Origin of the sequence: Cognatundibacterium rivi, assembly GCF_018139565.1 — a bacterium.
Classification (GTDB): domain Bacteria; phylum Pseudomonadota; class Gammaproteobacteria; order Burkholderiales; family Burkholderiaceae_D; genus Undibacterium; species Undibacterium rivi.
Genome location: NZ_JAGSPK010000005.1, coordinates 230,687 through 288,357 on the forward strand (window position 1 = coordinate 230,687; position 57,671 = coordinate 288,357).

At 49.9% G+C, this 57,671-nt stretch carries 55 protein-coding genes, 2 tRNA genes, 2 other RNA genes and 1 pseudogene (2 of these 60 running past the window's edge); 15 read left to right on the forward strand and 45 right to left on the reverse strand.

The window, feature by feature from the left end:
- From KDM87_RS14450 to KDM87_RS14550, 21 genes and pseudogenes are all read right to left on the reverse strand, one after another.
- Positions 1–53, reverse strand: the start of a protein-coding gene (locus KDM87_RS14450; protein ID WP_212679735.1) for a putative holin. It extends 301 nt beyond the left edge of the window; the window shows 53 of its 354 coding nt (coding positions 1–53); the start codon lies at positions 51–53; its stop codon lies off the left edge, out of view.
- Between the two features lie 119 nt (positions 54–172).
- Positions 173–682, reverse strand: a complete 510-nt coding sequence (locus KDM87_RS14455) for a DUF4124 domain-containing protein (RefSeq protein ID WP_212679736.1) — start codon at positions 680–682, stop codon at positions 173–175.
- Positions 682–1,089 carry a hypothetical protein gene (locus KDM87_RS14460; protein ID WP_212679737.1) on the reverse strand — a complete coding sequence of 136 codons (408 nt, stop codon included), beginning with the start codon at positions 1,087–1,089 and terminating at the stop codon, positions 682–684. Before KDM87_RS14460 ends, KDM87_RS14455 begins: the two co-directional genes overlap by 1 nt.
- Positions 1,090–1,102: 13 nt before the next feature.
- Positions 1,103–1,501: a Mor transcription activator family protein gene (locus tag KDM87_RS14465; protein WP_212679738.1), complete on the reverse strand. Its 399-nt coding sequence runs from the start codon at positions 1,499–1,501 to the stop codon at positions 1,103–1,105.
- Positions 1,498–1,950: a gp16 family protein gene (locus tag KDM87_RS14470; protein ID WP_212679739.1), complete on the reverse strand. Its 453-nt coding sequence runs from the start codon at positions 1,948–1,950 to the stop codon at positions 1,498–1,500. Before KDM87_RS14470 ends, KDM87_RS14465 begins: the two co-directional genes overlap by 4 nt.
- An RNA gene (locus KDM87_RS14475) (hammerhead ribozyme type II) lies at positions 1,937–2,007 on the reverse strand. Before KDM87_RS14475 ends, KDM87_RS14470 begins: the two co-directional genes overlap by 14 nt.
- A complete protein-coding gene (locus KDM87_RS14480) occupies positions 2,006–2,440 on the reverse strand; it encodes a hypothetical protein (RefSeq protein ID WP_212679740.1) in 435 nt (144 codons plus the stop codon). The genes KDM87_RS14475 and KDM87_RS14480 overlap by 2 nt, the downstream gene beginning before the upstream one ends.
- A 10-nt stretch (positions 2,441–2,450) precedes the next feature.
- An RNA gene (locus KDM87_RS14485) (hammerhead ribozyme type II) lies at positions 2,451–2,521 on the reverse strand.
- Between the two features lie 8 nt (positions 2,522–2,529).
- Positions 2,530–2,805: an HU family DNA-binding protein gene (locus KDM87_RS14490; protein WP_212679741.1), complete on the reverse strand. Its 276-nt coding sequence runs from the start codon at positions 2,803–2,805 to the stop codon at positions 2,530–2,532.
- A 134-nt stretch (positions 2,806–2,939) separates the two neighbouring features.
- Positions 2,940–3,557: a DUF3164 family protein gene (locus KDM87_RS14495; RefSeq protein ID WP_212679742.1), complete on the reverse strand. Its 618-nt coding sequence runs from the start codon at positions 3,555–3,557 to the stop codon at positions 2,940–2,942.
- Positions 3,558–3,584: 27 nt separating this feature from the next.
- Positions 3,585–3,839, reverse strand: coding sequence for a hypothetical protein (locus KDM87_RS14500; RefSeq protein ID WP_212679743.1), 255 nt, complete (start codon positions 3,837–3,839; stop codon positions 3,585–3,587).
- 10 nt (positions 3,840–3,849) lie between these two features.
- Complete coding sequence (locus KDM87_RS14505) at positions 3,850–4,623, reverse strand: hypothetical protein (RefSeq protein WP_212679744.1); 774 nt, start codon at positions 4,621–4,623, stop codon at positions 3,850–3,852.
- 12 nt (positions 4,624–4,635) lie between these two features.
- Positions 4,636–4,896 (reverse strand): hypothetical protein, encoded by a 261-nt coding sequence (locus tag KDM87_RS14510; RefSeq protein ID WP_212679745.1) that lies wholly within the window; start codon positions 4,894–4,896, stop codon positions 4,636–4,638.
- A gap of 1 nt (position 4,897) precedes the next feature.
- Positions 4,898–5,152: a hypothetical protein gene (locus KDM87_RS14515; protein ID WP_212679746.1), complete on the reverse strand. Its 255-nt coding sequence runs from the start codon at positions 5,150–5,152 to the stop codon at positions 4,898–4,900.
- Positions 5,153–5,175: 23 nt separating this feature from the next.
- Positions 5,176–5,403, reverse strand: a pseudogene (locus tag KDM87_RS14520) (hypothetical protein); the annotation flags it as partial.
- Positions 5,400–5,888: a MarR family transcriptional regulator gene (locus tag KDM87_RS14525; protein WP_230407798.1), complete on the reverse strand. Its 489-nt coding sequence runs from the start codon at positions 5,886–5,888 to the stop codon at positions 5,400–5,402. The pseudogene KDM87_RS14520 and the gene KDM87_RS14525, both read right to left, overlap by 4 nt.
- Complete coding sequence (locus KDM87_RS14530) at positions 5,875–6,513, reverse strand: hypothetical protein (protein ID WP_212679748.1); 639 nt, start codon at positions 6,511–6,513, stop codon at positions 5,875–5,877. The genes KDM87_RS14525 and KDM87_RS14530 overlap by 14 nt, the downstream gene beginning before the upstream one ends.
- Before the next feature lie 2 nt (positions 6,514–6,515).
- On the reverse strand, positions 6,516–7,289 hold the full coding sequence (locus tag KDM87_RS14535; protein WP_212679749.1) for an AAA family ATPase: 774 nt from the start codon (positions 7,287–7,289) through the stop codon (positions 6,516–6,518).
- A 16-nt stretch (positions 7,290–7,305) separates the two neighbouring features.
- Positions 7,306–9,504 (reverse strand): Mu transposase C-terminal domain-containing protein, encoded by a 2,199-nt coding sequence (locus tag KDM87_RS14540; protein ID WP_212679750.1) that lies wholly within the window; start codon positions 9,502–9,504, stop codon positions 7,306–7,308.
- Entirely contained in the window at positions 9,501–9,989 is a 489-nt protein-coding gene (locus KDM87_RS14545; protein WP_230407799.1) for a hypothetical protein, read from the reverse strand. The genes KDM87_RS14540 and KDM87_RS14545 overlap by 4 nt, the downstream gene beginning before the upstream one ends.
- A 59-nt stretch (positions 9,990–10,048) precedes the next feature.
- Positions 10,049–10,354: a helix-turn-helix domain-containing protein gene (locus KDM87_RS14550; RefSeq protein ID WP_212679751.1), complete on the reverse strand. Its 306-nt coding sequence runs from the start codon at positions 10,352–10,354 to the stop codon at positions 10,049–10,051.
- A gap of 206 nt (positions 10,355–10,560) precedes the next feature.
- On the opposite strand from KDM87_RS14550, the gene KDM87_RS14555 reads away from it, so the two are divergent.
- The gene (locus tag KDM87_RS14555) at positions 10,561–11,001 is read left to right on the forward strand and encodes a MerR family transcriptional regulator (RefSeq protein ID WP_212679752.1); all 441 of its coding nucleotides are present in this window, start codon (positions 10,561–10,563) and stop codon (positions 10,999–11,001) included.
- Positions 11,002–11,093: 92 nt separating this feature from the next.
- Positions 11,094–11,453, forward strand: coding sequence for a hypothetical protein (locus KDM87_RS14560; RefSeq protein WP_212679753.1), 360 nt, complete (start codon positions 11,094–11,096; stop codon positions 11,451–11,453).
- A 93-nt stretch (positions 11,454–11,546) separates the two neighbouring features.
- Here the strand turns inward: KDM87_RS14560 and KDM87_RS14565 are convergent.
- The 8 genes from KDM87_RS14565 to KDM87_RS14600 form a co-directional block, all read right to left on the reverse strand.
- Positions 11,547–11,622: transfer RNA gene (locus tag KDM87_RS14565), tRNA-His, on the reverse strand.
- Between the two features lie 84 nt (positions 11,623–11,706).
- Positions 11,707–12,267, reverse strand: coding sequence for a hypothetical protein (locus tag KDM87_RS14570; RefSeq protein WP_212679754.1), 561 nt, complete (start codon positions 12,265–12,267; stop codon positions 11,707–11,709).
- Between the two features lie 195 nt (positions 12,268–12,462).
- Entirely contained in the window at positions 12,463–12,915 is a 453-nt protein-coding gene (locus tag KDM87_RS14575) for a copper chaperone PCu(A)C (RefSeq protein WP_212679755.1), read from the reverse strand.
- Positions 12,916–12,927: 12 nt separating this feature from the next.
- Positions 12,928–13,965, reverse strand: a complete 1,038-nt coding sequence (gene dusA / locus KDM87_RS14580) for a tRNA dihydrouridine(20/20a) synthase DusA (RefSeq protein WP_329604945.1) — start codon at positions 13,963–13,965, stop codon at positions 12,928–12,930.
- 113 nt (positions 13,966–14,078) lie between these two features.
- On the reverse strand, positions 14,079–18,158 hold the full coding sequence (locus tag KDM87_RS14585; RefSeq protein WP_212679756.1) for a DEAD/DEAH box helicase: 4,080 nt from the start codon (positions 18,156–18,158) through the stop codon (positions 14,079–14,081).
- A gap of 121 nt (positions 18,159–18,279) precedes the next feature.
- Positions 18,280–18,585: a DUF1294 domain-containing protein gene (locus KDM87_RS14590; RefSeq protein ID WP_212679757.1), complete on the reverse strand. Its 306-nt coding sequence runs from the start codon at positions 18,583–18,585 to the stop codon at positions 18,280–18,282.
- 169 nt (positions 18,586–18,754) lie between these two features.
- Positions 18,755–20,116, reverse strand: coding sequence for a prephenate-dependent tRNA uridine(34) hydroxylase TrhP (trhP, locus tag KDM87_RS14595; RefSeq protein ID WP_212679758.1), 1,362 nt, complete (start codon positions 20,114–20,116; stop codon positions 18,755–18,757).
- 82 nt (positions 20,117–20,198) lie between these two features.
- Positions 20,199–21,083 carry a DMT family transporter gene (locus tag KDM87_RS14600; protein WP_212679759.1) on the reverse strand — a complete coding sequence of 295 codons (885 nt, stop codon included), beginning with the start codon at positions 21,081–21,083 and terminating at the stop codon, positions 20,199–20,201.
- A gap of 488 nt (positions 21,084–21,571) precedes the next feature.
- Here KDM87_RS14600 and KDM87_RS14605 point away from each other — a divergent pair, with 488 nt between their 5' ends.
- Positions 21,572–23,665 (forward strand): acyltransferase family protein, encoded by a 2,094-nt coding sequence (locus KDM87_RS14605; protein WP_212679760.1) that lies wholly within the window; start codon positions 21,572–21,574, stop codon positions 23,663–23,665.
- 294 nt (positions 23,666–23,959) lie between these two features.
- On the opposite strand, the gene KDM87_RS14610 is transcribed toward KDM87_RS14605, so the two are convergent.
- From KDM87_RS14610 to KDM87_RS14655, 10 genes are all read right to left on the reverse strand, one after another.
- Positions 23,960–25,759, reverse strand: coding sequence for a DUF4153 domain-containing protein (locus KDM87_RS14610; RefSeq protein ID WP_212679761.1), 1,800 nt, complete (start codon positions 25,757–25,759; stop codon positions 23,960–23,962).
- Positions 25,760–26,007: 248 nt separating this feature from the next.
- Complete coding sequence (typA, locus tag KDM87_RS14615; protein WP_186885707.1) at positions 26,008–27,843, reverse strand: translational GTPase TypA; 1,836 nt, start codon at positions 27,841–27,843, stop codon at positions 26,008–26,010.
- Between the two features lie 188 nt (positions 27,844–28,031).
- Positions 28,032–28,964, reverse strand: a complete 933-nt coding sequence (truB, locus tag KDM87_RS14620; protein WP_212679762.1) for a tRNA pseudouridine(55) synthase TruB — start codon at positions 28,962–28,964, stop codon at positions 28,032–28,034.
- Between the two features lie 35 nt (positions 28,965–28,999).
- Positions 29,000–29,389 (reverse strand): 30S ribosome-binding factor RbfA, encoded by a 390-nt coding sequence (rbfA, locus tag KDM87_RS14625; RefSeq protein WP_212679763.1) that lies wholly within the window; start codon positions 29,387–29,389, stop codon positions 29,000–29,002.
- Positions 29,390–29,446: 57 nt separating this feature from the next.
- Positions 29,447–32,296, reverse strand: a complete 2,850-nt coding sequence (gene infB, locus KDM87_RS14630) for a translation initiation factor IF-2 (protein WP_212679764.1) — start codon at positions 32,294–32,296, stop codon at positions 29,447–29,449.
- A gap of 47 nt (positions 32,297–32,343) precedes the next feature.
- Complete coding sequence (nusA, locus tag KDM87_RS14635) at positions 32,344–33,903, reverse strand: transcription termination factor NusA (RefSeq protein WP_186885703.1); 1,560 nt, start codon at positions 33,901–33,903, stop codon at positions 32,344–32,346.
- Entirely contained in the window at positions 33,900–34,385 is a 486-nt protein-coding gene (rimP, locus tag KDM87_RS14640) for a ribosome maturation factor RimP (protein WP_212679765.1), read from the reverse strand. Before rimP ends, nusA begins: the two co-directional genes overlap by 4 nt.
- 215 nt (positions 34,386–34,600) lie before the next feature.
- A complete protein-coding gene (locus tag KDM87_RS14645) occupies positions 34,601–36,190 on the reverse strand; it encodes a pseudouridine synthase (protein ID WP_212679766.1) in 1,590 nt (529 codons plus the stop codon).
- Complete coding sequence (gene scpB / locus KDM87_RS14650) at positions 36,171–36,992, reverse strand: SMC-Scp complex subunit ScpB (RefSeq protein WP_212679767.1); 822 nt, start codon at positions 36,990–36,992, stop codon at positions 36,171–36,173. Before scpB ends, KDM87_RS14645 begins: the two co-directional genes overlap by 20 nt.
- Before the next feature lie 290 nt (positions 36,993–37,282).
- Positions 37,283–37,359, reverse strand: a tRNA-Met gene (locus tag KDM87_RS14655).
- Positions 37,360–37,498: 139 nt separating this feature from the next.
- Here KDM87_RS14655 and KDM87_RS14660 point away from each other — a divergent pair.
- Positions 37,499–38,071 carry an NUDIX hydrolase gene (locus KDM87_RS14660; RefSeq protein ID WP_212679768.1) on the forward strand — a complete coding sequence of 191 codons (573 nt, stop codon included), beginning with the start codon at positions 37,499–37,501 and terminating at the stop codon, positions 38,069–38,071.
- Positions 38,072–38,195: 124 nt separating this feature from the next.
- Here KDM87_RS14660 and KDM87_RS14665 read toward each other — a convergent pair whose 3' ends face one another.
- Positions 38,196–39,398: an ammonium transporter gene (locus KDM87_RS14665; RefSeq protein WP_212679769.1), complete on the reverse strand. Its 1,203-nt coding sequence runs from the start codon at positions 39,396–39,398 to the stop codon at positions 38,196–38,198.
- 189 nt (positions 39,399–39,587) lie between these two features.
- Between KDM87_RS14665 and aat the strand changes: the two genes are divergently transcribed.
- The 7 genes from aat (at position 39,588) to KDM87_RS14700 (ending at position 45,013) form a co-directional block, all read left to right on the forward strand.
- On the forward strand, positions 39,588–40,304 hold the full coding sequence (gene aat / locus KDM87_RS14670; RefSeq protein ID WP_212679770.1) for a leucyl/phenylalanyl-tRNA--protein transferase: 717 nt from the start codon (positions 39,588–39,590) through the stop codon (positions 40,302–40,304).
- 17 nt (positions 40,305–40,321) lie between these two features.
- On the forward strand, positions 40,322–41,050 hold the full coding sequence (locus tag KDM87_RS14675) for an arginyltransferase (RefSeq protein ID WP_212679771.1): 729 nt from the start codon (positions 40,322–40,324) through the stop codon (positions 41,048–41,050).
- A 141-nt stretch (positions 41,051–41,191) separates the two neighbouring features.
- On the forward strand, positions 41,192–42,241 hold the full coding sequence (locus KDM87_RS14680; RefSeq protein ID WP_212679772.1) for a quinone-dependent dihydroorotate dehydrogenase: 1,050 nt from the start codon (positions 41,192–41,194) through the stop codon (positions 42,239–42,241).
- 48 nt (positions 42,242–42,289) lie between these two features.
- On the forward strand, positions 42,290–43,333 hold the full coding sequence (locus KDM87_RS14685; RefSeq protein WP_212679773.1) for an aldo/keto reductase: 1,044 nt from the start codon (positions 42,290–42,292) through the stop codon (positions 43,331–43,333).
- A 226-nt stretch (positions 43,334–43,559) separates the two neighbouring features.
- Positions 43,560–44,345, forward strand: a complete 786-nt coding sequence (locus KDM87_RS14690) for a substrate-binding periplasmic protein (RefSeq protein ID WP_212679774.1) — start codon at positions 43,560–43,562, stop codon at positions 44,343–44,345.
- Between the two features lie 62 nt (positions 44,346–44,407).
- Positions 44,408–44,662 carry a hypothetical protein gene (locus KDM87_RS14695; protein ID WP_212679775.1) on the forward strand — a complete coding sequence of 85 codons (255 nt, stop codon included), beginning with the start codon at positions 44,408–44,410 and terminating at the stop codon, positions 44,660–44,662.
- A 30-nt stretch (positions 44,663–44,692) separates the two neighbouring features.
- A complete protein-coding gene (locus tag KDM87_RS14700; protein ID WP_212679776.1) occupies positions 44,693–45,013 on the forward strand; it encodes a hypothetical protein in 321 nt (106 codons plus the stop codon).
- Positions 45,014–45,111: 98 nt separating this feature from the next.
- Here KDM87_RS14700 and KDM87_RS14705 read toward each other — a convergent pair whose 3' ends face one another.
- The 3 genes from KDM87_RS14705 to KDM87_RS14715 form a co-directional block, all read right to left on the reverse strand.
- The gene (locus tag KDM87_RS14705) at positions 45,112–46,041 is read right to left on the reverse strand and encodes a peptidylprolyl isomerase (RefSeq protein ID WP_230407800.1); all 930 of its coding nucleotides are present in this window, start codon (positions 46,039–46,041) and stop codon (positions 45,112–45,114) included.
- An 88-nt stretch (positions 46,042–46,129) separates the two neighbouring features.
- Complete coding sequence (locus tag KDM87_RS14710) at positions 46,130–47,074, reverse strand: aliphatic sulfonate ABC transporter substrate-binding protein (protein WP_212679777.1); 945 nt, start codon at positions 47,072–47,074, stop codon at positions 46,130–46,132.
- A 57-nt stretch (positions 47,075–47,131) separates the two neighbouring features.
- Positions 47,132–48,175 (reverse strand): LacI family DNA-binding transcriptional regulator, encoded by a 1,044-nt coding sequence (locus KDM87_RS14715; RefSeq protein WP_212679778.1) that lies wholly within the window; start codon positions 48,173–48,175, stop codon positions 47,132–47,134.
- A gap of 284 nt (positions 48,176–48,459) precedes the next feature.
- Between KDM87_RS14715 and KDM87_RS14720 the strand changes: the two genes are divergently transcribed.
- The 4 genes from KDM87_RS14720 (at position 48,460) to KDM87_RS14735 (ending at position 55,091) form a co-directional block, all read left to right on the forward strand.
- Positions 48,460–50,712: a TonB-dependent receptor gene (locus KDM87_RS14720; RefSeq protein ID WP_212679779.1), complete on the forward strand. Its 2,253-nt coding sequence runs from the start codon at positions 48,460–48,462 to the stop codon at positions 50,710–50,712.
- 4 nt (positions 50,713–50,716) lie between these two features.
- Positions 50,717–52,015, forward strand: a complete 1,299-nt coding sequence (locus tag KDM87_RS14725) for an LLM class flavin-dependent oxidoreductase (protein WP_212679780.1) — start codon at positions 50,717–50,719, stop codon at positions 52,013–52,015.
- Positions 52,016–52,283: 268 nt separating this feature from the next.
- Positions 52,284–53,540, forward strand: a complete 1,257-nt coding sequence (locus KDM87_RS14730) for an OmpP1/FadL family transporter (protein ID WP_212679781.1) — start codon at positions 52,284–52,286, stop codon at positions 53,538–53,540.
- Between the two features lie 195 nt (positions 53,541–53,735).
- On the forward strand, positions 53,736–55,091 hold the full coding sequence (locus KDM87_RS14735; protein ID WP_212679782.1) for an alpha/beta hydrolase family protein: 1,356 nt from the start codon (positions 53,736–53,738) through the stop codon (positions 55,089–55,091).
- Positions 55,092–55,198: 107 nt separating this feature from the next.
- Here the strand turns inward: KDM87_RS14735 and KDM87_RS14740 are convergent, their stop codons facing one another.
- Both KDM87_RS14740 and KDM87_RS14745 read right to left on the reverse strand, forming a co-directional pair.
- Complete coding sequence (locus KDM87_RS14740) at positions 55,199–57,049, reverse strand: family 2A encapsulin nanocompartment cargo protein cysteine desulfurase (RefSeq protein ID WP_230407801.1); 1,851 nt, start codon at positions 57,047–57,049, stop codon at positions 55,199–55,201.
- Positions 57,024–57,671, reverse strand: the 3' portion of a protein-coding gene (locus tag KDM87_RS14745) for a family 2A encapsulin nanocompartment shell protein (protein WP_212679783.1). Its footprint extends 282 nt past the window's final position; the window shows 648 of its 930 coding nt (coding positions 283–930); its start codon lies off the right edge, out of view; it ends in the stop codon at positions 57,024–57,026. Before KDM87_RS14745 ends, KDM87_RS14740 begins: the two co-directional genes overlap by 26 nt.

The window sequence follows — 57,671 nt, forward strand, 5'->3', positions numbered from 1 at the left end:
GACAGCACCAGCGCGCCTAGCAGCCAGTCGGTCATGCGGGGGAGAGTTTTCATAGCAATCCTTGGTATTGGTTGAAGTCAATGTCTGACGTACCAAGGATATGTATTTACTACTGTAGCAACAGTTGGATGGTGTTCATGGGAATAACAAAGGCCGCTTGAAGCGGCCTTTGTTAGTTACTCATTAAACTCTGTTTTTCTCTTTGAAGCCGATCAATCTCATTTTTTTGAATGATTATTTTATTGTTATAACTGCCTGCTACTGCATTCATCTCAGAACTGATACTTTGCTCATAGACTGCACCAGCCAGATTATTATTCGCTGATCGTTTCTTATTTTTCAATGCTTGAAGCTCTGATTCCATTTGGCTACTCAGCATTCTTAATTTTATCTGTGCACTATCAATGTCTTCATCCAACTGTCTGATCTTCACCCGATTATCAAGGCGCTGACGAACTTTCTCATTTGATTGTATCCGATCTCTATCATTCTGAATTACCTGCATTTCGGCATCACTGCCTGATCCACTTGGAGGCGAGACTTTAACATCGATAGATTTTCCCTCACCTGGACAGGCTTTATCTGAAAAACTGACCTTGCCATCAATAACGCATCGATATACTTCCGCATTCGCTAAATTACACAGCAAAAAACCTATCGCAATGACGGTAATCTTTTTCATTATTTGCCCTTGGTTAGTGATGGGATATCACTCGCTTTTATGCACTCATTTTTAACTGATTGCTCTAAAAATTTGTTTCTCTCACTCATACATTCGATCTGGCTTGTGATTGACCCTATATTGCATGAGTCGCCCCGCATGATGAAAGCTGCAGAATCGACGGCAACAAATGCTTGATATCCACCGTATGCACCAAAGCCATTTTTTGCATTTACTTCTCCGCATAGCGCGGTTTTAGCCTTATTTAACTTTAAGTCTCTGAATTTTGCTGATTCAGGGTCTTTTAAGTTACGGGTAACATTTTGTTTGAAGCCTTCTATCTTTTTGCTTTCCGTCACGGTGCGAACAATAAAAAATCCGGCAGTAGCCACGGCAATAACGACAGAACCAATAATCAGCTTATTCATATCATCCTTACGGTTAAAACAGACTGACCTGTAACTCTTTGTTCATATCTGTCGTTTTCAAAATCTCTCTTATCCAGCGGTCAGAAATTTCATATTCTTTGACCAGCTCTGCAATACTAGTGCCATTATTATAACTGGCGACGATTCTTTTATTTCTTTTTGCAATGAAATGGTTGTGTAGGTTTGGAATGTATAAACGCTCACCACCAAATTGAATACTGAGCCGCTTTGCGTTTTCATGTCCAATGACTTCAGCAATACGTGCAAACGCTTGTTCGCCGCGCCCGACTTCTTTTTTTGGGAATTCAACTGTCATTCCCCCAAAGTTTTTGGCGTCCATCATCCGTAGCGCAGCCGCTTCACCAATCGTCTCTATCAATACTTTAACGGTGCTATCAGGTGTCGATGTCATGCTTCAGCCCTCCCGTTTCTCTTTGCGTCATAGCTCAGTGCAGCAACAATTTTCATTAACTGATCTGGCTTACACCAATCAATCCGGTCTACTTTGCAAATACGTTTCGCCATCGCGTCTGCATACACCCAAGGGCGTCCGGCCTCCGCCAGCTGTGCTTCTATTTTTCCGATTAATGCCTGGCGATCTGGAGTGACTTTAGGAGCGCTGCGGCCAGCGGATTTTGCTTTGACCTTGAAGCCAATTTTCTTAAAGTGATCCAGAAGTGCCTTGCGACCTTGCCATGTCAGTTCTTTGGATGATGTTTTACCAGTGACCTGCATCAGGATTGCGCGATAGGCGTCGTCATCCAGTGCCAGCTGTACTTTGGCGATGTGGATTTGCGCCAGCTCTGCTTTGCGTAATTGATCTGCTGTTTTTGGTATCACTTGTTGTCCTCGGCTGCTCATCAGTACTGGACAACCACGTCCAGCAGACCAAACGGCTTATGCCGTCTGGTTTCGCTCAGGCTGCAAGTTCTGTGGTGTCCTCCGTACTCTCTGGAGCAACTTGCACTGATTCGCAAACCTTGCACAGATGGTTGATCGCCGCTTTTCCACTTGGCCAGTCGCAAGAAAAATAGGTGATTGTTTTATTCCAAAACGGGTCTTTGGCAACATGCCGCTTACCCAGCATCTTTTCCGCTTCTTTTCGTTTCGCCGGACTCCATAGCGCTCGTACCGCTTTACGCAGAAATTTTTGCTCTGGAAATTCCTTTTCGTTACTGAACCACTCACCTCGCCATTCACCATTGATATAAGTAGCTACGCGATAGCTCAAAGCTTTAGAACGTTCAACACGTAGGGTTATGGCGTACCCGTCACAAATCAATTTCACGTCCGCCCAAGGGCTATTCAGCTTCAATGCCAGTTCATCTTTCTGTTCTTTAGTGAGTTTCATCTTGTATCCTCTCCGGCTGCTCATCAGTACCAGGCAACCACGCCTGGCAGACCAAACGGCTTGCACCGTCTGGTTTCGCTTATGTCGCTTTATTTGTTGACCAGATCTTTGAACGACTTGGCCGGGCTAAATTTCGGCGCACGTTTCGCTGGAATTTCAATGTCTTCACCCGTTTTAGGATTACGACCTGTACGCGCTGCGCGTTCTGTTGCGCTGAATTTGCCAAGATCGGTAATCGTGATTTCATTACCAGCGGCGACGGTGTCTTTCACAGTCGCCACCAGTTCGTTCAGGATTGATTCCGCTTGTGCTTTGGTGACATCTGCTGATTCTGCGAGGTGTTTAACGAGTTCTGCTTTGTTCATGATTGCTCCGTAAAAATTGAATTGAATGAGAAGTAACCCGTACGTGGGTCAGGCGGCACACTCACAAAGGAAAAGGTGACCTCTGCGCATGCTGTAGCTGTTATCCGCGACCTGCTACTGCGCGTGGCTAACAACTAAACTGAGGCGAAATCCATGCTGATGGCATCGTATTGATCTGTGCCGTCGCGGCGTTGATAGAAGCGGACATACTGCTTGCTACCCACAACCTGGACAGACTCACCAATGGCAACCATCGCGCGCTGCCAGCGTTCGTCTTGTATGTCCAGGCGGCGCAGGCCGAGAATGCGGCCGTGGTTCAGGTTGCCTTCTTTATCTGTTTTGAATGCGTCCTGGACGAGGACTTGAATCTCAGGGCTAGAGCCTTGACTCCATTCCTTAATGCACTCATCGATCAGCTCTTTTGCGGCCTGTAAGCGTTCGTCAAACTGGATGTTTTCGGAGACGGCAAACTGCACTTTGTATTTGCCGTCGAACGAAAACAGCGTGACGTTGCCTTTTTTCCCGCCCAGCTTGACGTCGTATTGCTCGACACTCAGATCGATAAAGGCGTTGATGTTGTTGAATGTGGCTGTCTTAAAGTCGGCAAGCGTCTTGTTGACGGCGGCGGCTTTATTGATCAGTTCACGTACCAGCGTGTCACGTTCACGGTCTATCGGTTTAATTAAGGCTTCTGGTATCAGGCGGCCTTGTGCGTCTTGCTGGTATCCAGCCGGGATGGTTTGGTCTTTCATGTGTTCTCCGTTGTGTTAAATGGGTGGTTAAATTTGTTCTTCGGCAGCTTTCGCCTGCTGTAATGCCTGGATCATGGTTGCGCCACGTCCGGATGGAAAATCCTCATCGTCTGAAATTGTCCAGACCTGATAGAATTTTTCAGGTGACGCACCGTGTCTGGGTTCGTACCACAACTCAATGCGCAGGCGGTCTTGGTTCAGCATCCACTCCAGCATGTCAATGGCTTCAGTCTTACCAAGTGCCTTCAACTCTTTTTTTACAGGGTCGTCAATTTTTGCCATGACTCGTCCGTTAAACCTGTGCTGCAGCCAGTCGGCCTGCATATTCGTAAGCGGCGGCATAATCGCCACGCAATGTCAGGTCGATGACGTTGGCTTTCATGTAACCGCGCCACTCATCTGCGCTCAGGCTTGTTTGTAAGAAGCCAAATACATCAAATGGCGCAGCCTGATTTAACGCTGGCGTTACAGTTGGTGTCGGCGTCACTGGTTTTTGTGCTGCAGTTTCTTCCTTGGCTTTCTCGACTGGCTTTCTGGCCACCTCAGCTTTTTGTTTTAATGGCGTTGTACGTTCACCAGGTGTTCCGATGGCATACCATTGCCCGTCTCTCACGACCTCACCCATGCGTATGTGATTGGCTAAATACGCTTGTGGTGAGGTCGATGGGTACTTCAGTCCCATCGCTTCACACAAGTCTTTTAGAAATACTTTCCCAGGGGCGTTACGTAGGAACTCAATTCCTTTCTGCGTCTTTGAGAGTGGTTTTTCTTCTGACGTAGTCACTGGCGCTGCGCCTTGTGCGGTAACTAGTGGGGTAACAGGTGCGCGAGTCATCTGTGTCGGTGCCGACCAATTCAACACACCAGGCGGCAGCGAGTACGTCGTCATTGGCAACTTGTTTGGGGCAACACCTGGCTGACCGATGACTTTGCCCTCTTTGGCCAATACGGTCAGTGTGTTTTCAACGACATCGATGTCGATGTCTAACAGATCGGCGATCTGTACTGGCCGTAACGATGGCTTCTGTTTTAACAGGTCAGTTATTTTTTCTGCATGGCTTGACATAGTTTCTCCGGATTAGTGAAGTTGCTGATTGTGGTTAGTAATGACCTTGACCTTTTTTTCAATGAAGTCATCCAGAATTGCTTTAATTTGAATTGCGTCTTTTCTCATGTGAGCGGAAACAAGTTGCGCCATCCATGTCCCCAAATCCATGACAATCGCTTCAAATTTGTTACGCTCTTGCAGGCATTGCGCTAAAACCTGCGCCATGTCGTCGTGACTTGGCGTTTCGCCTGCACTTAACTGCGCTTCCATTGTGTCCATCGGTGTCGGCATCTCAGTTACCTCCTAACTTCACCATGCTGCTGCGCAGTTGCTGGCGGCGTATCATCAGACCGACACGATTACGCTGAGCGTTCGCCTGTGCTTCTTTCAATGCTTCTTCATAGAAATCAAGTTCATGGTTTAACGCGTGATACTTGCGATCAATGCGCCAGATCTGAATTGCTGTCGTGACGCGTTTAACGCTGCTCACCAACTCATTCAGTACGATGTGGTTATGAACAATCGCATTCAGTTTTGAGAGCTTCATACTTCCTCCGCCACGTTGTTTAATCCGAGTACATCTTTCATTTCACGGATGCTGAGACCGCTTTCTTCGTGCGCGCTAATCAGCATGGACGCACCAACGGGCAAACGGCCATGTCGGATTTTGCTGATAACGGGTGGCGCTACTTCAAGTACGCGTGACAGTGCCGCATCGTTTTTTAATTCCATCGTCTGAATCAACAGATCGATAAAAGCGTTGTTGCGTTTCGCTTGTTCTGTATTGACTGGTTTCATGCTGCCTCCTGATTTGTTTGGTCTGCGATCTGTGGTGCGCCAACTTCTGGCAGTGGCAGGGTTACTTTGTCGATGATTCCTGCTTGCTGGACTGGCTCGGTTGGAACACGTTTTAACGATTTCTTCAGCGTTATTACTTCTATCTGCTTCGGCTTGTGGCTGCACTTTTGGCAGGCTTGCCAGTTCATCATCTGACGCGGGTTGTGTGTCGGAGCCGAACACAAAGCGCTCTCCCGGCAAAACTCAATGCGTACAGCGTTACCGTTAAAAGGGCATTCCACGTTTTCAAATGTCCGGCGGTATTCCTGTTCGATTGACGCAGTGCTGGCTGCACCGGAGCCGTATGCTCCAAGGCCATTCATGACGCATGAAAGACGTGATCGTTTGATCCCCATTTTTCTCGCAACATCAGCCTTTGTGCTGTTAGCCACTTCGCGTTGCAGTCCTTGAAACCAGTCGCTATTCATGTATTCACAAATCTTCATCTTCAGCTCCTTTTTCTTCTACCCACATCACTTCATTTCTGTTGGGGTCATAGACCTGTTTTGTGCGCTGTATCATCGGTGCGCGTGAACCGGTATCCATTTCTGGCCGGAAGCGATACCGTGCTGGCTGCGCACGTCGTCCGAGTACAGCTGGTTTAACGCATTCGAGATACTTTGCTCCGGCTAACATAAAGACGTAGCTCTTGGCGGTTTCTTCAGATACTTCCTGGCTGTTGGTGCTGGAAAACGATGCAAGCTCACGGTAGTTGAATGTCTGCCCCTTTAACACTCGGCGCAGCGTTCCCCACATCGCCTCGTTGACGCCGCCGTGTGTAACGACGACACCATTTTTTGATACGCGTGGCGCTTCGATCCCGTTGTCTTTGATCAGGGAATACACATTGCGCTTGCACATCGTTCCAACAGGTTCACTGTCAATGACTGCGATAAAACCCGCCTTAAGAAGGGCTTTGACGTAGTCTTTGACTGTGTCTTCCGAGACCTTGCAGCCTCTAACGATCTGAACCTGTGTGAAACGGTCTGCATTCGTGCGCATTTGTTCCCACACCTTTTGACGGGGTGATTTACCACCCTTGATTTCATGTTGAGCGGGTTGTCTGGCCATCGTTAAATCTTCCGTTTTGGGTGGGTTGCGGAAGGCAATGCAATTTTTTGCAATGCGGCCAGATTCAGGCTGTCCATACCCTGCGTTAAACAGCTTTCAAAGATCACGTTTAAGCACTTGACGACGGATGACACTGAGCCTTTTGAAAAGGCTGTCAGAGCAGCTATGGCATCAGGCGCGATGTCGATATTTGGGCAATAGATCGGAGCCAGTTTTTTTGCATCTTCGACAGTCACGTCCTGTGCCTCTGCCCATGCAGACACGCGTCGATAAAGCTGCTTGAATGCTGGTTTAGCGAGTTCGCCTGGCAGTTTCTCTTCACCTACAAGCAGAATTGGCGATTGAGTGCAATCGAAAATTGCGCGGGTGATCTGTGCCAGAACTGGTCTTTCAATAGCCCGGTTAAATTCGTCAATAATCAGGATGCGTTGAGACGCGGCCAGTTGCTGATTCACCATGTCAAACAGATCAGGGACACTGCAGCTGCGATCCCAGTCCACTTTCATTTCGTCCAGAATCTTTTGCAGGAAGGTCTTCTTCGTCCAGACTGGCTGCATTTGGACGAAGTAAGCGCGGGTTTCCATTGCCAGCACATTGCTGGAAAAAGTTTTACCCCATCCACTCGGCCCAAACAGGCAACCTATCCCATCCATACCGAAGCGGCGGTTTGTCAGTTGATCCAAGGTGGTCGCCACCAGATCAAATGTCGCGATAGCTGCAACACCTCCCTTTGGGCGATCTGCTGCTTGCTTGTTTTTTTGTTGGTTTGTACTCATAATTCAGTCTCTTTCTTTAGTTGTTCATAACCAGCACGGTTGCCGCCGTGCTGTTTTCTTGTCCAGTTTGTCCCTGGTGCCTTCTGTAAAACGTTCTGAATTCCGATGACATCTGATAGCTCTGATGCCAGTGTTTTAGTCTCGGTTCTATGTGTTCACCTCCCTCATTAAGTTGTTGATCTAATGTCAGCCATTTGGAAAACCGTGCCTGCGGTGTTTCAGGTATGGCGACCACATTGCTGGCTGGCGTGTCGTGTGGTTCTTCGATTGGCGCTGCTTTCGGTGTCCATTCCACATCGGTGACTTGACGCGATACGACCTGCAGCATTTGCTCTGCATCACGTTCCAGCGCCCATTTGGCACGTAGTTGTTCGATGTCGGCCTGAATGCTGATGCCTTGGCTGACTTCCAGCGCTGGCATGCCTTCACGCTCTGCGCGGACTTCTTCCAGCTTCACTTCCAGGCGACGTTCGCGGCCAGCTGCACGTTTGTCTCGAGAACGCTCAACGAATGATTGCGGCATGTAGTCAACCTTGTTGCCGTCCAGCTCTGCAGTGCAGATCAGGCGGCCATCGTCGGCATAAATCCAAACCAGATGCGGATCATGCAGGTCATAGCCGACGCGAACCTCCGTGCCGTGAAACTCTTCTAACGCGTTGCTGTAGTAGCGGTTGGTGAATAGCTCGATTTCACAGCGACGGACGCTGCGTATGACCTGTGGCCGGAACAGTGGTCGCGCTTCATCCTCAGTGATGCGGTGTGCGCTAAAACCGTTTTCTTCGGCAAGTTGCCATGCTTCGTCCGGACTCATGTGACGGCGACGGCCTGTCGTCGGGTCAATGATCTTTGGCAGCGATGAATGTGGCGTGGCGTTATACTCTTCTACTTTTTCTTTGCAAAAGGGGATGAATAAGTCCCAAGGCATCAGTGGCATGACAGTTGTTTCTTCCGCTTTTTTAGCGATTGCCTGGCGCGACAGTTTGAATACCTGCAGCTTGGCCTGACGATCCATGTCTTTACCGATATAGCCTGGTACTTCTTTAGCTGCCTTGACCCAAATAGATTGGTGCAGGCGCTCAATAACGCCACGGGCTTGCGATGAATAAGGCAGACTGTTCACCATTTCAGTACCGAGCCTGGCCATCAGTCCCGTTGCCGTGTCTGTCATCATCTGGTTTACGTAACCAGAACCGTTATCGACGTACAGAATCGCTGGCACACCACCAACTAAGGTGGAAACGCGCAACGCGTCTAATACAGCCAATGCGCTTTCTGCCAGATCAATCGACCAGCCGACGACACGACGAGTCGCTATATCAACGACACTGGTTATCTCAGGCCGAAATGGGCGGCCATGAAACGGGTGCTGCACTTCCGCATCAAAGGTGTGACCGTCGGCACTGTAGATGTCACTTGGCAGCAGCTTGTCAAAGGCGCGGCGCACAAAGCCTTTGATTGTTTTGAGTTCATGACTACCCATGCGACCTACCTGCACGGATACGGCACCGACTTTGGCGAGAAAACGGCGTACTTTGTGGATGCTCGGCAGATCGCCCTGGTAGCTTTGGCAGAACAGCTTGTATGCATGTTCGACTGTCGGCTTTTCAGGCCGCTGGTAATAAGACATGAAAGCCTTAGCCCATACGGGAACATTCATGTCGCGTTCACGTACTTTGGGTACGAGTGATGCAGTCTTCTGGTACTCAACAAAGCGGGTCAGGCTACGGTCTGATGGCAAACCATCGTCGCTGGAGCGGCCACGGCCATCCCTGGCGAGTTTCAACATGGCGACCAGTTGTGGGCTGGCATCGCCATTACGGGCGATATCAATCAAATATTTTGCCGCCCGTTTTAACGGATAGCCAGTGCGCTGCATAACAGCGTTTAACGCATCAAGTACACCTTTACGTGCGTCTGCCGTTAAATTCTGTGCTTCGGTGTGCGCAAGACTGGATTGCGGTGCAACAACAGGTATATTTTGCGGGGTAATTGTCGCTGCTAACTGTTTCGTCACGGCGCGGCGAATCAATTCCATGACTTCCGCTGGTGGCGTGTATTCGCGGCGTAGACCACCACGGCCTGATACTTCTGTGTAGTTCCAGTTTTGGCGATCTGCGAGTGCAATGATGCTGACCTTTGAAGTCGGCAATCCTGGTAAAAGCATTGCCGCAAGTTCAGCAGCGGTGTACTGAGACTTGACGATAACGGTACTCATCTGTCGCTCCCAAACAAAGCAAGCTCAGGTTGAGATACCTTGATGACGTTGTTACGTTGATAGCCTAGTTCAGAGAGCGTTCTGGTTAAAACAGAAACTGTCTTTTCAACATCATCACCATTCTGGTAAAACCGGGCCAGTAAAGCGATTGCTTCTGCAAAATTGGCTTGCACTTCAGCCAAATCAGTAACATTGGATTTTTTCCCTGATGGGATGTCTATGACAATCTTGTCGCCGTGGGCAGTGCAAAGATACTCACTGATATACGATGCTCCGCAAAATGTCTCAAACTGACGAATACGATTTAACGGCATGGAGCTGTCTGACATCCAGCGGTACAGCAGCTTGACATCAATCCCCATCAGATCTGCCAGCACTTTTGCTGGACGACGATGGTTTTCTGTTGCGTAGTCCAGGCACAGTTCAGTCGCATCACTGATACTTGTGGCCTTGATTGACTTCCATTTTCTTTTTCGCAACGACATTTTTTTACTCCACGAAATTCATCACTAGCGTTAAAAACAACTGCAAACTAAGATTCAGTTCAGGCAGCGCACTGCAACGGTTGGGATGAGTTAGGGGAGGAAAGCGTTAAAACTGGCGTAAAATTCCGTTTTGCGTATCGCTCAGGCCAGATTTCCTCTGGTGCTACGCCAATCGCAGCAGCGATGATTCGTTCTGCTTTGGGATAAGGGCGGTTCAGTGCTTCTTTAACGGTGCTTGCACCTAAGTTGCTCTGTAACGATAAGGCGCGTAATGACCAGCCCTTTTTATGCAGGGCGGCAACGATATCCGCACGATGCCAGTCTGTTGGTAGTGTGGATTTTTTTGTGGCTTGTGGTGTGCTCATGGCTTTTCCTTTTATGGGTAGTCAGTGAGCACATCTTAATAAGTGTTAAGTGTAAAGTCAACGGTTAACACTTAATTCTTATAAAAGTTTTTCATTTCGCTATGAAGCGAAATTGTAAGTAATTGATTATTAAGCAAAATATACACTTAACAGTTTCACCTTTAAGTGTTTTGTTTTGTTAACAGTTTTTTGAATGGAACCGTTAAGTGAAAAAGCTATCGTCAGCCAGTGAAATTCTGGAGATGAATTTACCTGGATTACCAAAAACAAAACCTGCTCTGCTCGCAAGGGCAGAGAAAGAGGCGTGGTACAGCGAAACAAAAGTTGGGTTGGGTGGCGTACGGAAGATGTTTGCTATTCCTACCGCCTATTTGCCTGAATATCAGCCATATAAAGTCGAACCAATGGATTCATTGGCAGTTAATGAGACACGAAACGTCGCAGGGGCGATCCTGGACGGAGAGCAAGTCAATACACAAAGGCTGGCGTCTGCAATACGTGCTTTGGATGAATATTTACTGGAAAACAACCTGACCATAGAAGACGCAGCCAGAAAGGCCGAGATAGTCACGTTTTTGTATAAATTTCTTGAGAAGAAAGTCGGTGCTGGGGAAATTAGTGAGTTGCTTCGCTTAGTGACGAAGTGATGTGCTGCATTTGTAACTAATTGTTAGTAAAAATTAAACTATCTACGTGCTAATAGGATAACATTGTATCCCTCTAAAGATGCAGAGGGCGCATGCTGTTTGAAGGTGATCACGATGATGTCAGTACCTTGAAGGACTTGCTATCAAAGGCTACAAGTAAAACAAAATCGAATTTAGCAACCACCATCGTTCATATCGGGGCGGTGGTTCATCATCAGTCCGACGCGGCAAATGATCCCGTTTACTCCAAACCACATCGGAAAAGCGCAATTTGCAGTCATTCCGGCGACAATAAACGTGCAAAAGCATACCGTTTATCACTAATTTTCATCATTTTTTGCATCTGGCTTTTTCTTGGCACTTTTCGTCTGATTTCCGCGCTGGCATTGAGTTTTGCCATTTTTATTCAAAGCCTCGCCCAAGGACAAAACACTCACTCCCCCACACTCTGACGTGGATTTTAGAAAGTTTCCAGATATTAGAAAATCAAAAGAAAAAAGGCTTACATGAAATTCACGTAAGCCTTTGATCTAAAACGAATTCTGTGGGGTGGACGATGGGGCTCGAACCCACGACAACAGGAATCACAATCCTGGACTCTACCAACTGAGCTACGACCACCACTGAATTTCACTTGAATATTGCCCCAAGTGAGCTACGCATTATATAAGGATTTCATCCCTATAGCAATACCTTCTCAAGCAATCAGGCCATTAAACTGAGGAACGCAGTCACCGGGTGTTGTTCATGCTGACGTGAGACCTTAGGCCAGCTTAGCAATGTCATGCCCTGCGATTCTTTACTCAGTCGGTCGGACGGCTGATGACGACTCACTACCTGCGTCGATAAAAAACCATGCAACAGCTGACGTTGATGTTGGCTCAGTGTTTCATAAAACACCAGACACAAATCGCGCATACGGATATTTTCGGTCGCACCGGACTGCTCTTCCCGTTCAAGCTGGGAAAACAGTTCAGGTAAGGCAAATGCGTTTTTCTGTAACGATTCCCGCTGCGCTGATTGCCATTGTTCACGCCGCGCTGCACGTTGCCGCAGCATACTGCGCAAGGTGCTTGCGGTTTCGCGCCAGAATACACTTTGTTCCGGCGTCAACGCCAGTACGTGATGCACATCGTCGGCTCGCGACAACAAATGTTCTATACGGATTTGATCGAAAGGAATGCGGCTCAGAATGGCAGGTTCTGATATCGCGACTGCCATATCAATGGCGAGCGCATTTCTTTTGGAGGATGAGATTCGTCGCATAAAATCTGTCTAGTCAAAATGAGTTTGAATAAAAAATGCCTACGTAAATCCTACGTAGGCATAAACTCACAATCCAGTGAGAAGAGGAGCGTGCGTTGAAACAGCCGACAATATAACTGCACCAACCCGCTTCACCGGAAGCTATTACAAATTTTTACTCGCCAAAGAAAAGCGTCACAATTTGGGTCACGAAACTTACATTTTGTGTTCCATCGTTGTCAGACTTTTGACGGTCGCCTTCACATCCACGGTTTCCTGTTTTTTATTTTCATCTTCGAAAATTAATTTCAATGTCACGGCATCACCGGCTTTTGCCTGCGCCTTCAAGTCCATCAGCATGACATGGTAACCACCGGGTTTGAGCTCGACATTTTTTCCGGCCGGCACATCAAGCTGAGGAATCGCACGCATTTTCATGACGTTATTGTCCATCTTCATTTCATGTACTTCCACCAGACCGGCTGCCGCCGACTGCACTTCGATCAGACGCACATTTTTTGTACTTTGAATCTGCATAAATGCACCAGTCGCTTTTTGCTGTGGCACGGTAGCTCTGACCCACGCATCCTTCACCACAATTTCAGCTTGTGCGGCCAAAGTAACGGTGGCGATGGAAACAGCGATGATGGATTTGATAAACATGTTCATAAGGCCCTCTGATTATTGAGAAGATACTTCGAGACTGCGATCATACGCAGTCACTGTTTGCATGCGTTCAAAAGCTTCAAGCAATATGTCAGGATTACCGGAAGCCAGCTTTTTACTATCGGATAAGGTTTGCCGGAAAGCACGGGCACCAACCAACCCCATCATCAATCCCAGCATGTGGCGTATCACGCTATTGAGGCGCAAACCCTTGCCACCATTGCCATACAATTCTAACTGACGATGAATATACGGAATCATCGCATGTAGAATTTCCTCACGGGTTTTGACCGGAGTCATATCATCGTAAAAGAGCGCATCAAAATCCGCCATAAAATAAGGATTGTGATATGCCTCTCGCCCTATCATCACACCATCGACATGCTGCAAATGCTGCTGCATTTCTGCCGTCGTTTTAATTCCGCCATTCAGAATAATTTCCAACTCAGGAAATTCTCGCTTCAAGCGGTAGGCATAATCATATTTCAGCGGCGGAATCTCACGGTTTTCGCGCGGCGACAAGCCTTTCAGAATCGCGGTTCGCGCATGCACGATAAAAGTCTTACAACCGGCATCAGCGACCTGCCCGACAAAGTCACGCATAAATTCATAGGAATCGACATCGTTAATACCGATGCGATGCTTGACCGTCACATCAATCGAGACCGCATCTTTCATCGCCTTCACACAATCAGCGACCAGTAAGGGCTCTGCCATCAGGCATGCACCGAAAGCCCCTTTCTGTACGCGCTCAGACGGGCAACCGCAATTCAGATTGATTTCATCATATCCCCACTCTTCACCCAGTTTGGCGCAATGTGCGAGATCGGCAGGCTCACTGCCTCCTAGCTGCAGCGCGACAGGATGTTCACCGGGATTAAATTCCAGATGACGTTGTAAATCACCGTGAAACAGCGATCCCGTCGTCACCATCTCGGTGTACAGCCAGGTATGACGGGTGATATGGCGATGAAACTGACGGCAATGGCGATCGCTCCAATCGAGCATCGGGGCAACGGAGACGCGGCGGGGCGGTAAAACTTGAGTAGTCACAATAAATACAATACAGCGTTGAGCAAAGCGCTATTGTACCTTGCTACCTTGCCCGCTCACTGCCACCTTGCGCTGGTAAGTGGATTGCTCACCAGCTCGCACGCAAGAAAACGTCAGACATTTTCCTTCAGTAAACGCAGTAATGCCGCCGTATCGAGCCGCGCGGCAACATCACCTTCATCCAGCAGACTGTCTGCCAGATCGCGTTTTTCTGCATGCAAGGCGATGATTTTTTCTTCTATCGTATTTTGCGTCACCAGACGATAAATCGTGACGGGTCTTTGCTGCCCCATACGATGCGCGCGATCAGAAGCCTGATCCTCGACCGCCGGATTCCACCACGGGTCGAGATGAATCACATAATCGGCAGCAGTCAGATTCAGCCCTGTACCGCCCGCTTTCAGACTGATCAGGAACACGTCACCGTCGCCCGCCTGAAATGCGTCAACCCGTTTTTTACGTTCGGTTGCAGGTGTGCTGCCATCAAGATACTGATAGCGTATGCCTTTTTTTTCGAGGCTGTCACGTACGATCGCCAGATGATCGACAAACTGGCTGAACACCAATGCTTTATGGCGGTTATCCAACAATTCATCAATGGTGTCTTCAAAGACCGCCAGCTTACTGCCGCTGATCGTGGAATTTTTTAATACCAGTTGCGGGTGGCAGCAAAAACGGCGCAGCTTGGTGATTTCTGCCAGCACTTTCAGCGATTGCCCTTCTTCCGCACTAAGCGACGCAATTTTATCCATCGCCTCCTGACGCAAAGCTTCGTACAGATGGCGCTCTTCATCACTCAGCTCAACTTGCAAGGTGATTTCAGTACGTGGCGGCAATTCTGTCAGCACCTGGGTTTTAGTCCGCCGCAAAATAAACGGCTGTATCAGCTTTTTCAGATGCTGACGCGCGGGCTTATCACCACGCTCAATCGGCGTACTAAATTTATCGGTAAAACGCTCTTTGGAACCAAGCAAGCCGGGATTAATAAACCGGAACAGATTCCAGAGTTCACCCAGATGATTTTCTACCGGCGTGCCGCTGGCGATCATTTTAAAATCTGCGCTTAATGCCATCGCCGCCTGACTGCGCTTGGTTGCGGCATTCTTGATGACTTGCGCCTCATCCAGCACCACACTGTGCCAGTGTTGTGCCGCGAAAGCCTCGGCATCTGACTGCAACATGCCATAACTGGCAATGACCAGATCGAAAGGCCCGAGATCTGCCAATGAACGGTGGCTGTGATAGGCACGCACCTTCAGCGTCGGCGCAAAGCGCATGACTTCTGCCTGCCAGTTCATCGCCACCGAAATCGGTGCCGCCACCAGCGCAGGCCCACCCGGCGCTCTGTCCAGTAACAAAGCCAGCGTCTGCACGGTTTTCCCCAACCCCATGTCATCGGCCAGACAAGCACCGACACCCCAGTGCGCGAGTCGCGCCAGCCACTGATAACCCGCCAGCTGATAGTCGCGTAATTCCGCCTGCAGCGTGGAAGGAACCTGCGGATAAAAATCGGACAGCGCATCGAGCTTGCTCACTTGCTCACGCCAGGCTGCATCGGCTTCCAGCTCGCCAGCTTCCGCAGCCAGTTCTGCCAGCGCAGGTGCCGCCAGCGCATTCAGGCGTATGCCATCGGCACCCGCTTCGCCTAATGCGCGCAATTCATCGAGCCGTTTGCGAAAACTGTCGGTCAGCGCCAGATAATCATTGTCACCTAATTGCAAAAAGCGGCCGCGCGCAGATCCTGCCATTTGCAGCAGTTCACGCAGCGCCAGCACCCGCCCATCATCCAGCGCAAGCTCGCCGCCAGCAACAAACCACTCGCCCTGCTTTTTAATCGTCAGGTGTAAATTTTGCAGCGAACGACTGCCGCGCAGACGAAAACGTTCACCCTCAGGCCACACCAGTTGCAGACGCTCCGCAGGCACGGCACGCAATTGCTCCAGCAATTCCAGACATTGTTCAGGATGCTGCAACTGCCATTCCTGTCCGCTTTCTTCGGCATGGGCAAGTGCGGGGCAGGCATCAAGCACGAATTGCATCCGAGCTTTTTCCTTTGGCAGATCGCGACTCGCCTGCACCGGCACGCCCGCCTGCTCGCCAAGCACGTTGGCCGCGCCTTTGCCCGGTTGAAACCAACCGCCGTCAGCCAGAGGCCGCATCAGCAGTTGCACGCGCAAGCCTTCTTGTAAGGGCAGCAAATGCGCAAACATAGTCTGATCTGCCGCCAGCGTCGCGATATGCGCAGCCAGCTCAGGCAAATCGGAATGAATAGACAGATGCGGCGCAATCGCGGCAATCACATCGACTAACTGCGCTTTGGCAGTGACCGGCACGGTCAGGCCGCGACCGAGGATACCGGTGATTTGTTTAATTTCCGGGCTCGAGGTGTACACGGCCAGACGGGTCGGCGTTTCTTTTTTCCAGACTACGCTCGCATCGGTGCTGATGAATGGTTCCAGTTGCAAACTGATCTGGTCGCCATTCTCTTTCAGTTGCAACGCGATATCGCCTTTAACGACATCAATGCGAACATCCGGCGCATCCGACCAGTACACCGCAGGGTGGGCAACCAGAAACGGCAATGCTTTATCGATATTGATTTCAAATTCACTACCGCCGTAATAACTGTCAGACGCGCGGCGTATGCAGGCAGCAATCTGCTTATCCTGCTCAGTCAGATAGGGGAACGCATCCAGCTCCTGCACCAGACGTCGCAATGCAACCGGACGCCCTTTGCTCCAGACGCCTTTGCTACCGCGCTTTTGTTCACGAGGCTCGGCTTTTAATTCCTGAAAATGAAATTCCAGTAACCAGGCAAGCCGCATTTCTTCTTCTTTTTTTGCAGCGACCACTGCACTGGCAGGCTTGAGTTGTGACAGCGCATTCAGCGCCCGTTTCCACCCTTCTTCGCGCTGCAAAGCGAATAACAAGGGCTGGATATTGTTCTGGCGATGCCATTCGGGGAATTGCTGTACTTCTTTAAACTGATGCGCCAGCAAGACATCCAGTTCCGCCGCTACCCACTGATAGCCGTAGTGGATCATGGTCCCGCGCATCTCCAGCAGCTTTGCCTGCAGCCGTGGATGTGGCGGCGCATCCTGCCAGTACGCACCGATCGCTTCAAACAAAACATCGATGTCATGCGCATTGCGCACATTAAAATGCGACACCGGCAATACGACGCCTTGCGCCATATGATTCGTCAGTGGCTGCAAAACGTAGTAGCTGAACGCATGCCGCTGTTTCACGCCCTCATCCACCTGCGCTTTCGCCAATTGAAAACTGCTGGTGTCGTTTTTCGCCAGCATCGCAACGGTGCTCAGCAGACCAAGCAAATCGGGAATAAAAATTTTCCGCTTACCGCTGCTGGCTTTTTGTATCTGCGCATAGGTTTGTGCCAGCCCGACGGCAACCGGCATTTTGTTTTGCAAGACTGCCATCGCAATTAGCATTTCCCCCTGAAATTGCGGCGGCAACTGACGCTGCAACTGCGTGAGACGGTCGAAGTCACCACGCAATAAGGCTTGCCACGCAACGAGCCCCATCAATTGCGGCCAGCTGTTGGACTCCTGATCCATCTGCTGACAAGCGTATTCGTACGCCAGACGGCAATCGAGCAATTCCCAATTCGCTTTGACAAAGATATCCGTCAGCACCATGCCCTGATCAATCGGCCTGAGTTGCGAAAACAAACGGATGCCATCCTCATGCTGGAAAAATTCTGCGCCGGGAATAAGCGCATGATCGTTTTTAACACTGAGAAATTTTTCACGCCATAGCAAGGCCTCATCGGTGCGGCCGAGCAGCACGGAAAACAGCATTTCACGGCTGTAAAATTCAGCATCGTAAGATTTCCAATGCTGGTATTCGCCGTGTTTTTTTAATAGATCCCGAATCTGGCTGATCCATAATTTCATACCGCCGCTCTGCTGCAGACGCAGCAACACGGGCATGCGCCAGTCATCGCGCAAGATATAACCGAGGCCGATTTCCTGCCGCAAAACCTGACGCTTGCACAAATCCAGCATCAGATCTTTGAGCAGCTTTGCATCGTAGGGATTACCCATCAGGGTTTTCGCACCGCGCAGCTGCATTAACTCCAGTGCTTTGGTCTGACTCAGCGGCGCAGTAAATAAAGCCGTGGCATATACGATGGGTAATTCGTCATCAGTGAGGCGGTCAAACAAATCCATAGAAAGTCAATGAGCTGAAATGAAGGATAAGAAAATTGGCAGACATGCGCGGCATCTGTGTTTTATCACGTTTCCAATGGAAGATCACGCAAACAGATCAATGTGACGATAGCCACTTTCTTTAATGCACTGTTGAGAAAAATACGCAGGCGGCAAGCAAGGCAAACAAGAACAGCCAGTGCAGCACCAGCATCAGAAAAAACCACCGCAGGAACGATCGCTTCATCGACTTGTGGTGTAAAAATTGATGTGCCAGCAGCGCCCCGGGCCAGCCACCAATCAAACTCAGCAACAATAATTTTTTCTCGGGAACGCGTGATCTGCGCTGTATCGCCGCTTGTTTATCGTAAAAATAAACCAGAAAACACAGCAGACTGAGCAGCAGGTAGTAAGTCAGCGTCAGCGCAAGTATGAGTAGATAGGACACCGGCTATGTGGAAAAAGAGAAACCATGCGATCCAGCGACATAAAAATACTCCCCCGGAGTATCTTAAAACCACCTTTGTTTATAAGGACATCAGGGGTGTTTTACAAAAAACAGGGGGGAGTATCCGAATTTTTCTTCAATACCGCATGCATCTTGCGGTATTGAGTGCTTACAGCATTTTTGCCAGCAAGGCTTTTTCGTATTTCGCATCAAGCGGAATGCGCACAGTATGTCCGGCACCGCCGATGATGTTGAGTGACTGATTTTCTTTGTTACGCATTTCGGACAGCGTCACGATTTCATTGCCATTCGGCGAAATGATTTCGATCTGATCGCCGACTGCGAAACGGTTTTTCACTTCCACTTCAGCCCAGCCATCAGCAACATTCAGCACCTGACCAACATACTGGCTGCGGTGCGCCTGCGATACACCTTCCATGTAGTTCTGATGGTCTTGCGTGTGATGACGCTGATAGAAACCATCGGTGTAACCACGATTCGCCAGACCATTCAGCTCGCCCAGCAATTGCGGATTAAACGGACGCCCTGCCACCGCATCGTCAATCGCACGACGATACACCTGCGCAGTACGTGCCACGTAATACAGCGATTTAGTACGACCTTCGACTTTCAGCGAATCCACACCGATTTTCGCCAGACGTTCCACGTGCTCAACTGCGCGCAAGTCTTTGGAATTCATAATGTAAGTGCCGTGTTCATCTTCCAGTATCGGCATGAATTGGCCTGGCTTGGTTGATTCCTCGATCAGATACGGACGATCAGCCAGCGGATGGCGCGGCATGTCGCCCATCGCTGAGAACGATTGATTCGCATCTTCCAGTGCTTTGTTGAAGTCGAATTTAATCGTTTCCACCGGAATACGCGCGAGATCGCCGGTTTCATTTTCAGTCGCGTTTTCGACTTTGTAATCCCAGCGGCAGGAATTGGTGCAGGTGCCTTGATTCGGATCGCGGTGATTGAAGTAACCGGACAACAGGCAACGGCCAGAGTAAGCGATACACAGCGCGCCATGCACGAACACTTCCAGTTCCATGTCCGGGCATTCCTGGCGAATTTCTTCCACTTCGTCGAGCGACAGTTCGCGTGACAAGATCACGCGGGTCAGCCCCATTTTTTTCCAGAATTTAACGTCTGCCCAGTTCACCGCATTCGCCTGCACCGACAGATGCACGGGCACTTCCGGCCATTTTTCACGCACCATCATAATCAGACCAGGATCGGCCATGATCAGCGCATCTGGTTTCATCGCGATCACAGGTTCCATGTCGCGCAGATAAGTTTTCAGCTTGGAGTTATGCGGAAAAATATTACTGGCAACAAAAAACAATTTGCCACGTGCATGAGCGTCGCTGATGCCTTGCTGCAAAACTTCCAGCGTGGAAAATTCATTATTCCGCGCACGCAGACTGTAGCGTGGCTGACCGGCGTACACCGCATCGGCACCGAAGTCGAATGCGGCATGCATTTTTTCCAGCGAACCCGCTGGCAGTAAGAGTTCAGGAGATTTCATGATAACAACGTTCCGTAACGAAACCGCAGCGCAACCGGCGCCAGCGGAAAATTGGAGTAAATAACCCGCTATTTTACTGCGATTAGACCTGTTTCTGTTGCCATGTACGGATTTCATTCCCGACTAAAGCAAGCAGCACCAGCGCACCGCCGGTCAGAGTGGCCGTCGCAGGCACCTCACCTGCCCCCAGCCATGCCCACAACGGCGCCAGCAAGACTTCCAGCAAAGCCAACAGTGCCACTTCATGCGCTTTCAGGTGCGCAGACGCCTTCACCATCAGCGAACATGGCAAACCAAGCTGGAAGAAACCCAGTGCGCCGAGAATCAGCACATCTTGTACCGAAGCCTGAAATGGCATCGCGAGCGGCAGCATCGCCAGCGCAGAAAACGTCCCACCCAGAAATACGGCCGGAATCAGGTCCACCGTATGCGCCCGGCGTTTGAGCAAAATCATATTCACCGAAGACGCCAGCGGAATCCCCAGTGCCACCAGCATCCCCAGTACACCACGACTGTCAGTCACGGACAAATTCCCGGCAAACATCCAGCCCATGCCGCAACCCGCTAGCGCGATCGCGATCCAGGTGGCAGCCGGTATGCGTTCTTTCAGCACCAGCCATGACAGCAGCGCCGTGAATAAAGGCGCCAGACTTTCCATCACCGAGGTATTCGCCACCGTGGTCAGCGTCAACGCAGTCATGAAACAACTGTACATAATCGCCCACATCAGGCCAGACACCGCGCCGGTACTACCCATCAGTTTTAAACGACTGACAAAGCCACGACCATACTGGTGCAGCATCAACCCCGCCACAAAAATCCCCGCAAACAGGCTGCGCCAGAACACCACCTCAAATCCCGCCGCGCTTTGCAGATGGCGACTCGCAACCCCTGCGGTACTCCACAAGGTGGCAGCGGCTATCATCAGCAATATGGCTTGCTTACGCCTAGACCACCCCTGACTCATTTCATCCCCATATCTTCATTCTCATTTGTAGCAGATCCCCACCTTAGACTCTGTCGAGCAAACAATACCGAGCCAGCAAACAGCATATGGAGGGGCCCGTATCATCGTAAACTTTCCACTCTAACCGGAATGAAGTAGAGATGACAATGAGGAAAACCCGCAGAACCAAGAAAGAACTATTGAATGTATCAAATGGAACGACGAGAAGAGGAAATAGTTATTTACACAAGCAACCCCACTTCGTACCGCGGCTTGGCACCATCATTTCAGCAAAATTTTTACGGCCAATTCACAAATGGCTGGGCGCAACAACGTAGTTTTAGTCAGCGAACTTGATATAAACGATAGCAGCGAGTTGAAATAAAAAAAACATTATTAAGTAGATAATATTATCAAGTTGCACGTATAATCTGACATTTTTTATCATCCGTATGATCGCTTCGCTGTAGTTACCATGAAGCGAATGGAAAATCTGCAATCGAGTATTAATGACCTCTCCACACCAACCTCTCTCCCACCCCAAGTATCGCCCCGACATTGACGGATTACGCGCCATTGCTGTTATAGCCGTCGTCGCTTTTCACGCATTCCCGGAATGGGTGAAAGGTGGTTTTATAGGTGTAGATATCTTTTTTGTAATTTCAGGCTATCTCATCACGACGATCATTCTTGAGAACCTGGAAAAAGGCACTTTTAGTTTTAAGGAGTTTTATGCCAGACGTATTAAACGCATTTTCCCTGCCCTGATATGCGTTTTGGTAGCTTGCTTTGTGTTTGGCTGGTTTGCGCTTCTGGGCGATGAGTTAATCCAGCTAAGCAAACATATTGCTGCAGGTACCGGTTTTATGTCGAATTTGCTGTTATTAAGTGAGGCGGGTTATTTTGACAATTCAGCAGATACAAAACCATTGTTGCACTTATGGAGCCTGGGCATAGAAGAGCAGTTTTATATCTTTTGGCCACTACTGCTTTGGTTTTCCTGGAAGCGAAAATTCAATATTTTTATCATCATCGCTCTCTTCGCCAGCATTTCTTTTTTCCTCAATGTTAAGGGAATTAAGCAGTATCCCACAACAACCTTCTACTCGCCGCATACACGCTTTTGGGAGCTACTATCCGGAAGTTTACTGGCCTGGCTTTCCGTGCATAAAAACGAAACTTTCGCCAAGCTCACACAGAGACTTGACAAGTTTTTCACCTTTATTTTCTATAACAGCAAACGTCAGAGTGACGGCAAAACCTTATCCAATCTACTTTCTTTCGCTGGCTTCATGTTTTTGGCGTACGGTTTTACGTATATCAACAGTGAAATGCCCTTTCCGGGAAATTGGGCATTAATTCCTGTAACAGGTGCAATGCTGATCATTTTTGCAGGAGCTCAGGCGTGGGGTAACCGTATTATATTGTCGAATAAAGTGGCGATCTGGTTTGGCTTGATCAGTTTCCCTCTCTACTTGTGGCACTGGCCAATCCTGTCTTTTATCAGAATCGTAAAAAGTGGCTCGCCAAGCATTGACGCGATAATGATAGCTATCCCGGTCTCCATCCTGCTCGCATGGTTAACGGTAAAAGTAATTGAAAAACCCTTCAGGTTTGGGAAGTATAGAAATAAGGTAACACTCGCTATCCTTTGCAGCCTCATGATTACCATAGGAGTTTCTGCTGTCTTTGTCAGTCAAGCCGATCTCACAAAATTGAATGAATACGAAAAATTAACCATCAAAAGAAAAGGTTTTGAACTCCCTTCCGGCGCTTCTTTGGGATGGTTCAGAGGTAAGGGCGACTGGTTATTTTTAGGTAACGTTCACGGTAAGTTGGTGGAGAAACTTATGCTAACCATCACTCCCAAAAAAAGCGATATTGCCGCAACAAAAGAGAGTTTTTCAAGCATTGCCAAGGTGAGTGCTCAATACAATATAAAAACAGTTTTACTTGTCGGACCAGATAAATCCAGTATTTATCCAGAATACTTGCCAGATAAAATCGTCCCATCCAAAAAGAAATATATAAGCTCCTTTTTGGATGAGCTAAAAACCATACCAAATCTAACGATTTATGATCCGACAAATGATTTACTAAACGCAAAAAAATCTGAAGGACTTATTTACCGGATGACGGATTCACACTGGAATAATAAAGGTGCATTCCTGGCGTATTCTGGCTTTTCAAAATTGCTCAATTTACCTGTACCTGATGTTGATTTTCAATACAGTTCAACTTACGCTGGAGACTTGCTCAGTCTTTCTAAATTAAAAGATTTTCCACTCCACAAAGAAGATAATTGGGATGTCATCTGGAAAAATAAGCCACAGTTAAGTAGCTACAAAATCCCAAATGAACCCGAATCCGCATTCGGTATAGCCGAAATTGTGCATAACCAGAAACCACTCTCAAACAAATATATTTGGGTTGTCGGCGATTCATTTACAGGCTCCTTAAAGCAATACTTTAACGCGACTTTCAAGGAAATTTATTATGTTGGCCACTGGGGAGAAAAGCTGAAAGATTTGCCTGCAAACATCGCCAAGGCAGACAGGAAGCCAGATATGATCGTTATTGTGAAAGTTGAACGCTCATTCTGAAGCAACTTGCCAATTCAAAATATTGTGTTGAGCAAAGACCGGCTAAATGAAATAACGCGTATGCAGGCTTGGATGGCACCCTGTTCAAGAGCAGAGACTGTTGAGTCTGTGCATAGCTCAATCAGCAATCAAACAAGTCATAGGAAGAGTACTCAGATACATTGACACCCTTCCGAAAGATGAAACTTGAGTAATGTGTCGAAAGTGGCTCTTAGTCCAAGCGAGAAAGGGTAGATCACAAAAAAAAGCGGTAACACCAAACGGTGTGCCGCTTTTTTCTAATCGATGAACGACTTACGGCGGACAACGCTGCCGCTTCACCACGTCTGGCATTACCGTCAGACGAGACCCCGCGACTTCCAGCATATCCCAGCCAGTTACCACTTTCGCCTGCCCCGTCCGCAAGGCGTCTTTCATTTTGCTGCAATCGTCAACCTGTATATCGACATGCCCCTGCCGCTGCCAGACACCAGCACCGACGTCCACGTACATTGCTCCACCAAAGTAGTTGTTACGATCCAGAACCAGTACTTCCGGCTTGCCATCATGATTCATATCCTGCACCAGCACATCGCAAGCATGAGTTTTTGCAATCAGGCATTCGGCGTCATTCGCAGTCAGCCAGTTTGGCGCTTTTTGCCCCGGCTGCTGCAGAAAACTTTCCGGCAATCGACCTCCCTGAGGCCAGATTTCAAAAGGTGGCATCTCCTTCACCTCTTGATTTCCGGGAACCTGATGTGTCAATGACAAAGCCTGAGCGGCCTTTTCGCGTATCAGCGCCGCCTGTGGCAGGGATTTTTCCTGCGCCAAGCGCTTCAACGCTTCACGCCCGTAACGACCGCCGTCAAAACGTAAATAAAAGTAATCAAAATTTTCAGCGCTCACTTTCCCTTGCTGCAAACGACTCAGTTGATCCTCTATCGAGACGCGCGCCGGATCAAGAAGGGGTGAAAACATTGCGAGTACCAGCATCAGCTGCAGATATGCCATCGCAATATTGGCTACCGCCATCTTCGCCAGCAAACCATCCGCGGCCAGTGCCGCACGCAGATAAGCAAGGCCGTAAGCGAACGCGATTACAGCGCATACGAAGGCAATCAGGCGATCAGTGCTCCAGCCATATTGGGTGATGCGTAGTTGCAATGCACGCAAGGCCAGCACCGCGAGCACAGGCAATAACAGACAGGCTAAACGTGCACTCCAACGCAAAATTCTTGCACTGCCTTGCAAAACTGTTCCATCCTGAAACGCAGTGTTAATTAACACGACCAACACCACACAGGAACTCAGCAACAAATAAGTTGCATGTCTGGTTTGCCATAACAGCTCAGCACCACTGAATGCCAGCGTTACCAAAAATCCCGCCAGCACCAGAGTTGCGACCGGCAGCAGCCAGGACAACAGCACCAATAACAAATTACGGATACCACGGACGATCGCCGGACGCATGTCGGTCAGATGTAAAGCACAACCAAACGACAGCACTGCAAGCGGAATATAAAACCAGTCTGTCCTCAGTAAGTGCTGCAGGAAATCCAGTTTCAGCATAGAAAACAACGCAGCCCCCAGAAACAACAAGGCAAACATGGCGCCGATGAAAATCAGAGAAAAAACCAGTTGCACCAGTAACTTCCACGATAAGTCAAAATACACCGGATAGCTCCCCAGCCATTGCCGGTGTTGCGTGTACGCTAATCGCAGCGACTGCGCCACATATAAACATGCCCCACTAAAGAAAAAGAGCAATGGCGAAGGAAACTCAACCCTGTCATCCCCTTGCGGCAAACTCCAGCCATTATTTAATCCATTCCGCCGCGACCAGTCATGCTGGGTCAATAAAACAAGGATCAGTGCCAGTATCGTCAGCCAGCGCAACATGGCGGAGACACGCATTTGTCCTAGCGAGGAAATCGTTATCACAGGCAGGCTAAGTCCACACAAGAACAAAGGAAAAAACCATTGCGGCGCTGTCGCGGGCCACACTTTATCGGTTGCCGCACGATACAGTAAAAACAACAGCAGTGCCTGAGCACAAGCAACTCCTATTCGCGCCCACCCCGTCGAACGATCGACAAAAGACTGTTCTTGATTCATTCGATCTCTTTTCCTTTTTTCAAAATACGTTGCAGTGCCCAGCAATTCCTGCAGATGAGTTACGTAGACCGAACACATCGCGACAGACAAAATCCGCCACACCATTGCACCACAAAATTAGTAAATTGATCATACCATATCGAAATTCAACTCATCTTAGCTGCGTCTCATCTTCATGAGTTTTTCAGGCAATAAAAAACCGCAGACTAAGCTGCGGTTTTTTATTTTCCGGGTAACTCCTGTCGGGATTACGCTTCGCGGGAAGCTTTTTTACGCTCGTGTTCTTTCAGGAAACGCTTGCGCAAACGGATACTCTTCGGTGTCACTTCTACCAGTTCGTCATCCTCAATAAACTCAACCGCATATTCCAGAGACATTTGAATTGGCGGTACCAGACGCACCGCTTCATCCGTACCGGAGGAACGAACGTTGGTCAGTTGCTTACCTTTGATCGGGTTCACAACGAGGTCATTGTCACGGGAATGGATACCGATGATCATGCCTTCGTACACTGGATCGTTATGGCTGACAAACATACGGCCGCGATCTTGCAGTTTCCAGATCGCATAAGCAACCGCAGCACCGTCATCCTGAGAAATCAATACACCATTGCGACGGCCAGCCAATTCGCCTTTAGTGTTATCAACTGGTGCGTAGTCATCAAACACGTGACTCATCAAACCTGTACCACGTGTCAATGTCATGAATTCGCCCTGGAAGCCAATCAGGCCACGTGCTGGAATACGATATTCCAGACGCACACGACCTTTGCCGTCCGGTTCCATGTTTTGCAGATCGCCGCGACGACGACCCAATTCTTCCATCACGCCACCCTGATTCGTTTCTTCAACGTCAACGGTCAGATTTTCGTATGGCTCATGACGTACGCCATCCACCATTTTGAATACGACGCGTGGACGAGATACGGCCAGCTCGAAACCTTCACGACGCATGTTTTCGATCAGAATCGTCAGATGCAACTCACCACGACCAGAAACTTCGTACGTGGAATCATCACCTTCAGCCTGCACAACGCGCAACGCCATGTTGGATTTCAATTCCTTTTCCAGACGATCGCGGATCTGACGCGTTGTCACGAATTTACCTTCGCGCCCAGCCAGCGGCGAGCTGTTGACCATGAAGTTCATCGTCAACGTCGGCTCATCAATCTTCAGCATAGGCAAGCCTTCTGGCGCATCTGGCGCGCAGATAGTCGAACCAATACCGATTTCTTCGATACCATTGATCAGCACGATATCGCCAGCCAGTGCTTCGTCTACTTGTACGCGATCCAGACCTTTGAAAGTCAGTACTTGATTGATACGTGCCTTCGTTGGCTTATCGTCAGGACCATTCATCCAAACGACGTCTTGCAACGCTTTCACTTTACCGCGCAGGATACGGCCAACGCCGATCTTACCAACGTAAGAAGAATATTCGAGAGATGTGATTTGCAATTGTAACGGGCCATTCGGATCATCTTCACGCGCAGGAACGTGTTTCAGGATCGCATCAAACAATGGCTCCATGTTACCGTCACGCACTGTGTCTTCCAGACCGGCATAACCTTTGAAACCGGATGCGTAAACAATCGGGAAATCCAGTTGTTCATCAGTTGCGCCGAGCTTATCAAACAGTTCGAAAGTCGCGTTCACTGCTTTTTGTGGATCCGCGTTTTCACGGTCGATCTTGTTCACAACAACGATAGGTTTCAGACCCAGCGCGAGTGCTTTACGTGTCACAAAACGTGTTTGTGGCATCGGACCTTCTTGCGCGTCCACCAGCAACAATACGCTGTCTACCATGGACAATACACGTTCCACTTCACCACCAAAGTCAGCATGGCCCGGGGTATCAACGATGTTGATGTGCGTGCCTTTGTATTCCACTGCGCAGTTTTTGGACAGAATCGTGATACCGCGTTCTTTTTCGATATCATTCGAATCCATCACGCGGGAATCGACCTGTTGGTTTTCGCGGAAAGTACCGGATTGACGCAATAATTGGTCAACCAGTGTGGTTTTGCCGTGATCGACGTGGGCGATAATGGCGATGTTACGAATAGCGCGTTTTGTAGTGGACATGGTAACGTTCATTTGGGGTAAATCGGATAACCGACGATTATAACATGCTGCAACGCAAAAGCATAAAACGCCTATTATTTCAAGGAGTTGCTACAAAGCGATGACAACGGAAATGATGATGAGCACTTCAGGCTTCCTTCACGCCTGCCGCACAACATCATCAGATCATTCTCTTGTGCGGATCAATATTATTCCTGCGTATTAATCAGGCGCTCCGGTGCAAGAATGCCGAATTCCTGTAACTGAGCTGAGCCCAGCAATTGCCCGTCAATATCCCGATACACTCGGACTCTGCCGGTCACCGGTGGCAAGCTGACAGTTTCTTTGCCCAAGGCCAATCTTTGTCCATGCAGAAAACGTCGGGCCAATTCCTCATTCAAATGCACAGAAGGAAAACTCGACAGCAAGGCATCGACAGGATCAAGTAAAGCCAAACGCTGCTCTTCAGGCAGAGACTCCAGATAGTCCAGCGTAATGGATTTTTCCAATACCAGATGGCCGACCTGAATACGGCGCAATTCTTTCAAATGCGCACCGCATCCGAGCACAGCACCAATATCTTCACCCAGTACGCGGACATACGTCCCTTTGCTGCACTTCACCTTCAGGCTCAGCAACGGCGCATCGTAGGCAAGAAATTCCAACTCATGGATTACCACATTGCGCGCTTCACGCTCCAGCGTGACGCCCGCCCGCGCATACTCGTATAAAGGCTTGCCATCACGCTTCAGTGCCGAATACATCGGAGGAACTTGCGCAATCGCGCCCGTGAATTGCGTCAACACCTGGCGTATCTGCTCTTCAGTGACAGCGACACTTTTGGTCTCAAGCACATCACCTTCGGTATCGCCGGTCGTGGTAGTGACACCAAGATGGACAACGGTTGTATATGTTTTATCGGCTTCCAGCAGATCCTGAGAAAATTTGGTTGCCTCGCCAAAACACAAAGGCAACAAGCCGGTGGCAAATGGATCCAGCGTACCGGTGTGACCAGCCTTCATCGCATTCAGAAAGCGCTTTGCCTTGATCAAAGCATCATTACTGGAAAAGCCAACCGGCTTATCCAATAGTAAGACGCCGTGCACAAGAACACGGGGACGTTTTTTAATCTGAGTTGTCATAAGCCTGGAAAACCGGAGCAAACTCCGGTCAGAGATCAGTTTTCGCCGTCGTCTTTAGCACGGGTGGCATTTGCTTCATCAATCAGCTTAGACATGGCCATACCACGTATCGTTGATGTGTCATGGATGAAGTGCAATTGCGGCAGAGTATGGATATGCAAACGCAAACCCAATTGGGCTCGCAGAAAACCAGCGGCACGTGTCAGCGCATCATTGGTCGCTTTAATCGCGACCGGATCATCTGCCAACGTCGTGAAGAAAATTTTTGCGTGTGCGTAATCGGGCGTGAGCTGCACCTCCGTCAGCGTGATCATGCCAACGCGCGGATCTTTCAACTCAGACCAGATGATTTCAGCCAGATCTTTCTGAATCTGATCAGCAACGCGCAAACCACGTCCCGGTATATTTTTACTATGTTTTGCCATAAATTATTTTTTGCCTCTATAAACCAGAACCCCGGCCTGGGCCGGGGTTGGCTTGAATTACAGAGTACGTGCAATTTCCTGTACTTCAAATATTTCTAGGTTATCGCCAACCTGAATGTCGTTATAGCCTTTCAGCGACAAACCACACTCCATACCAGCGCGAACTTCTTTAGCATCATCTTTATAGCGTTTCAGAGAATCCAGCTCACCAGTCCAGGTCACGACATTATTGCGCAACAGACGAACTGACGATGTACGCTTGACCACGCCATCAGTCACCAGACAGCCTGCAATCGCGCCGACTTTACTGACCAGGAATACCTGTTTAACTTCAACCATACCGATGATCTGCTCACGTTTTTCCGGAGCCAGCATGCCTGACAAGGCCGCTTTCACTTCATCAACCGCATCGTAAATGATGTTGTAGTAGCGAATATCCACGCCATTCGACTCGGCCAGCTTACGTGCTGACGCATCAGCACGGGTATTAAAGCCAATAATAACGGCCTTAGAGGCAACCGCCAGATTGACGTCATTTTCAGAGATGCCGCCAACTGCCGCGTGAACAACCTGCACACGCACTTCGCTGGTAGACAATTTCTGCAAAGACTGGACCAGAGCTTCCTGAGAACCTTGTACGTCGGTTTTGACGATGATAGGCAGATTTTTAACTTCGCCCTCACCCATGTTTTCAAACATGTTTTCGAGTTTAGCTGCCTGCTGTTTCGCCAATTTAACATCACGGAATTTACCCTGACGGAACAAAGCAATTTCACGTGCTTTGCGCTCATCAACCATCACCATGACTTCTTCACCAGCCGCCGGCACTTCTGTCAGACCCTGAATTTCCACGGGAATCGATGGGCCAGCCTCAGTGATATTTACACCATTCTCGTCCAGCATCGCACGAACGCGGCCATAAGACGAACCTGCCAGCACAACATCGCCACGCTTCAGAGTACCGGACTGCACCAGAATCGTAGCAACGGTACCGCGACCTTTATCCAGACGGGCTTCAACAACCAGACCTTTGGCAGGCGCTTCTTTCGGTGCTTTCAATTCCAGCACTTCTGCTTGCAGCAAAACGTTTTCCAGCAGCGAGTCTATGCCCAGACCTGTTTTTGCAGACACCTGAACGAATGGTGAATCGCCACCATATTCTTCTGGGACGACGCTTTCAGCGATCAATTCCTGAGTCACGCGATCTGCATTGCCACCTGGTTTATCAATTTTATTGATAGCGACAACCAGTGGCACACCAGCCGCTTTTGCATGTGCAATCGCTTCTTTGGTTTGCGGCATCACGCCATCATCGGCTGCCACCACCAGAATTACGATATCGGTCGCTTGCGCGCCACGCGCACGCATTGCAGTAAATGCTTCATGGCCCGGCGTATCGAGGAAAGTGATCATGCCACGCGGTGTTTCAACGTGGTAGGCACCAATGTGCTGCGTAATACCACCGGCTTCGCCAGATGCCACTTTGGCGCGACGAATATAATCCAGCAACGATGTTTTACCGTGATCGACGTGACCCATCACAGTTACAACCGGCGCGCGCGGGAAGGATTCGTACTCAGCGTGTTCTGCAACGTCCGTCAACAAAGCTTCAGGATCATCGAGTTTCGCGGCGAATGCTTTATGCCCCATTTCCTCAACCAGAATCATTGCTGTTTCCTGATCGAGCACCTGGTTAATCGTGCACATCTGACCCAATTTCATCAAATGCTTGATGACTTCAGATGCCTTCACGGACATCTTGTGCGCCAACTCTGCCACTGTCAGCGTTTCAGGGACAAACACATCTTTCACAATCGCTTCGACTGGCACCTGGAAGTTCGATTCTCGCTCTTCATGATGACTGTTGCGACGTCCTTTAGGACCGCCTTTCCATCCATCGCGACCACCGGAAGTATCACCGCGAGTTTTCAGACCGCCACTACGTTTTTTAGAATCTTCCTGCCAGGTTGAGGATACATTCGCGGATTTAATCGCTTTCTTATCACCAACAGCTGGTTTTTTCTCATCTTTCTTGTCTGCACTTGCCGCAACTGGCTTTTTATCGCCGACTTTCTTATCAGCAGGCTTATGCAAAGTACCTTCGGCCTTAGGTGCAACCGCAGGCGCAGGTGGCGCAGCCTTCACAGGTCGACGCGCTGCATTCATCATTTCTTTGATCTGTGCAACTTCGTCAGCCACTGCTTTTCTTGCTTTTTCTGTTGCTGCTGCGCGATCAGCTGCCTCTTTTGCTTCTAAGGCAGTTTTTTTCTTTGCTTCTTCTGCGTCCAAACGTTTTTTCTCTTCATCTGACTGGGAAGGCTTCACTTCCACAGTTTTTACTGCTGCAGCGGCGGCCGCTGCTTGCTCTGCCTTCAATTGATCTGCTGCCGCTTTTGCCGCTTCAGCTTCAGCCGCTTCACGCATTGCTTTTGCCTGCGCTTCTTTTTCGGCTTCCAGCTTAGCAAGTCGCTCCTGTTTTTCACGCAGATCAGCTTCCTGCCGTGCAATCAACTCAGCCTCGCGGCGCGCATCTTCCTCGCTGACCGCCGGTTCTTCAGGCTCTGCTGCGACAGTCCGCGCCGCAGCGTCATCCGCGACCACTTCATCGCGTTTGACGAACGTACGCTTCTTACGAACTTCAACCTGAATGGTGCGAGATTTGCCTGTAGCATCCGCCTGCTTAATCTCCGTTGTCTCTTTACGAGTCACAGTGATTTTTTTCTTTTCAATGTCAACCGAAGATCCATGCGAACGACGCAAATGTTCCAGCAATCGGTCTTTATCTTCTTTTGTCAATGAATCTGACGTCGAATTTTTTTCGACGCCTGCCCCACGCAATTGCGTGAGCAACAAATCCGCTGACATTTTCAGCTCGGTGGCAAATTGGGCAACGTTGTTACTCGCCATTCAGTCCTCTTTTTCTATGTGCGCGTTATGAATATGAAACCCGTGAATTACTTTGCTTCTACGAGTTTCCAGGCATTGGCTAACAAAGCCTTGGCCTGATCATCATATTTAGCGTCGATGAGTTTCATCTCATCATCGGTCACATCTTCAAATGCTTCTTTAATTAAATGGCGTGAACGGTCGGCAGACAATGCCAAAATCGCGCCAAATTCGTCGTACGCCAAACCAGCAAAAGCTGCCAGTGTCTTGATGCCAGCCAGTCCCAGCTTGCCAGCAGTCACACGTGTCATGCCTTCAAGGTTGATCAGTTCATCATCCATGCCTTCCAAACCTTCTTCAGAAGCAATCGCCTCCGTCAAAAGCGCATCACGCGCACGGTTACGCAATTCAGTAACTGTATCTTCGTCAAATGCCTCAATTTCCAGCATTTCAGTGATAGGCACATAAGCGATTTCTTCCAGACTGGAGAATCCTTCTTCAACCAGAATTTCAGCAACTTCCTGATCGACATCCAGCTTTTCCATGAACAAAGCGCGAATACCGGCAGTTTCCTGCTCTGCTTTGTTAGCAGACTCTTCCGCCGTCATGATATTAATTTGCCAGCCAGTCAATTCGGCTGCGAGACGTACGTTCTGACCGCTACGGCCAATAGCAATCGCGAGATTTTCTTCGTCAACCACCACATCCATGCCATGCTTATCTTCGTCGACCATGATGGACGACACATTCGCCGGTGCTAATGCACCGATGACGAATTGCGCCGGGTCTTCCGACCACAAAACGATATCAACACGCTCGCCGCCGAGTTCGCCAGTCACAGCCTGAACGCGGGAACCACGCATACCAACGCAGGTACCAATAGGATCGATACGTTTATCCGCTGTATAGACAGCGATTTTTGCGCGAACGCCTGGGTCGCGGGCTGCAGACTTGATTACCAGAGAACCCTGTTCAATTTCGGGCACTTCCAGCTCAAACAATTTCATGATGAATTCGGGTGCTGTACGGGATAAGATCACCTGTGGTCCGCGCGCATTGCGATCAATACGCAAAATATATGCACGAACACGATCACCAACACGCAGATTTTCCTTAGGAATCATCTGATCGCGTGGCAGGCGAGCCTCAATTTTACCAGACTCAACCACTGCGTCACCACGTTCCATACGTTTAATCGTGCCGGTAACAAGGGAATCGCCGCGTTCGAGGAAGTCGGCCAGAATTTGCTCGCGCTCAGCATCACGAATGCGCTGCAATACAACTTGTTTGGTATCTTGAGCAAAACGGCGCCCGAAATCAACAGACTCGATTTCTTCTTCGATATAGTCACCAATCTGAATTTCAGCGTCATCTTCAACCGCTTCAAAATGTAGAATTTCCTGATCTGGCAGCTGCAAACCAGCTTCATCAGGAACTACATGCCAGCGGCGGAAAGAGCGAAACTCACCAGTGTCGCGATCGATTTCAACGCGAATATCTACTTCACCTGGAAAACGCTTTTTTGTCGCTTGCGCCAAAGCATGCTCGAGCGCGCCGAAAACAACTTCTTCATCGACATTTTTTTCGCGTGCCAGCACATCAACCAATAACAACAAATCACGACTCATGCTTTGCGACTCCTAAAATCCACTTGTGGCACCAGGTGTGCCTTATCCACATCGGCGAGCGAAAACTCCAGCATGGCCGACCCATCTTTTACTTCAAATTCCAGCTTCAGATTATCACCTTCAGGCTCATGCAAAATGCCTTCGAAAGTTTTACGGTTTGGCGTACCGGGCAAAGGCATACGCAATTTCACTGTTGCTTTTTCACCCGCAAAACGCACATAGTCCGCAAGCTTCTTCAGCGGTCTGTCGAGACCTGGCGAAGACACTTCCAGACGATTGTAATTAACATTTTCAACCGTCAGCACATGCGACAATTGATGACTGACTTTCTCACAATCTTCGACTGTGATATTGCCCTTCTCAATGTCATCTGGCAAAAAATCAATGTACACCCTGAACAAGCCACGTTCAGCCTGCTCAAAATCCACCAGATCATATCCAGTGCCGTTGACAGTCTTCTCTATTAAATCCAACAAAACCAAACTATTCTCCGAAAGTCACAAACCTGTACGCATATATATACTCAGGCATATCAAACGATAAGACCAAAAAAAAATGGGCAACTGCCCATCTTTCTTTGTAGCGCCCGAGTCAAACAACATATCAGGCATAATCCACTAACTGCCAGATTATAAACGATTATTTACCCCGTCGCAATGGAAAACAGGGCAAAGCCACGACAACTCATACCACAAAATCAAGCGCCGCGTGAACGTCTGCGCGCCGCAATTCCCTGCCCTATCGCCTGACCACTACCTCTTGCTGTAGGCCCACGTCGCTGCTGACCAGCATCAGGGAATCCCAGCGCTGTTTGCAGCGGATCTGGCTGCCTACTACGTTTATTCCCAGCACTTCCAGCACTATTTCCGTAGTTACCAACACCGCCAGACTTATTGCCATTTGCATTGCCGCCACGACCAGCGCCATATTCACCACGTCCACCGGACATAGGGAAAGAGGATTGTTTTTGCGTAAAAGGTGTCACGCCAAACGGCACTTTATTACCATAGGTTTTGCCAGTTTTTGCCGCAGGCTTATCGGAGGCCGCTTTTTCCAGCCCGCTTAATTTCAGCAGACTGCGCACAGCATCTTCACCCAACTCCTCCCAGCGACCACGCTTCAGATTAGCAGGTAATGTCATCGCACCATACCGGGTACGAATCAGACGCGAAACAGTCAGTCCAACCGCTTCAAACATACGGCGCACTTCGCGATTACGACCTTCACCAATAATCACCCGATACCACTTATTCACACCCTCACCACCACCATCAGTGATTTTAGAGAACTGCGCCAGACCATCTTCCAGCTCAACGCCAGCCAACAAACGTTGACGCATTCCCTCTTCCAACTCACCCAAAGTACGGACTGCGTATTCACGCTCAATACCATAACGAGGATGCATCAGACGGTTCGCCAGATCGCCGGAGGTTGTAAACAACAACAATCCTTCCGTGTTGTAATCGAGGCGACCGACCGCCAACCATTTCCCGACTTTCATCGTCGGCAGACTTTCAAATACCGAATTGCGCCCCTCTGGGTCATTCGTACTGACAATTTCACCGGCAGGCTTATGGTAAATCAGGACACGCGGCGGCTTTTTACTTACCTTGCGCATAATCGGCTTGCCATTGATACGCACCTGATCTGTTGGCAATATGCGCTGACCGATATGCGCAGGTTCGCCATTCACTGAAACGCGTCCGGCAACAATCAAATCTTCCATATCACGGCGCGAACCAAGACCCGCCTCCGCCAACACCTTATGCAACTTCGGCGCATCATCATCCGCAGTTAAATCACGGCGCGCAGGCTTAGCGTTGCGACCCTTGCCCCTGGATTTATCATCGTCAGTGACATCTGCATCAAACGCTTCGGAAGTGACGAATGAAAACACATCATCCGGAGTCACTGCATCGCGGCGCCCGCCCTTCGCCTGCGGTGGACGACGCCCATTACCGCGAACGCCTGCACCAGCAGAACCAGCTTCACGCGGAGGACGTTCAGCGCGCGAAGACGATTGCCCACCATCTGGGCGATCAGTACGCGGCTTGCGCTGACGATTCTGGTTCGACGTACGTGCAGGACGCTCAACAGCATCAGGCGTAGCGGCGCCAAACTCAGCACCACCAGATACAGCTGCATCGACCGGCGCAACAACATCCAACTTGGCACGCGTTCTGCGCATATTGCGAGGACCGCGCACACCGCGTTTCACTTGCTTCCCATTATCAGCATCGCTTGGCGTCTGATCGGCTTTCACATCTTCAGGATTCATTGGATTCATTCTTTAATTCTATTTGAGGCTGCTGAAGCTGATCAGCACCCGGCTCCACATCCGGCGCCGACTCTTCGGCAGCCTGATCACTTAATTTTCCAACAGCAGAAAGCTGAACATTGACGACGTCGCCATCAACTTCCCGCTCAGACGCAACCTCATCAGAAGAGGACTGCATCAAACTTAAACTCTCTTGCGCACCTGCACTCAATTGCTCAGCAAAACCACTCAATACGGGCTCTGCCACAGATAATTCAACAGAATCATCCGAAGCATCTTTGGTAATTTGCTGCAAAGGCGGCAACTGATCCAGCGAGGCCAGACCAAGATCACTTAAAAACTGCTTGGTCGTTGCAAACAATGCTGGTCGCCCCGGAACATCGCGATGGCCAATCACTTCAATCCAACAACGATCTTCCAGTGCCTTGATCATTTGCGAAGCAACAGTCACACCGCGAATTTCTTCAATATCACCCCTCGTCACAGGTTGACGATAGGCGATAATGGCCAGGGTTTCCATCGTTGCTCTGGAATATTTTGGCGGCTTCTCAGGATTCAGGCGATCGATATAAGCACGCATTTCAGGGCGGCTCTGGAAACGCCAGCCATTCGACAGACCAACCAGTTCAATGCCCTTATCCGACCAATCAAGACGCAAATCTTCCAGCATCGATTTGATGGTATCCGCGCCAACCACATCACCTTGATCATCAGTTTCCTGAAACAGCTTTTTCATAGAATTAACTGTCAGCGGCTCAGGCGCGCATAACAAGGCTGTTTCGAGGACTCGCTTTGCCTCAGCAGTATTCATGCAAATAGTAATTACACGGGTTTAATAGATGTCATACAGCGGGACGAAGCGAGAACAAACCAGCTTCAACCCACACCTTTATGCATTTAATTTTGTCGCAACCCATTCAGGTGTCGACGCCCATCAAGCGGGCCAGATCAGGGTGTATTTTCAGGACGCAAATATTTGCACGCCCAACCCATCAAATTAGTAGATGCTAGATTGTAGTCCAGATTCAGGAAGACAATCAAAAATAAATCATCGTTCAAAGTAAAAAAAGCCACGTAATAACGCGGCTTTTTTTGTAATTCTGGTTGCGGGGGCAGGATTTGAACCTACGACCTTCGGGTTATGAGCCCGACGAGCTGCCAGACTGCTCCACCCCGCGTCTGAAGAGAAGAACTATACACGTTTTTGCTGCTTTGCGCAAATCTTTCGCCATGCGACTTCAATTACAGGTCAAAGCACGCCAAACGCACGATGAATTGATACACTGCTGAAATTGCTTAATTTTCTCGCCATTCACCATGAAATTCTGTTCCGACTGCGCGGCTCCTGTCGAGCTGAAGATACCCGCCGACGATACCCGTGAACGTTTCGTCTGCACATCTTGCGGCGCTATTCACTATCAAAATCCCAAGATGGTTGTTGGCTCCATTCCGGTATGGGAAGAAAACGGTGAATTAAAAATTCTGCTGTGCAAACGAGCGATTGCCCCGCGCTATGGCTACTGGACCTTACCGGCAGGATTCATGGAAAACAATGAAACCACCGCTCAGGCCGCACAAAGAGAAACCGAGGAAGAAGCCGGTGCCAATATCCAGCTGCATGACTTGTTTTCTATTCTGAATGTGCCGCACGTGCATCAGGTGCACCTGTTTTATCGGGCAAGCTTACTCGATCTGAATTATGCGGCTGGAGTTGAAAGTCTTGATGTGCAACTGTTTTCTGAAAAAGAAATTCCCTGGGATGAGATTGCCTTCCCTACCATCAGTTACACCCTGAAATTTTTCTTTGAAAACTATAGCCGTGCGCAGAAGGGCGAATGTTATCGGCTCTACGCCCATGACATCTTTAAACCGATGCAGCAAGAAAGCTGAGCAATAAACCAGGATAAAAATAAAGCGGAATAAAAAAGGGTGGAATTTCCACCCTTTTCTTTTTGGCTGCGCATCACGATACTGATTGGCGTTCCGCCAGCTTCTGACTGCGTAGCAAGCTAAATCACCAACTGGATTCGCGCTCTGCTGTTGATGAAATTTTATGGATAGACAAATCGGCGCCCTCGAACTCTTGCTCAGGATCCAGACGTATGCCCATGGTCTTTTTCAAAATACCGTAAATCGCATAACCACCGGAAAACGCAATCGCAATGCCAAGCAAGGTGCCAAACACTTGCGATATCAAACTGACGCCCCCCAGCCCGCCCAGCATCTTCTGACCGAAAATACCGGCAGCAATTCCGCCCCAGGCGCCACACAAGCCATGCAAAGGCCAGACGCCGAGTACGTCATCCACCTTCCACTTATTTTGTGTCCAGGTAAACATCCAGACAAAAATAGCACCGGCCACGCCGCCAGTGATTAACGCTCCCAAAGGGTGCATCAGATCAGAGCCAGCGCAAACGGCAACCAACCCAGCCAGCGGACCGTTATACACAAAGCCGGGATCATTCTTCCCCATCAGCAAAGCGACCAGCGTACCGCCCACCATCGCCATCAGAGAATTAATCGCGACCAGACCATTCATCTTATCCAGCGTCTGTGCGCTCATGACGTTGAAGCCGAACCAGCCCACCGTTAATATCCACGCGCCCAGCGCCAGAAACGGAATACTGGAAGGTGGATGCGCTGCAATCGCGCCATTTTTCATATACCGGCCGCGCCGCGCACCCAGCAACAAGACCGCAGGCAACGCAACCCACCCACCAAAAGCATGCACCACAACCGAGCCGGCAAAATCATGGAACTCTTCAGAAAATGCCGCTTTCAGCCAATCCTGGATGCCGAAACGATGATTCCAGGCGATGCCCTCAAACAAAGGATATAAAACGCCCACCAGCACCGCGGTCGCAATCAATTGCGGATAAAACTTGGCACGTTCCGCGATTCCGCCGGAAATAATCGCCGGTATCGCTGCCGCAAAGGTCAGCAAAAAGAAAAACTTCACCAGCTCAAAACCATTCTTTGCCACCAGCACTTCAGCACCGGAATAAAACTGGATGCCATAAGCGATGCTGTAACCGACAAAGAAATAAGCAATCGTCGATACCGCAAAATCGACAATAATCTTTACCAGCGCATTGACCTGGTTTTTTTTACGCACGGTACCCAACTCCAGAAACGCAAATCCCGCATGCATTGCTAGAATCATGATTGCACCAAGCAAAATAAACAAAGCATTGGCGCCATCGATTTGTACGTTCATGCTGATACCTCCCCTTAAGTGTGCACTTCTTAATTAGTTTCACACAGATAAAGCAATAAATATTCCAATTTGGTGCAAACACCTTAAGTTATTGAATTTTATGGATAATGTCAATTTAACACGCACCATGTGCAAGCATCTTACATTCATAAAAAGCGCTGTTTTAGTGCAATACCAGAAAGGATCACAATGATTCCCTGGTTAGAAGCAGAATCGCCCTTTCCAGATGCTTCGACGGCACTCACTGATCGTGACGGTGCGGCCGGTTTGCTTGCGGCGGGAGCCGATCTGTCGCCGCAGCGATTGTTGATGGCATACAAACTAGGGATTTTCCCGTGGTTTTCTGAAGGCCAGCCGATATTGTGGTGGTCCACCGACCCGCGCATGGTGCTGCAAACGTCGGACTTCAAGATTTCAGACAGCCTGAAAAAAAGTTTAAAAAAAATCCGTACCGATACCCGCTGGGAAATCCGCTTTGACTCCGCCTTTGAACAAGTCATGCGCGCCTGCGCGGCACCGCGTAAAGATGGCAACGGCACCTGGATATCCGAAGACATCGTGGCGGGATACTGCGGCCTGCATCAGCTCGGCTATGCGCACTCATCCGAAGTCTGGCTCGATGGTGAGTTAGTCGGCGGCGCTTACGGCGTTTGCATCGGTCACATGTTTTATGGCGAATCGATGTTTGCGCGGGTCTCAAATGCCTCCAAAATTGCGCTGAGTCATCTGGTATTTTTCTTACGTGAACACGGGGTGAAAATGATAGACTGCCAGCAAGAGACAGCGCACCTGGCTTCACTGGGCGCGAAACCCATTGCCCGCGCCGACTTTATCCGCTGGATAGCACAGGCAACCACACAACCGATGATCGAGGAATGGCAACCGCTGAGGGCGCTATATCAATGACAGCAAAGTAAATCACCGTGACGCAACTCAACGAACTTCCTTTTGCCAGCATACAATTTTATGCAACCGCGCCCTACCCTTGCAGCTATCTGGAAGGTTTGGAGGCGCGCTCGCAAGTAGCGACGCCAGCGCATCTGATTAATGCAGACACGTATTCAGAACTGGTCAGAAAAGGTTTCCGGCGCAGCGGCATTTTTATTTACCGACCGTATTGCGACGCCTGCCGTGCCTGCACCCCGGTCAGAGTCAGGGTGGATGAATTCAGCGAAAACCGCAGTCAGCGCCGGGCGTGGAAAAAACACGCGAATCTGACCGCACGCGTGACGACACTCGCGTATTCGCACGAACACTATGAACTGTATCAGCGCTATCAGAATCAGCGTCACGCTGGCGGCGGCATGGATACAGACAGCCGCGAACAATACGCGCAGTTTCTGCTGCAAAGCCGGGTCAATACACGGCTGGTTGAGTTTCGCGACGAACACCACGTGCTGAAAATGGTCAGCATCATCGACGTACTGAGTGACGGCCTATCATCCGTCTATACTTTTTTTGAACCGGACGACACGGCTGTCTCGTATGGCACCTACAACGTCTTATGGCAAATTCGGCAGAGCAAAGAATTAAAACTGCCCTATGTTTACCTTGGCTACTGGATTGCCGCCAGCGCCAAGATGGCTTACAAAACCAATTTCAGGCCGCTTGACGCGCTGATGCATGGACACTGGCAAACGCTGGCGGCGTAATCAGTCCGGGAAACTACTGAAAACACACTCAAAATGCTGAAAAACAGGTCAAATATACTCCCCCCAGTATTTTTTAAAGCCCACTATTTACGCTGACAATTCGGCTTTTTTCTTATATACCCCCCATTTTTTATCAATATCATGGCAAATAACTTACTTTACTCACTGGCACGTCCGCTACTGTTCGCAATGGAACCGGAAACCGCCCACCACTTTGCCTTACCTGCGCTGCGCGGACTCTGCAATCTCGGTCTTGGTGGCCTGATCAGCAAACCAGCCGCGGATGTGCGTACTGTCATGGGGGTACATTTTCCGAATCCGGTCGGGCTCGCCGCCGGTTTGGATAAAGACGGTGCCTACATCGACGGGCTCGCCGCGCTCGGTTTTGGCTCGATAGAAATCGGCACCGTCACGCCGCGCGCGCAGCCGGGTAATCCGCAGCCCCGCATGTTCCGCCTGCCGAAAGCAGAAGCGATCATCAACCGCATGGGATTTAACAACGGCGGTGTGGAAGCATTCGTCAACAACGTACAGTCGTCACGTTTTTATCAGGAAAAACAAGGTGTACTCGGGCTTAATATCGGTAAAAATGCCGACACGCCGATAGAACGCGCCGCCGAAGATTATCTGCACTGCCTGCAAAAAGTGTATCCGTACGCCAGTTATGTGACGGTGAATATTTCGTCACCGAACACAAAAAACCTGCGCCAGTTACAAGGCGCGGGCGAGTTAGACAGCCTGCTGTCGCAACTGAAAGATGCTCAGCAACGCCTGGCGGATCAGCATAAACGCTATGTGCCGGTGGCACTGAAAATTGCACCGGACATCGATGCCGAGCAAATCAAAACGATCGCCGACACCCTGTTACGTCACAAAATAGATGGAGTCATCGCCACCAACACCACCATCACCCGCGATGCGGTGCAAGGTCTGCCGCATGCAGAAGAAGCTGGCGGTTTGTCCGGCAAACCCGTGTTTGAATTATCGAATCGCGTGATCCGCGCGCTGAAAGCAGAACTCGGTGAAGAATTACCTATCATCGGCGTCGGCGGCATTTTTTCCGGCGAGGATGCGGTAGCGAAAATACAGGCGGGTGCATCACTGGTGCAACTGTATTCCGGCCTGATTTATCAGGGCCCGGCGCTGATCAAAGAATGTGCCGCCGCGCTGCACAACGTACGCTCGTATTAATTTAGAAATCATCAGACGATGTCTGATGATTGATCGTTGAGAGAAAAAATGCAAACAACACACCTCGGCAACAGTGATTTAAAAGTATCCAAAATCTGCCTCGGCACCATGACATTCGGTGAACAGAACACCGAAGCTGAAGCACACAGCCAGCTCGATTACGCTTTGGAACGCGGCATCAATTTTATCGACACCGCAGAAATGTATCCGGTCATGCCACGCGCCGAAACGCAGGGAAAAACCGAACAATACATCGGCAGCTGGCTCAAAAAATCCGGCAAACGCCGCGACATTATTCTCGCCACCAAAGTCGCGGGTCCGGCCCGTGGCATGCAATGGATACGGCAAGGTCAGAATGATCTGAATGCGGCCAATATCCGCGCCGCTGTTGATGCCAGCCTTAAACGGCTGCAAACCGATTACATCGATCTTTATCAGTTGCACTGGCCAAGTCGCAACGCACCTATCTTCGGACAAAAGCAATTTGACCCAGCGCTGGAACGCCCGCATACCGCGATTGCAGAAACGCTGAGCGTATTAGACGAGCTGGTCAAAGCCGGAAAAATCCGCGCCATCGGCGTCTCAAATGAAACCTCATGGGGTGTCAGCGAATTTATCCATCAGGCGGAAAAACTGCAGGCACCGCGCATCGCATCGATACAAAATGCCTACCATCTGATGAACCGCGCGTTTGAACAAGGGCTGGATGAAACCTGTTTCCGCGACAATGTCGGCCTGCTCGCCTACAGCCCACTGGCCTTCGGTCAGCTGACCGGCAAATATGCCGATGATCTGAATGCGCATGGCCGGTTGACCCTGTTTCCGCCAAGCTGGAGCCCGCGTTACACCCGACCGCTGGTATTGGAAACGGCGAAGCGTTATGCCGATCTGGCACGCGCGAACGGCCTGACGCCAACCCAGCTCGCACTCGCGTGGTGTTACTCACGCTGGTTCGTCGCCAGCACCATCATCGGGGCCACCAGCCTGAAACAGCTCAAAGAAAATATCGATGCGTATGAAGTGAAACTCAGCGATGAGTTGATTGCCGGGATAGAAAAAATCCACGCAGAGAGCCATAATCCGGCGCAGTGATGTAAGTCACATCAATACAAATGCTCTCACGGGCAGAGGTATTGGCACCAATACCTCTGCCCGCGCCGTTCCATCAATAAAATCAACCAAATATTTTTGAGGTAGGATGTTTCAAAAGTTATATTAAAATTGTCGGCAAACGCTGTCAGTCTCCGTGGTTTGATCGATGCCTGCGCGTTTTTTGTCAGACCAAACCAGATCCTTAGCCACTGAGGAGCGCCATCAGATGCATCAGAAAACTGATACCAATGCAAAATGGACGCACCGGCTACTAACGGTTTTATTTATATCCTTACTCGCTCTTTTTGCAATCCGCATAGCAAAGGCGGAGACGCTGGTTCTGGCTGCGGCAGATAGCCGGCCAACGGCCTACATGGAAAATGGCAAACCTGCAGGGCTATTGGTCGATATCGTTACCGAGGCGTTCCGCCGTGCTGGCTATCCAATCAGAATAGAATTAAAACCCTGGGCGCGTTGCCTTTCCGAAGCGCGCGACGGTATCGTGGATGGCGTCTTTTCTTCATTTAAATCTCCCGAGCGTGAAGCATTTCTGAATTTCACCGCCGTGCCTGTCATGACCCAGGTAGAAGCGTTGTTCGTGCGCACAAATTCCACGATCCAGTTTGACGGCGATTTATCCAAATTAGCCCAGGTAAAAATTGGCGTGATTCAGAGCACCAGCTACGGCGAAAAAATTGATGGCATGATCAATACCGGCACGTGGAATAAGGTCAGCAAAACAATCAGTATCGACTCCTTAGTCAGAATGCTGGCAGCAGAACGTTTTGATCTTGCCCCCAGCTATCGCGATGTGTTTCTGACCGCAGCAAAAAAAGCAGGCGTGGCAGATCAAGTCAGAGAGCTGAGCCCCAGCGTTGAATCGGTCCCGAGCTATCTGGCATTCAATAAGAAAAAGGATTATTCCAGAATCATCATCGCCTTCAATAAAGCCATGGAAGAAATGAAAAAGGATAAAACTCTGGATGCGATGAATGATCAATATATGAAATAGTCAGTACTTTTTTACTTGCTTTATTGATACTACCGATACAATCTGACTTAGCTGCATTTCAAATGAAAATTCCCACCATGGAAAAATCAATGCCAATCGAACTTCGTAAATGGTTTCAACTAACAATCGGCATTCTTAGTCTGTCGATGTCTGGAATATGCTGGTTCGTGATTCGTTCATATATTCCCCCATCAGCTGGCGGCGCACAAATGGCATTAAGCCTTTTATCGATGAGCTCAATCTCAGGATTTTTCCTCATTTTGGGTAAATTGATGCCTCTGTTAATCGTTAAATTTTTCCCGGCAATTGAGAACTAAGTTTGTTCAACTAGCATAAGGAGATTCAACATGCTGCGCTTGCAATCCACCCTGAGTAAATCCCTGATTTGCCTGATCGCATCAGGTGGCATCATCCTGATGTTTGCACAAAGTGCGGCACCTGACGTACCAGTCTGGAAAGTCCTGTTGTACGCATCTGGCATGATCAGCGTGCTGGCGATCTGCCTGTTATCGGTGATATTTGTGCGCGCCAGTTTCAATCAATGGAGCCTCAGACATCATGCCATCGATACAGGATGGCTTTGGTTCAATGCCAACCCGCCAGGTCTGGACGCACTCAGAAAACCGGCGGGTGCGGTGACAGAAAATAAGACAGAAAAAATTCAGTAATGTCAGAGTGAATTTTTCCTCTAATAAAAAAAGCACATTCAATGTGCTTTTTTTATTTGTCATCCCGTTACAGCAACAGCTCAGCAACAAGGAAACATTCAGTTTTTTTGCTGCCGCACCGGTAAAGGCACATTGCATAAATCTATATAAGCAGCCGGGACTTTATACCATTCGCCACCACGATTTCTCTGTGCTGCCACGATGGCTTTAAACGTCGCAGATTCAGTACGAATAATTTCCAGCTTGCTGCGTTCCGCTTCCGGCACATCAGCAGCAACTTTCATCGCAACGATAGGTGTACGTTGTTCCGGCTTTTCATAAAAGCCCAGTGCCCCTGTGCCGCGTGGCAGTGTCGTCAGCAATTCCATGCCCTGCATGACACGCCCGACCAGCGTGATATTCCTGTCCAGCTGACGCGGTGCATGGCCGGTCACCACGTACAAAGATGTGCCGCTACCGCTGTTTGCTTCATTGCCACGGGCAACGCCGACACTGGCGTAACAATGCGCCAGCCACGCTCTGCCTGTCTTAGGATCTCTGCCCGCAGCAAAGCCATTTGCGTGCCCCACCTGCGGCGCATAACCATCCGCATCCGGCAAGCGGGTAAATGGCAACTGAGCAGAATAAGGCACTGTAAATTCCGGCTCCAGATTTTTTTTCGCGGTCTTCAGTTCGCGCTTTTCATCCGGATCCGCCCATTGCACGACATAATTTTCCTGTGAACGCACTATCGCTAAACCATCGAAATAGCCTTCGCGTATCAACGTCTTGATATTCGCCGCATGTTGCGGGGCGAAATCCGGTGCCAGCTCAATCACGACACGACCTTTATCCAATTCCAGATACAAAGTGTTTTCCGGATTCAGTGGCCGCCAGTCTGCAGGTGAAGACGCCTTGATCAATTCGGGCATGGTCTTGGCCGTTTTCATCGCCACATCTTTGGCCAGCGCCGGAATTGTAAGGCTCAGCGCGGCGAGCATGGTTCCGGTAAGAACACGGGAAGCAACAACAGTACGGCGAGAAGACATAGACAGGCTCCGGAAGAGATTAAAAAAATGACTAAACCCGCCTGATGTTAATACAAAAAATATAAAAGAAATACAAAAACACACAAGACTATTTTGGATTCCACAGCCACACCTGCTGGCGGATATTGACAGGTTTGGGAATGAGTTTATTTTGATAAAACAGATCAGCGATTTCCTGCTGACGCGCAGCAATATCTGCACTGACAGGCACAACACCATAGCGACTGCGCGCCTGCCAGACTTCGATAACGGCGGGTGGCAACCCTAATTGCGGTGCGATGATACCGGCCAATAATTGTGGATTCGCTCGCGCCCACGCACCGGTCTGCGCCAACTGATTCAGAATGATATTCAGCGCAGCAGGCGATTTTTCAACAAGGTGGCGGGAGGCTTCATAAAAACTATTCGCCGGCAACAAGCCTTGATGATCAGCCAGCACGCGGACTGGCAAACTGTGCTGAACCGCTGCCAGATACGGATCCCAGATGACCCACGCATCAATACTGCCACTCACAAACGCCGCTCTCGCATCTGCCGGTGTAAGATAGACGGGCTGAATATCCTGCATGCTCAGGCCCGCTTTGCGCAGTGCGGCTAACACCAGCAAATTTGAACTGGAGCCTTTTTGAAAGGCGACTTTTTTTCCTCTTAGCTGAGCCACCGTTTTTAACGGAGAATCCTTTGCGACCACTATCGCTTCCGCAGATGGTGACGCTGGTTCAGCACCGACATAGAGCAAATCGACCCCGGCCGCTTGTGCAAAAATCGGCGGTGGGGCACCAGTCAGACCAAAATCCACATTCCCCGCATGTAAAGCCTCCAGCAATTGCGGCCCGGCTGGAAACTCTATCCATTTCACCTTGAGCTGCTGCGCACTCAGGGATTTTTCCAATGTTCCCTGCGCTTTCAGCACAGACAGCAAACCGCTACCCTTCTGAAAGCCGATACCTATCACTTTATCGTCCGCGACAGCGGTATTAACGGCGAGGAGCAGGCTGTATAAAAACAGACTCAGCTTAACTAATTTTTTCATGATGTCTCTTTCTCAGTTTTGACACTGGCTTGTGCCACACAGTTGTAAGCTTATTGCTCAGGCGCTTTCGCGTTCCACTAATTCACAAGCCAGCAAATTCAATCTTTGCAAACGCCCGGGTAAAGGAATTTCGCCCAGACTTTCCAGAATTCTGAGGGCGGCAATCTCACCAATTTCTTTCGCCGGTGGCCGTATCGTCGTCAGACTCGGCAACAACATCGAGGACATGGCATAGTCACCAAAACCAACAATCGCACATTGTTCCGGCATGCGTATACCTGCACGCTGCCCGGCAAGAATCGCCGATGCCGCCAGATTATCGTTCGCAAAAATAATCGCTTCTGCCGCACCGCGCTGACGTAATGCCAGAGCTTCCATTGCCTGCTTTCCAGCCTCAAATGGTGTAGCGGCGGTTGGTATAAACATCCAGGGTTTCAAGCCATGTTCGCGCATTACTTCAGCGTATCCATCGCGCCGGTCGATTGCACTTTCATCGCTCGCCACGCTGTTTTGTACGAACGCAATCCGGCGATATCCTTTGCCCAGCAAATAGCGTGCAGCCTGACGCCCTACTTCTGCATGAGAAAAACCGACTTGTATATGTTTGCGCCGCGGTGCGTAATCCCAGGTTTCAACTACGGGGATATTGGCTGACGCCAGCAATTGCCCGGTTGCCTTGCTGTGATACTGACTGGTGACCGCCAGCGCCGCTGGCGACCATCCGAGAAAAGTACGTACTGCACTTTCTTCCTGTGCTTCAGAAAAATAGCTCGATGCCAGCAACAGCTGATAGCCATGCGCCGTCAGCACATCACTGAAACTCTGTATGGTATTGGCAAAAATTGGGCCGGAAATATTTGGTATCACCATGCCGATAATTCGCCCGTGGGTAGAAGCTAATCCTCCGGCGACCAGATTCGGCACGTAGTTCAAAGCGCTGACTGCAGTGCGGATACGCGCTCGCAAGGCTTCCGACACCATGTCGGGTTGCTTGAAATAGCGCGACACGGTAATTGAGCCGACGCCAGCGGCTTTAGCAACATCGTGTATGGTCGCGCGGCCTGAGCCACGTCGTTTTCGGGTTCCGTTTTCCTGCGTCATTTCTGCATATTCTCAAAAGACATTTAGATGCTTGTTTTAATTCTTTGACTTGGATATCGCCATCAAAGAAACTAAAAATGGTATCGGTACCATACAAATTCTAACAGCACCGATGGCAGCAGCGAAGTCGCATTTCCTTCGTTGCTTATTACCGATTCAACTAAGAGGCCGTTGCATAGCAAGACTACTGTCATCACAAACGAAAAGGGTGTGCACGCAGACCATCAACGCAGCAACGCTTTGCAGAATGGCATTTACAAAGATTGAGGGATTAAAGGACTACCATGAAGATCAATACAAAAAACAAATTATTGCAGCGGCGCCGTGCTCAGCAACTAGGCAGCTTGCTGAGCGTTGCCGCAATTTCTATCAGCACCGCTGCTGCTGAAAATGCGGCACCTCCGGCAAGTGATGATCAGGCGGGTCTGCCATCTGTCACAGTGACAGCTACACGCAGAGAAGCGAGTTTACGTTCGGTGCCTATTGCTGTATCGGTACTCAACGGCGACCTGCTTGAACAAGCGAATCGCAACAGCATCGACAGTATTGCCGCAGAATTACCGAGTGTGAATTTCCGTCAGCAAGGCGGCAATAAAGACAGCACTATCTTCGTCCGCGGGATAGGCACGATTTCTACATCACCCGGCGTTGAACCGACTGTTTCCACCGTCGTGGATGGTGTCGTCTTTGCTCGCCCGGGGCAGGCCACGCTGGACTTACTCGACATCGATCGCATCGAAATATTGCGTGGCCCGCAAGGCACCTTGTTTGGCAAAAATGCGTCTTCGGGTGTGCTCAATGTCGTCAGCCGCAAACCTGGTAAAGACACTGCCGGTTTCATTGATGCCTCGTATTTTGAAGGCAATGAAAGGCGCTTGCGGGCAGGTATTTCCGGCACGCTGGTACCGGAAACAGTACGCGCCTCGCTAACTGCGCTGGACACGAAATATGACGGTAACGTCGATAACGTCGCCAATGGGAATAAGGTGAATGGATTCGAACGTCAGGGCTTACGTGCGAAAGTGCTGGTAACGCCGAACAGCGACCTTGATATCACGCTGGTTGCCGACTATCTGCGCTCCAACAGTTCACCGACATTCGTCGCCTACAAATCTACCAGCGCACCATTTTCACAAGCGATTGCACCAGTGATCGCGAGTACAGAAAACCGTCAGATCCGCACCGATATTCCAAGCGACATCAGCGATTTCAACAAAGGAGTTTCCGCACAGATTGATTGGCGCAACCAAGGTTACACCCTCACCTCCATCACCGCAGCACGCCAGTGGGACAATGAACAGCACACGACCACATCGGCCATCGGCAACAGTGCAGATATCAGTCGTATCAGCGCTGCTTTTCCGGCGACGCGTGATATCGGCACGCTGCATTACCGCCAGTTTTCACAGGAATTACGGCTGGCCTCACCTAAAGACAGCGTCGTCGATTACGTCCTCGGTGCTTATTATCTGCATGGCAAAGATGAGGAAACTTATCAACGTATCGTCACAACGTCAGCAACGTCGATCAATTCCGGCTTTGCACCGTATAGTGTGACGAGCGATAGCTATTCCCTGTTCGGCGAAGGCAACTACCTGATCAGCGACGGATTGAAAGCAATCGCTGGTGCGCGCTGGACACGTGACGAACTTTCTTACAACCATGCCCGCACCTCAACGCAGGCAACAGCATTTGCCGGCGTACAACCGGCCACCAGCAATGCCGGATCAACATCCGAAAGTGCATGGTCAGGACGCACAGGCTTGCAATATGATCTGAGCAAAGACATCAGCACGTACGCGACCGTGTCGCGTGGCTACAAAGGCCCGGCTTACAATGTATTCTTTAACATGCTCAATCGCGACACACTCGCGCTGAAACCGGAAACATCCGACTCCTATGAAATTGGCATCAAGGCCATCGGTTTCGATAAAAAATTGAGTGTAAATCTGGCCGCATTTCAAACCAACTATAAAAACTATCAGGCGAATTTTTATGACACCGTCGCCGGTGCAGTCGTCACCCGCCTGATCAATGCGGGCGAAGTATCGACGCGTGGCGTGGAAATTGATGTTGAAGCACGCCCTGTTACCCGTTTAAATCTGAGCACATCGCTGGCTTATATCGATGCCAGAATTGATCAGTTCAACTGCCCTGCGGCAGCCGCAGCTTCCTGCACACTGAATGGTCAGACCTTACCGTTCTCACCGAAATGGAAAAGCTTCAGTCGTGTCAGCTATGGCATTCCACTGGCCAATGGCTTGCATCTGGAGCTGTCTGCTGACTACAGCTGGCAAAGCAAAGTGCAGTTTGATTTATTCCAGTCGGTTAACACGATACAGGGGAGCGTCGGTTTGATTAATGCGAGCATCGCCTTATCTTCATCCGACAATGGCTGGCGCATTGCGTTGATAGGAAAAAATCTGAGCGATAAGAGTTACGCGACGAATCTGGTCAACAGCAGCGGCTACGTCACCCGTGCAGTCCCCCGCGACGATCAACGCTATTTCGGCATCACGGCCAGAAAGGATTTCTGAAATCATGACAAAACGCGAACTGAAACTCGGCGCATTTTTACTTCATAACGGGCATCATGTTGCCGCCTGGCGGCATCCGCAGGCCGATACCGGCGCAGACCCGCTCAGGCTGTACCAGCATCTGGCAAAAACTGCGGAACGTGCTTGCTTTGACGCCGTCTTTTTCGCTGATAGCGTTGCGCTGACCAGCGGCGTCGGTGGGCTGGAGCCATTGACCTTGCTCTCTGCGATTGCCGCCGTCACCGATCGCATAGGACTGATAGGCACCGCCACTACAACATACAATGAGCCCTATCATGTCGCCCGCAAGTTCGCCTCGCTGGACAGAATTTCCAGGGGGCGGGCTGGCTGGAATCTGGTGACCTCGGATAATGCCGCCGAAGCAGCTAATTTTGGCCGCACAGAACATGTAGGACATGCAGAGCGCTATGAACGTGCAAAGGAATTTCATCAGGTAGTACAAGGTTTGTGGGATAGCTGGGAAGACGATGCGATTCTGAACGATAAACAAAATGCTATCCAGTTTGATCCGCAAAAACTGCATACCTTGCAGCATCGCGGCAAACACTTTTCTGTCGCAGGGCCGCTCAACGTCAGCCGCAGCCCGCAGGGAAAGCCGATTACTGTGCAGGCAGGTGGCTCGGAAACCGGAAAGAATCTGGCCGCTGAAACTGCCGACGTGGTTTTCACTGCACATCCCACGCTCGCCTCAGCGCAAGCCTTTTATCAGGATCTGAAAGCACGAGTGGAAAAAGCCGGACGTCATCGCGATGACTTGAAAATCATGCCCGGGCTGTTTCCTGTCGTTGCAAAAACACAGGAAGAAGCACAACAGAAATTTCAGCTGCTGCAATATCTGGTCACACCGAAAGATGGCATCGCCCTGCTGGGAAGAATGATAGGTAATTTCGACCTGACACCTTATTCTGTCGATGAACCCTTGCCGGAATTGCCGCTCACAGATAACGGTCAGCAAAGCCGCCAGAAATTATTGACGCAGCTGGCTCAGGGTGAAAATCTGACGATACGTGAACTGTATTTGCGCATCGCTGGCGGGCGCGGTCACTTCACACTGATAGGCACACCGGAACACATCGCTGACCAGATACAACTCTGGTTTGAAAATGGTGCCGCAGATGGATTCAACATCATGTCGCCATATCTGCCCGGCGGTCTTGAAGATTTCACAGAGTTGGTTGTTCCCGAATTACAAAGACGCGGCTTATTCCGTACCAGTTATGCCGGAACCACTTTACGCGAACACCTTGGTCTGAATTTTCCGAAAAACCGGTATGCGAAATAACTGAGTTCAATACGTCTTGTATTTTTTATGCGACAAAGATGCTGGATATTTTTGTCGCATTTTTTCTTCTGAAAATTGCGCTGCTCAGTTTTACTGGTGACGAAGCCATCGGAGAAATTAGCCGACGCTGAATCATATATGCAAATTAAAAAATATTAGTTCCTCGCTTTTCCTTTCGAAGATTAAATCTCATTTGAACATCAAACCGCATGCAACCAGGAGCCTGGTCAGACTGAAATCTGCCGACTCCATCTCTAATGAGACTTTTATGAAACACGCAAAATTACAATTCAACGTATTGGCATTGAGTCTGCTGACGGCGTCCACGGCCTTCGCTACCGATGGCTATTTTTCTCATGGCTACGGTGTCAGAACTCAAGCCACTGGCGGCGCGGGCATCGCGTTGCCACAAGATAGTCTGGCAGCAGCAAGTAATCCTGCCGGCATTGCATGGACAGGAAACCGTATTGACGGCGGTCTCAGCTGGTTTAGTCCCAACCGCAGCACCGACATCACCGGAAACGGTGTTCCCGGAGTCAATGGTAGCTACGACGGAAATGATAAAAAGAATTTCTGGTTACCCGAATTGGGCTACACCAGACAGTTGAATCAGGATGTCAGTGTTGGTATTGCGGCTTATGGCAATGGCGGCATGAATACCGATTATGGTAAAAATCCTTACGCCGGATTTGGCAGTAAAGGCAGCGCTGGCGTTAATCTGGAACAGTTGTTTATCTCGCCGTCACTGGCTTACAAAGTCAATGAGCAGCATGCGTTTGGTGCAACTATCAATTTTGCTTATCAACGCTTTTCAGCGAAGGGAATCAGTGCTTTTTCGTCGGCCTCTATCGACAGTAAAAACCTGACCGACAATGGCAATGACAGCGCAACTGGCTGGGGACTGCGTCTGGGCTGGAGCGGACAGATCACACCCGAGCTGACACTGGGTGCGACCTGGGCATCGAAAGTCAAAACAGGTAATTTTGAAAAATACCGTGGCTTGTTCGCGCAAGGCGGCGGTTTTGATATTCCGGGAAATTACGGTATTGGTCTGGCATACAAAGTACATCCGCAATTAACACTGGCCGCCGATCTGCAAAAAATCAAGTATGGCGATATCAGCGCCATCGCCAATCCTTTAGCCAATTTATTTGCTGGAAATGCACTGGGCTCAGAGAAAGGGGCAGGCTTTGGCTGGCGCGACATCACTGTCGTCAAACTGGGAGCCGTCTATGATTACAGCAAGGGTCTGACCCTGCGTGTTGGCTATAACCACGGTGGCCAGCCTGTTCCCGCCAGCGAAACTTTTTTCAACATTCTCGCACCGGGAGTGGTGCAGGATCATCTGACGCTGGGCGCCACATACAAAGTGGCGAATGGCGGCGAGTTGAGTTTTTCATTTACGCATGGCTTCAAAAAGACCGTCAATGGCAGTAATTCCATCCCCGCATCTTTTGGTGCTGGCAATGCCAATGTCTCTCTTAGCGAAAATATAGCCGGTGTCGCTTACGGCTGGAAATTCTGACCATATCTGAGGTTACGGGCTGAGATCGCTGCTTCAGCGCATGAAGCCATCCTGAATAGCTGCTCACAAGGATGGCTGCATGTATTGTTACTACCGACGATTTACCACATCACGAATTACTTAACGTTAACATCTTTTTACTCCGCCTGAGTCAGGGCATGTCGAGTAAACGCATTGTTGCTTACTGCCAGAAATATGACATTCAAAAAATACATCTGCATTGCCCTTTCCGGGATTGCCGCATCGGTTTGCCTTACCCAGATCAACACAGCTTTCGCCATCGACAACAGAATTGACCAGATACGTCCGGATGCACCGGAACTGGCTGCGTATGGCCGCTATCCTGTCGGCGTGACGACACTACAGGTCAGCAATCCGGGGCAACTGGATATTCTGAATGCGAAACCAGGTGAGCCTGTTCCTCGCTATAGCCGGCCGTTGACACTGGAAATCTGGTATCCGGCAGTCGCAGCGGATCATTCTCCATCGGCGACAACATTCCGTACGTTTTTACGTGATGGAAAAACAGAGGTGACATTGACAGGAAAAGCGGTACGTGATGCCGCAGCCGAAAAAAATGCAGGTGCATTTCCGTTAGTGATCGTCTCTCATGGTTATCCGGGAAACCGCTTTCTGCTGAGTCACCTGACAGAAAACCTCGCTAGCAAAGGTTATGTCGTGGTAGCCATCGACCATACCGACAGCACGTTTCACGAGTTTAAAAATTTTTCCAGTACTTTATTAAATCGCTCTCCCGATCAGTTATTCGTATTAAATCAGATGGCGCTGTTAAACGAACAGGATAAAACCGGGAAATTAACAGGAATCATTGATGCCGGTAACACCGCGTTGATTGGCTATTCCATGGGTGGTTACGGTGTACTCAACAGTGTGGGTGCTGGCGTCAGCGCGAAAAGCGTCAGTGCGCCAACCGTGCCTAATGGAGCGCTGCAGAGTCGTGCGGCAAATGATCCGCAGTATCTGGCATCGATTGACAAGCGGATTAAAGCGGCAGTCGCATTTGCTCCCTGGGGCTGGAATGCAGGCTTATGGGATACGCAAGCGCTGGCCGCCATCAAAACGCCGCTCTTTTATATTGCAGGCAGTGCTGATGATGTCTCCGGTTATTCGCCCGGCGTGCGTAATCTGTTTGAATCCAGCATCAATACAGGGCGCTATCTGCTGACGTTTGAAAATGCCAATCACAGTGCAGGCGCACCTATTCCTGCCCCAAAGGAATCATGGCAGGCGGTGCCGACACTGAAACGCATTCCAGCTGAGAGTTATATCGATGCAGTGTGGGATAACACCCGGATGAACAATATCTCCCAGCATTTTGTCACTGCGTTTCTCGGAAAATATCTGAAACATGATGACAGCATGGATGCTTTTCTCACGCTGACCGAAAATGCCAAAGACGGTAAGTGGAGCACTGATGAAAGTGGTAACAAAAAACCTGACCATACGTATTGGAAAGGCTTTCCGGCCCGCACCGCGGTTGGATTGAAACTGGAATATCTGCCAGCGGCAACATCGCAAAAAACGAAATAAAAAAGCCGTATCCCTGAATGACACCGGGATACGGCTTTTTCACAGCGGCAATCTAAATTGACTGATACCGCGACACTGATTTGTCAACGGCATTCAGTCCTATTCGCTCAGCTCCGGCGGGTTGCCGACAAGCGTTTGACTACCGCGATCAGGCGGTCTATTTCATCGCAGGTATTGTAAAACGCAAACGAAGGACGCACGGTTGCCTCAACACCAAAGCGACGCAATATCGGTTGTGCGCAATGGTGCCCTGAACGTACCGCAATGCCTTCCTGATTCAGCGCGTGCCCGACCTCTTCCGTCTTGTAGCCGGCAAGGACAAACGATGCAACACTCGCCTTCGCGTGAGCCGTGCCTATCAGGCGTACGCCAGGTATGCTTTTCAAGCCATGGGTTGCATACTCAAGCAAAGCATGTTCGTACAAAGCAATTTTTTCAAGACCGATACGTTCCACATAGTCGATCGCAGCGCCCAGACAGACGGCATCGGCAATATTGCCGGTACCAGCCTCAAAACGCGCTGGCGCAGGCTGATATTGGGTGCGTTCAAAGGTCACATCCGCAATCATATTGCCGCCGCCCTGCCACGGTGGTAATTGCTCCAGTAAAGCTTTTTTACCATAGACGACACCGATACCGGTGGGACCGAATACTTTGTGTCCGGAAAACACATAGAAGTCGGCATCCAGCGCCTGTACATTGACACGCAGATGCGATACCGCCTGCGCACCATCCACCAATACGCGGGCTCCGGCACTATGCGCGAGTGCAATGATTTCCTGCACCGGAGTGATGGTGCCGAGTGCATTCGACACCTGCGTGACAGCGACCAGGCGAGTCTTGCTGTTGAGCAGTTTGCGATACTCATCCAGCAGAATCTGACCACTGTCATCCACCGGAATCACCCGTATCACGGCGCCCTTTTCTGCCGCCAGCTGTTGCCATGGAACGATGTTGGCATGATGCTCAAGTTGCGACACGATGATTTCATCACCGGCACCGATAAACTTTTTACCGAAAGTATTCGCGACCAGATTAATCGCTTCTGTCGCACCGCGTACGAAGATAATTTCCTCTGGCGACGCCGCACCCAGAAAACGTGCCACGGTATTGCGCGCACCTTCGTAAGCATCGGTTGCCCGCGCTGCCAGTTCGTGTGCGGCACGATGAATATTGGAATTCTCGTGTGCATAGAAATAGCTGAGTCTGTCGATCACCGATTGCGGCTTGTGCGTCGTCGCGGCATTATCAAACCAGACCAGTTGTTTGCCATTCACACGCTCCGCCAATATCGGAAAATCGCGCCGTACGGCATGGATATCAAATGGTGCGGCCAAAGCAGGATTCGCAGCGCGGGGAGCAGCATCCCAGTAATTTTGTTCGCCTTGCTGAAAATAATACGTGGCCGACAATTCATTTGCCGGTGTGGCTGTTACCGCTTTTGCCGGATACAACTCTCCTAACAAACGTTGCAACTGATCCTGTCCTGGTAAGCCGAAAGCGCGGGCGCTGACCTGATCACTACCGGTCGCCTGCGCCGCCAGACTATCCAGACCCGCATCTACGGACGGATAAGCATGTTCTCCGCTTAAAAAATAATATGGAGAACCTGCCCCACCAGCCTGAGGCCGGGATGGAGCTATGCTGCTGCCACCGTTGTGCGGCAAGGCCGCTGCATAGATCGCGGGTACACCCTGCGCGATGCCCGGCTCCGCGACTGGTGCTACATGCGCCGACGAACTGCTTTGCGGCTCAATGACAGGCACGTTCCCAGCAGGAGACACCGGCACTGGATGCGGCTCGTTCAGGTGCGACAATCCCGGCAGGAATTGTGCAGCCGCCTGAGCCACACCCGGCACCAGCGCGAAGAATTCAGATGCCATGCGATTCAGTAATGCCTCATCCGGCACACCATCCGCAGACACCTGATGATTATTTGTAGGTGTCAGGATAGTCATGATATTTACCGATCTCCACATCATCCAACACAGCCAGGGCATCATCTGTCAACACTGCCAGTGAGCAGTAAAGAGAAATCAGATAAGAAGCAATCGCATTACGGTTGATACCCATAAAACGCACTGACAGACCTGGGCTCTGCTCACCAGCCAGCCCGGGCTGGAACAGACCAACCACCCCCTGCCGTTTTTCACCAACGCGCAGCAAAATGATTTTTGTTTTGCCATCTTCAATCGGTAATTTGTCAGATGGAACCAGAGGAACGCCGCGCCATGTCAGGAATTGTGAGCCAAACAGACTGACTGTCGGTGGAGGAACACCGCGACGTGTGCATTCGCGGCCAAACGCCGCAATCGCCAACGGATGCGCGAGGAAAAAGCCTGGCTCTTTCCATACTTTGGTCAGCAGATCGTCCAGATCGTCCGGTGTCGGTGCGCCAGTCAGCGTCGAGATGCGTTGATCCTCATGCACATTCGCCAGCAGACCATAATCAGGGTTATTAATCAGCTCGCTTTCCTGACGCTCCTTGATTGTTTCTACGGTCAGACGTAATTGCTCTTTAATCTGATCGTGCGGGCTGCTATACAGATCGGAGATACGGGTATGTACATCCAAAACGGT

Excerpts from the sequence above, each read along its gene's own strand:
- KDM87_RS14455 (WP_212679736.1), bottom strand. The coding sequence starts at position 682 with ATGAAAAAGATTACCGTCATTGCGATAGGTTTTTTGCTGTGTAATTTA.
- KDM87_RS14460 (WP_212679737.1), bottom strand. The coding sequence starts at position 1,089 with ATGAATAAGCTGATTATTGGTTCTGTCGTTATTGCCGTGGCTACTGCC.
- KDM87_RS14465 (WP_212679738.1), bottom strand. The coding sequence starts at position 1,501 with ATGACATCGACACCTGATAGCACCGTTAAAGTATTGATAGAGACGATT.
- KDM87_RS14470 (WP_212679739.1), bottom strand. The coding sequence starts at position 1,950 with ATGAGCAGCCGAGGACAACAAGTGATACCAAAAACAGCAGATCAATTA.
- KDM87_RS14480 (WP_212679740.1), bottom strand. The coding sequence starts at position 2,440 with ATGAAACTCACTAAAGAACAGAAAGATGAACTGGCATTGAAGCTGAAT.
- KDM87_RS14490 (WP_212679741.1), bottom strand. The coding sequence starts at position 2,805 with ATGAACAAAGCAGAACTCGTTAAACACCTCGCAGAATCAGCAGATGTC.
- KDM87_RS14495 (WP_212679742.1), bottom strand. The coding sequence starts at position 3,557 with ATGAAAGACCAAACCATCCCGGCTGGATACCAGCAAGACGCACAAGGC.
- KDM87_RS14500 (WP_212679743.1), bottom strand. The coding sequence starts at position 3,839 with ATGGCAAAAATTGACGACCCTGTAAAAAAAGAGTTGAAGGCACTTGGT.
- KDM87_RS14505 (WP_212679744.1), bottom strand. The coding sequence starts at position 4,623 with ATGTCAAGCCATGCAGAAAAAATAACTGACCTGTTAAAACAGAAGCCA.
- KDM87_RS14510 (WP_212679745.1), bottom strand. The coding sequence starts at position 4,896 with ATGCCGACACCGATGGACACAATGGAAGCGCAGTTAAGTGCAGGCGAA.
- KDM87_RS14515 (WP_212679746.1), bottom strand. The coding sequence starts at position 5,152 with ATGAAGCTCTCAAAACTGAATGCGATTGTTCATAACCACATCGTACTG.
- KDM87_RS14525 (WP_230407798.1), bottom strand. The coding sequence starts at position 5,888 with ATGAAGATTTGTGAATACATGAATAGCGACTGGTTTCAAGGACTGCAA.
- KDM87_RS14530 (WP_212679748.1), bottom strand. The coding sequence starts at position 6,513 with ATGGCCAGACAACCCGCTCAACATGAAATCAAGGGTGGTAAATCACCC.
- KDM87_RS14535 (WP_212679749.1), bottom strand. The coding sequence starts at position 7,289 with ATGAGTACAAACCAACAAAAAAACAAGCAAGCAGCAGATCGCCCAAAG.
- KDM87_RS14540 (WP_212679750.1), bottom strand. The coding sequence starts at position 9,504 with ATGAGTACCGTTATCGTCAAGTCTCAGTACACCGCTGCTGAACTTGCG.
- KDM87_RS14545 (WP_230407799.1), bottom strand. The coding sequence starts at position 9,989 with ATGTCGTTGCGAAAAAGAAAATGGAAGTCAATCAAGGCCACAAGTATC.
- KDM87_RS14550 (WP_212679751.1), bottom strand. The coding sequence starts at position 10,354 with ATGAGCACACCACAAGCCACAAAAAAATCCACACTACCAACAGACTGG.
- KDM87_RS14560 (WP_212679753.1), top strand. The coding sequence starts at position 11,094 with ATGCTGTTTGAAGGTGATCACGATGATGTCAGTACCTTGAAGGACTTG.
- KDM87_RS14570 (WP_212679754.1), bottom strand. The coding sequence starts at position 12,267 with ATGCGACGAATCTCATCCTCCAAAAGAAATGCGCTCGCCATTGATATG.
- KDM87_RS14575 (WP_212679755.1), bottom strand. The coding sequence starts at position 12,915 with ATGAACATGTTTATCAAATCCATCATCGCTGTTTCCATCGCCACCGTT.
- KDM87_RS14585 (WP_212679756.1), bottom strand. The coding sequence starts at position 18,158 with ATGGATTTGTTTGACCGCCTCACTGATGACGAATTACCCATCGTATAT.
- trhP (WP_212679758.1), bottom strand. The coding sequence starts at position 20,116 with ATGAAATCTCCTGAACTCTTACTGCCAGCGGGTTCGCTGGAAAAAATG.
- KDM87_RS14600 (WP_212679759.1), bottom strand. The coding sequence starts at position 21,083 with ATGAGTCAGGGGTGGTCTAGGCGTAAGCAAGCCATATTGCTGATGATA.
- KDM87_RS14605 (WP_212679760.1), top strand. The coding sequence starts at position 21,572 with ATGACCTCTCCACACCAACCTCTCTCCCACCCCAAGTATCGCCCCGAC.
- KDM87_RS14610 (WP_212679761.1), bottom strand. The coding sequence starts at position 25,759 with ATGAATCAAGAACAGTCTTTTGTCGATCGTTCGACGGGGTGGGCGCGA.
- typA (WP_186885707.1), bottom strand. The coding sequence starts at position 27,843 with ATGTCCACTACAAAACGCGCTATTCGTAACATCGCCATTATCGCCCAC.
- truB (WP_212679762.1), bottom strand. The coding sequence starts at position 28,964 with ATGACAACTCAGATTAAAAAACGTCCCCGTGTTCTTGTGCACGGCGTC.
- rbfA (WP_212679763.1), bottom strand. The coding sequence starts at position 29,389 with ATGGCAAAACATAGTAAAAATATACCGGGACGTGGTTTGCGCGTTGCT.
- infB (WP_212679764.1), bottom strand. The coding sequence starts at position 32,296 with ATGGCGAGTAACAACGTTGCCCAATTTGCCACCGAGCTGAAAATGTCA.
- nusA (WP_186885703.1), bottom strand. The coding sequence starts at position 33,903 with ATGAGTCGTGATTTGTTGTTATTGGTTGATGTGCTGGCACGCGAAAAA.
- KDM87_RS14645 (WP_212679766.1), bottom strand. The coding sequence starts at position 36,190 with ATGAATCCAATGAATCCTGAAGATGTGAAAGCCGATCAGACGCCAAGC.
- scpB (WP_212679767.1), bottom strand. The coding sequence starts at position 36,992 with ATGAATACTGCTGAGGCAAAGCGAGTCCTCGAAACAGCCTTGTTATGC.
- KDM87_RS14660 (WP_212679768.1), top strand. The coding sequence starts at position 37,499 with ATGAAATTCTGTTCCGACTGCGCGGCTCCTGTCGAGCTGAAGATACCC.
- KDM87_RS14665 (WP_212679769.1), bottom strand. The coding sequence starts at position 39,398 with ATGAACGTACAAATCGATGGCGCCAATGCTTTGTTTATTTTGCTTGGT.
- aat (WP_212679770.1), top strand. The coding sequence starts at position 39,588 with ATGATTCCCTGGTTAGAAGCAGAATCGCCCTTTCCAGATGCTTCGACG.
- KDM87_RS14680 (WP_212679772.1), top strand. The coding sequence starts at position 41,192 with ATGGCAAATAACTTACTTTACTCACTGGCACGTCCGCTACTGTTCGCA.
- KDM87_RS14685 (WP_212679773.1), top strand. The coding sequence starts at position 42,290 with ATGCAAACAACACACCTCGGCAACAGTGATTTAAAAGTATCCAAAATC.
- KDM87_RS14690 (WP_212679774.1), top strand. The coding sequence starts at position 43,560 with ATGCATCAGAAAACTGATACCAATGCAAAATGGACGCACCGGCTACTA.
- KDM87_RS14695 (WP_212679775.1), top strand. The coding sequence starts at position 44,408 with ATGAAAATTCCCACCATGGAAAAATCAATGCCAATCGAACTTCGTAAA.
- KDM87_RS14700 (WP_212679776.1), top strand. The coding sequence starts at position 44,693 with ATGCTGCGCTTGCAATCCACCCTGAGTAAATCCCTGATTTGCCTGATC.
- KDM87_RS14705 (WP_230407800.1), bottom strand. The coding sequence starts at position 46,041 with ATGTCTTCTCGCCGTACTGTTGTTGCTTCCCGTGTTCTTACCGGAACC.
- KDM87_RS14710 (WP_212679777.1), bottom strand. The coding sequence starts at position 47,074 with ATGAAAAAATTAGTTAAGCTGAGTCTGTTTTTATACAGCCTGCTCCTC.
- KDM87_RS14715 (WP_212679778.1), bottom strand. The coding sequence starts at position 48,175 with ATGACGCAGGAAAACGGAACCCGAAAACGACGTGGCTCAGGCCGCGCG.
- KDM87_RS14720 (WP_212679779.1), top strand. The coding sequence starts at position 48,460 with ATGAAGATCAATACAAAAAACAAATTATTGCAGCGGCGCCGTGCTCAG.
- KDM87_RS14725 (WP_212679780.1), top strand. The coding sequence starts at position 50,717 with ATGACAAAACGCGAACTGAAACTCGGCGCATTTTTACTTCATAACGGG.
- KDM87_RS14730 (WP_212679781.1), top strand. The coding sequence starts at position 52,284 with ATGAAACACGCAAAATTACAATTCAACGTATTGGCATTGAGTCTGCTG.
- KDM87_RS14735 (WP_212679782.1), top strand. The coding sequence starts at position 53,736 with ATGACATTCAAAAAATACATCTGCATTGCCCTTTCCGGGATTGCCGCA.
- KDM87_RS14740 (WP_230407801.1), bottom strand. The coding sequence starts at position 57,049 with ATGACTATCCTGACACCTACAAATAATCATCAGGTGTCTGCGGATGGT.